This is a genomic window from Sagittula sp. NFXS13 (assembly GCF_040148795.1).
GTDB lineage: Bacteria > Pseudomonadota > Alphaproteobacteria > Rhodobacterales > Rhodobacteraceae > Sagittula > Sagittula marina.
In genome coordinates this window covers 1-56757 of sequence record NZ_JAGEMH010000001.1, presented here as the reverse complement: position 1 = coordinate 56757, position 56757 = coordinate 1, and the positions used below count along the sequence as shown (strand labels likewise).

At 61.2% G+C, this 56757-nt stretch carries 51 protein-coding genes and 3 pseudogenes; 23 read left to right on the top strand and 31 right to left on the bottom strand.

Annotated features, from left to right (window positions below):
* Window positions 1-66: 66 nt before the first annotated feature.
* From J4E08_RS00265 to J4E08_RS00230, 8 genes and pseudogenes are all read left to right on the top strand, one after another.
* Window positions 67-735, top strand: a pseudogene (locus J4E08_RS00265) (potassium channel family protein); the annotation flags it as partial.
* Window positions 736-752: 17 nt separating this feature from the next.
* Window positions 753-2081 carry a TrkH family potassium uptake protein gene (locus tag J4E08_RS00260; protein ID WP_349536803.1) on the top strand — a complete coding sequence of 443 codons (1329 nt, stop codon included), beginning with the start codon at window positions 753-755 and terminating at the stop codon, window positions 2079-2081.
* Between the two features lie 620 nt (window positions 2082-2701).
* Entirely contained in the window at window positions 2702-3646 is a 945-nt protein-coding gene (gene ytfQ, locus J4E08_RS00255) for a galactofuranose ABC transporter, galactofuranose-binding protein YtfQ (RefSeq protein ID WP_349536802.1), read from the top strand.
* An 81-nt stretch (window positions 3647-3727) separates the two neighbouring features.
* Window positions 3728-5230 (top strand): sugar ABC transporter ATP-binding protein, encoded by a 1503-nt coding sequence (locus J4E08_RS00250; protein ID WP_349536801.1) that lies wholly within the window; start codon window positions 3728-3730, stop codon window positions 5228-5230.
* On the top strand, window positions 5227-6246 hold the full coding sequence (locus tag J4E08_RS00245) for an ABC transporter permease (protein WP_183965619.1): 1020 nt from the start codon (window positions 5227-5229) through the stop codon (window positions 6244-6246). The genes J4E08_RS00250 and J4E08_RS00245 overlap by 4 nt, the downstream gene beginning before the upstream one ends.
* Entirely contained in the window at window positions 6243-7211 is a 969-nt protein-coding gene (gene yjfF / locus J4E08_RS00240) for a galactofuranose ABC transporter, permease protein YjfF (RefSeq protein WP_183965622.1), read from the top strand. Before J4E08_RS00245 ends, yjfF begins: the two co-directional genes overlap by 4 nt.
* Window position 7212: 1 nt before the next feature.
* A complete protein-coding gene (locus J4E08_RS00235; RefSeq protein ID WP_349536800.1) occupies window positions 7213-7965 on the top strand; it encodes a FadR/GntR family transcriptional regulator in 753 nt (250 codons plus the stop codon).
* 132 nt (window positions 7966-8097) lie between these two features.
* Window positions 8098-8367 carry a hypothetical protein gene (locus J4E08_RS00230; RefSeq protein WP_349536799.1) on the top strand — a complete coding sequence of 90 codons (270 nt, stop codon included), beginning with the start codon at window positions 8098-8100 and terminating at the stop codon, window positions 8365-8367.
* Between the two features lie 208 nt (window positions 8368-8575).
* Here the strand turns inward: J4E08_RS00230 and J4E08_RS00225 are convergent, their stop codons facing one another.
* The gene (locus J4E08_RS00225) at window positions 8576-10012 is read right to left on the bottom strand and encodes a YfcC family protein (protein ID WP_349536798.1); all 1437 of its coding nucleotides are present in this window, start codon (window positions 10010-10012) and stop codon (window positions 8576-8578) included.
* A gap of 52 nt (window positions 10013-10064) precedes the next feature.
* Between J4E08_RS00225 and J4E08_RS00220 the strand changes: the two genes are divergently transcribed.
* The 3 genes from J4E08_RS00220 (at window position 10065) to J4E08_RS00210 (ending at window position 13568) form a co-directional block, all read left to right on the top strand.
* Entirely contained in the window at window positions 10065-10838 is a 774-nt protein-coding gene (locus J4E08_RS00220) for a GntR family transcriptional regulator (RefSeq protein WP_349536797.1), read from the top strand.
* A gap of 763 nt (window positions 10839-11601) precedes the next feature.
* The gene (locus J4E08_RS00215) at window positions 11602-12177 is read left to right on the top strand and encodes a TRAP transporter small permease subunit (protein WP_349536796.1); all 576 of its coding nucleotides are present in this window, start codon (window positions 11602-11604) and stop codon (window positions 12175-12177) included.
* Entirely contained in the window at window positions 12177-13568 is a 1392-nt protein-coding gene (locus tag J4E08_RS00210; RefSeq protein WP_183965632.1) for a TRAP transporter large permease, read from the top strand. The genes J4E08_RS00215 and J4E08_RS00210 overlap by 1 nt, the downstream gene beginning before the upstream one ends.
* 90 nt (window positions 13569-13658) lie before the next feature.
* Here the strand turns inward: J4E08_RS00210 and J4E08_RS00205 are convergent, their stop codons facing one another.
* A complete protein-coding gene (locus J4E08_RS00205; RefSeq protein WP_349536795.1) occupies window positions 13659-14753 on the bottom strand; it encodes a TRAP transporter substrate-binding protein in 1095 nt (364 codons plus the stop codon).
* A 363-nt stretch (window positions 14754-15116) separates the two neighbouring features.
* Here J4E08_RS00205 and J4E08_RS00200 point away from each other — a divergent pair, with 363 nt between their 5' ends.
* Window positions 15117-15389 carry a hypothetical protein gene (locus J4E08_RS00200; RefSeq protein WP_349536793.1) on the top strand — a complete coding sequence of 91 codons (273 nt, stop codon included), beginning with the start codon at window positions 15117-15119 and terminating at the stop codon, window positions 15387-15389.
* A pseudogene (locus J4E08_RS00195) lies at window positions 15361-15489 on the top strand (IS3 family transposase); the annotation flags it as partial. The gene J4E08_RS00200 and the pseudogene J4E08_RS00195, both read left to right, overlap by 29 nt.
* A 182-nt stretch (window positions 15490-15671) precedes the next feature.
* Here the strand turns inward: J4E08_RS00195 and J4E08_RS00190 are convergent.
* Genes J4E08_RS00190 through J4E08_RS00175 form a run of 4 tightly spaced genes read right to left on the bottom strand, consistent with a single transcriptional unit; the run spans window position 15672 to window position 19836 of the window.
* A complete protein-coding gene (locus tag J4E08_RS00190; protein WP_349536792.1) occupies window positions 15672-16667 on the bottom strand; it encodes a glycosyltransferase in 996 nt (331 codons plus the stop codon).
* Between the two features lie 18 nt (window positions 16668-16685).
* Window positions 16686-17666, bottom strand: coding sequence for a glycosyltransferase family 2 protein (locus tag J4E08_RS00185; protein ID WP_349536791.1), 981 nt, complete (start codon window positions 17664-17666; stop codon window positions 16686-16688).
* A gap of 12 nt (window positions 17667-17678) precedes the next feature.
* A complete protein-coding gene (locus tag J4E08_RS00180) occupies window positions 17679-18593 on the bottom strand; it encodes a glycosyltransferase family 2 protein (protein WP_349536790.1) in 915 nt (304 codons plus the stop codon).
* Window position 18594: 1 nt separating this feature from the next.
* Window positions 18595-19836, bottom strand: a complete 1242-nt coding sequence (locus tag J4E08_RS00175; RefSeq protein WP_349536789.1) for an oligosaccharide flippase family protein — start codon at window positions 19834-19836, stop codon at window positions 18595-18597.
* Between the two features lie 211 nt (window positions 19837-20047).
* Between J4E08_RS00175 and J4E08_RS00170 the strand changes: the two genes are divergently transcribed.
* The gene (locus J4E08_RS00170) at window positions 20048-21280 is read left to right on the top strand and encodes a polysaccharide biosynthesis/export family protein (protein WP_349536788.1); all 1233 of its coding nucleotides are present in this window, start codon (window positions 20048-20050) and stop codon (window positions 21278-21280) included.
* 8 nt (window positions 21281-21288) lie between these two features.
* Here the strand turns inward: J4E08_RS00170 and J4E08_RS00165 are convergent, their stop codons facing one another.
* From J4E08_RS00165 to J4E08_RS00155, 3 genes are all read right to left on the bottom strand, one after another.
* Window positions 21289-23736: a hybrid sensor histidine kinase/response regulator gene (locus J4E08_RS00165; protein WP_349536786.1), complete on the bottom strand. Its 2448-nt coding sequence runs from the start codon at window positions 23734-23736 to the stop codon at window positions 21289-21291.
* Window positions 23737-23857: 121 nt separating this feature from the next.
* Window positions 23858-24373, bottom strand: a complete 516-nt coding sequence (locus J4E08_RS00160; RefSeq protein ID WP_349536785.1) for a putative pterin-binding protein — start codon at window positions 24371-24373, stop codon at window positions 23858-23860.
* Between the two features lie 100 nt (window positions 24374-24473).
* Entirely contained in the window at window positions 24474-25880 is a 1407-nt protein-coding gene (locus J4E08_RS00155; protein ID WP_349536784.1) for a WecB/TagA/CpsF family glycosyltransferase, read from the bottom strand.
* 350 nt (window positions 25881-26230) lie between these two features.
* Here J4E08_RS00155 and J4E08_RS00150 point away from each other — a divergent pair, with 350 nt between their 5' ends.
* The 4 genes from J4E08_RS00150 (at window position 26231) to J4E08_RS00135 (ending at window position 30223) form a co-directional block, all read left to right on the top strand.
* Entirely contained in the window at window positions 26231-26848 is a 618-nt protein-coding gene (locus tag J4E08_RS00150; RefSeq protein ID WP_183965747.1) for a response regulator, read from the top strand.
* A 110-nt stretch (window positions 26849-26958) separates the two neighbouring features.
* Window positions 26959-28434, top strand: a complete 1476-nt coding sequence (locus J4E08_RS00145; RefSeq protein ID WP_349536782.1) for a GumC domain-containing protein — start codon at window positions 26959-26961, stop codon at window positions 28432-28434.
* Window positions 28431-29708, top strand: coding sequence for an O-antigen ligase domain-containing protein (locus J4E08_RS00140; protein WP_349536780.1), 1278 nt, complete (start codon window positions 28431-28433; stop codon window positions 29706-29708). Before J4E08_RS00145 ends, J4E08_RS00140 begins: the two co-directional genes overlap by 4 nt.
* A 194-nt stretch (window positions 29709-29902) precedes the next feature.
* The gene (locus tag J4E08_RS00135; RefSeq protein ID WP_349537462.1) at window positions 29903-30223 is read left to right on the top strand and encodes a hypothetical protein; all 321 of its coding nucleotides are present in this window, start codon (window positions 29903-29905) and stop codon (window positions 30221-30223) included.
* A gap of 9 nt (window positions 30224-30232) precedes the next feature.
* On the opposite strand, the gene J4E08_RS00130 is transcribed toward J4E08_RS00135, so the two are convergent.
* The 5 genes from J4E08_RS00130 to J4E08_RS00110 form a co-directional block, all read right to left on the bottom strand.
* Complete coding sequence (locus J4E08_RS00130; protein WP_349537461.1) at window positions 30233-30526, bottom strand: hypothetical protein; 294 nt, start codon at window positions 30524-30526, stop codon at window positions 30233-30235.
* A 543-nt stretch (window positions 30527-31069) separates the two neighbouring features.
* The gene (locus J4E08_RS00125; protein ID WP_349536779.1) at window positions 31070-32260 is read right to left on the bottom strand and encodes a M20 aminoacylase family protein; all 1191 of its coding nucleotides are present in this window, start codon (window positions 32258-32260) and stop codon (window positions 31070-31072) included.
* On the bottom strand, window positions 32241-32798 hold the full coding sequence (locus J4E08_RS00120) for a TRAP transporter small permease (protein WP_349536778.1): 558 nt from the start codon (window positions 32796-32798) through the stop codon (window positions 32241-32243). The genes J4E08_RS00125 and J4E08_RS00120 overlap by 20 nt, the downstream gene beginning before the upstream one ends.
* A 67-nt stretch (window positions 32799-32865) precedes the next feature.
* Window positions 32866-33840, bottom strand: coding sequence for a TRAP transporter substrate-binding protein (locus J4E08_RS00115; protein WP_349536777.1), 975 nt, complete (start codon window positions 33838-33840; stop codon window positions 32866-32868).
* Window positions 33841-33861: 21 nt separating this feature from the next.
* A complete protein-coding gene (locus tag J4E08_RS00110) occupies window positions 33862-35145 on the bottom strand; it encodes a TRAP transporter large permease (protein WP_183965667.1) in 1284 nt (427 codons plus the stop codon).
* Window positions 35146-35372: 227 nt separating this feature from the next.
* On the opposite strand from J4E08_RS00110, the gene J4E08_RS00105 reads away from it, so the two are divergent.
* Complete coding sequence (locus tag J4E08_RS00105; RefSeq protein WP_349536776.1) at window positions 35373-36284, top strand: LysR family transcriptional regulator; 912 nt, start codon at window positions 35373-35375, stop codon at window positions 36282-36284.
* 333 nt (window positions 36285-36617) lie between these two features.
* Here J4E08_RS00105 and J4E08_RS00100 read toward each other — a convergent pair whose 3' ends face one another.
* The 6 genes from J4E08_RS00100 to dctP all read right to left on the bottom strand — a co-directional run bounded on the left by J4E08_RS00100 (window position 36618) and on the right by dctP (window position 42208).
* Window positions 36618-37343 (bottom strand): ribonuclease activity regulator RraA, encoded by a 726-nt coding sequence (locus J4E08_RS00100; protein WP_349536775.1) that lies wholly within the window; start codon window positions 37341-37343, stop codon window positions 36618-36620.
* A 12-nt stretch (window positions 37344-37355) separates the two neighbouring features.
* On the bottom strand, window positions 37356-39101 hold the full coding sequence (araD, locus tag J4E08_RS00095) for an L-arabinonate dehydratase (RefSeq protein ID WP_349536774.1): 1746 nt from the start codon (window positions 39099-39101) through the stop codon (window positions 37356-37358).
* 4 nt (window positions 39102-39105) lie between these two features.
* Window positions 39106-39267, bottom strand: a complete 162-nt coding sequence (locus J4E08_RS00090; protein ID WP_349536773.1) for a hypothetical protein — start codon at window positions 39265-39267, stop codon at window positions 39106-39108.
* 14 nt (window positions 39268-39281) lie between these two features.
* Complete coding sequence (locus tag J4E08_RS00085; protein WP_349536772.1) at window positions 39282-40598, bottom strand: TRAP transporter large permease; 1317 nt, start codon at window positions 40596-40598, stop codon at window positions 39282-39284.
* Complete coding sequence (locus J4E08_RS00080) at window positions 40588-41109, bottom strand: TRAP transporter small permease subunit (protein WP_349536771.1); 522 nt, start codon at window positions 41107-41109, stop codon at window positions 40588-40590. The genes J4E08_RS00085 and J4E08_RS00080 overlap by 11 nt, the downstream gene beginning before the upstream one ends.
* Window positions 41110-41185: 76 nt before the next feature.
* Complete coding sequence (dctP, locus tag J4E08_RS00075) at window positions 41186-42208, bottom strand: TRAP transporter substrate-binding protein DctP (protein WP_349536770.1); 1023 nt, start codon at window positions 42206-42208, stop codon at window positions 41186-41188.
* A 144-nt stretch (window positions 42209-42352) separates the two neighbouring features.
* Between dctP and J4E08_RS00070 the strand changes: the two genes are divergently transcribed.
* Complete coding sequence (locus J4E08_RS00070; RefSeq protein ID WP_349536769.1) at window positions 42353-43063, top strand: GntR family transcriptional regulator; 711 nt, start codon at window positions 42353-42355, stop codon at window positions 43061-43063.
* Between the two features lie 160 nt (window positions 43064-43223).
* On the opposite strand, the gene J4E08_RS00065 is transcribed toward J4E08_RS00070, so the two are convergent.
* From J4E08_RS00065 to J4E08_RS00055, 3 genes and pseudogenes are all read right to left on the bottom strand, one after another.
* A complete protein-coding gene (locus tag J4E08_RS00065; RefSeq protein WP_349536768.1) occupies window positions 43224-43382 on the bottom strand; it encodes a hypothetical protein in 159 nt (52 codons plus the stop codon).
* A gap of 398 nt (window positions 43383-43780) precedes the next feature.
* Window positions 43781-44823: pseudogene (locus J4E08_RS00060) on the bottom strand (IS5 family transposase).
* Window positions 44824-45117: 294 nt separating this feature from the next.
* A complete protein-coding gene (locus J4E08_RS00055; protein WP_349536767.1) occupies window positions 45118-45666 on the bottom strand; it encodes a TetR/AcrR family transcriptional regulator in 549 nt (182 codons plus the stop codon).
* Between the two features lie 74 nt (window positions 45667-45740).
* On the opposite strand from J4E08_RS00055, the gene J4E08_RS00050 reads away from it, so the two are divergent.
* From J4E08_RS00050 to J4E08_RS00040, 3 genes are all read left to right on the top strand, one after another.
* Complete coding sequence (locus J4E08_RS00050; protein ID WP_349536766.1) at window positions 45741-47264, top strand: MFS transporter; 1524 nt, start codon at window positions 45741-45743, stop codon at window positions 47262-47264.
* Window positions 47265-47287: 23 nt separating this feature from the next.
* Complete coding sequence (locus J4E08_RS00045; protein WP_349536765.1) at window positions 47288-47848, top strand: GNAT family N-acetyltransferase; 561 nt, start codon at window positions 47288-47290, stop codon at window positions 47846-47848.
* 156 nt (window positions 47849-48004) lie between these two features.
* Window positions 48005-49206 (top strand): IS3 family transposase gene (locus tag J4E08_RS00040; protein WP_349536764.1). Its coding sequence is split into 2 segments (ribosomal slippage): window positions 48005-48254 and window positions 48254-49206, totalling 1203 coding nucleotides; the frame shifts between segments, so codons are not numbered across the junction.
* A 250-nt stretch (window positions 49207-49456) separates the two neighbouring features.
* Here the strand turns inward: J4E08_RS00040 and J4E08_RS00035 are convergent.
* From J4E08_RS00035 to J4E08_RS24445, 8 genes are all read right to left on the bottom strand, one after another.
* Window positions 49457-50707, bottom strand: coding sequence for a methyl-accepting chemotaxis protein (locus J4E08_RS00035; RefSeq protein WP_349536763.1), 1251 nt, complete (start codon window positions 50705-50707; stop codon window positions 49457-49459).
* Between the two features lie 305 nt (window positions 50708-51012).
* Complete coding sequence (locus J4E08_RS00030; protein WP_349536762.1) at window positions 51013-51294, bottom strand: hypothetical protein; 282 nt, start codon at window positions 51292-51294, stop codon at window positions 51013-51015.
* A gap of 684 nt (window positions 51295-51978) precedes the next feature.
* Complete coding sequence (locus J4E08_RS00025) at window positions 51979-52338, bottom strand: hypothetical protein (RefSeq protein WP_349536761.1); 360 nt, start codon at window positions 52336-52338, stop codon at window positions 51979-51981.
* A complete protein-coding gene (locus J4E08_RS00020; RefSeq protein ID WP_349536760.1) occupies window positions 52335-52946 on the bottom strand; it encodes a LysE family translocator in 612 nt (203 codons plus the stop codon). Before J4E08_RS00020 ends, J4E08_RS00025 begins: the two co-directional genes overlap by 4 nt.
* Window positions 52947-52949: 3 nt before the next feature.
* Window positions 52950-53477, bottom strand: a complete 528-nt coding sequence (locus J4E08_RS00015; RefSeq protein WP_349536759.1) for a phenylalanine--tRNA ligase beta subunit-related protein — start codon at window positions 53475-53477, stop codon at window positions 52950-52952.
* Between the two features lie 77 nt (window positions 53478-53554).
* On the bottom strand, window positions 53555-54355 hold the full coding sequence (locus tag J4E08_RS00010) for an AraC family transcriptional regulator (protein ID WP_349536758.1): 801 nt from the start codon (window positions 54353-54355) through the stop codon (window positions 53555-53557).
* Window positions 54356-54588: 233 nt separating this feature from the next.
* Window positions 54589-55050 (bottom strand): DUF2867 domain-containing protein, encoded by a 462-nt coding sequence (locus J4E08_RS00005; RefSeq protein WP_349536757.1) that lies wholly within the window; start codon window positions 55048-55050, stop codon window positions 54589-54591.
* A gap of 307 nt (window positions 55051-55357) precedes the next feature.
* Window positions 55358-56113, bottom strand: a complete 756-nt coding sequence (locus J4E08_RS24445) for an iron chelate uptake ABC transporter family permease subunit (RefSeq protein ID WP_502949236.1) — start codon at window positions 56111-56113, stop codon at window positions 55358-55360.
* Window positions 56114-56757 lie beyond the last annotated feature (644 nt).

The following is a 56757-nucleotide window of genomic DNA, read 5'->3' as shown; positions in this document are numbered from 1 at the left end:
TCATGACGATGCATAACGGGCAAGGTCATTTTACAATGACCGGGTAATACAAGCAGGTCAGATACCCTCATGGCAAAAAACAGTAGCCGCACATTCGGCGTCATTGGTCTTGGAAACTTTGGCAGCACCGTGGCGAACGAACTGCAGCGTTTCGGAAACCATGTGATCGGTATCGATATCGATGAGGCGAGAGTTGCGCGGCATGCAGAGAACTTGTCGCAAGCCTTGATCGTGGACGCCCGCGATGATCTTGCGTTGCGCGAAGCTGGAATGGCAGATTGCGCCATCGGCCTGGTCGCGATGGGCTCTGACCTGGAAGCGAGCATTCTTGCCGCAATTAACCTCAAACTGATCGGTGTGCCGGTCGTCTGGGCAAAGGCAACCACCAAGACGCACCACCGCATCTTGAGCAAACTTGGCGTGGATCGCATCGTGCATCCCGAGGTCGAAGTGGGCCAGCACATTGCACAGGTTCTTCACAACCCGCTGGTGCGGGATTACGTCAGTCTCGGCAATGGCTACCATGTGGTGAATTTCCGAATTCCCGAGAGCCTCGAGGGGAAATCCTTATCGGATCTGAAGCATAAATCCGGCTTTGATCTGCGCTGTATCGGCGTGATGCGCGGGACCGAATTTCTGGGGCAGGATGGCAGTGATTGCGCGCTGGAGCGTGATGACCTTCTCTTGCTGTTGGGTCAGCGCAAGAACCTGCGCGATTTCGCCGGTAGCCTGTGAATACCCGGCGCCGCTTCATGCGTAAATTGCGGTTCAGCAGGTCCATCAACCTGTCACCTCCCGCTATCCTGGTATTGGCCTATACCGTTTTCATCTTCCTTGGCGCGCTGGTGCTGTGGTTGCCGGTCTCGCACACAGGCGACATTGGCTTCAGTGAAGCGATATTCACGTCGACCTCCGCCGTGACGGTGACAGGGTTGGTGCTTGCCGATACGGGATCGGCTTTCACCGGATTTGGCCAGGCAGTCATCGCAATTATGATCCAGCTCGGTGGCCTCGGGTTGATGACAACAGCCGTGCTGGTGTTGGGAGCGCTTGGCATTCAGGTTGGCATGCCCCAGCGCATGATCCTGCGCGAAGAGGTGAACCAGACCTCTTTGTCAAATCTCATGGTTCTGGTGCGGATCATCCTTGTCATCGCAATGGTCTGCCAGACCATAGGCGCCATCCTCCTCGCTTTTGTATTTGTCCCGCAATACGGGTGGAACGGCCTGTGGCAAGCGGTGTTCCATTCGATCTCCGCCTTCAACAACGCGGGTTTTGCGCTTCACCCTGACAGTCTATCGCAATGGGTCGGCAACCCGCTGATCAACATCGTGATCCCGCTGCTGTTCATTTTTGGCGGAATCGGATTCATCGTTCTGGGCGATATCTATCAGAAACGAAACTGGACGCGGCTGACGCTGCATACAAAATTGATGCTGATCGGCACGCTTATCCTCATCCTTTGGGGCAGCATCGCGTTCGGTGTCCTTGAATGGTCCAATCCCGAAACACTCGGCACACTCAGCACTGGCGAAAAGCTGTGGGCCAGCTGGTTTCAGGGCGTGACCCCCCGCACCGCCGGTTTCAACACGATCAACACAGGCGGCATGCACGACAGCTCGACCTTGTTGACAATGACCCTGATGGTCGTGGGTGGCGGCAGCACATCCACCGCAGGCGGGATCAAGGTGACGACTTTGGCAGTTCTTCTGTTGGCAACAGTCGCTTTCTTCCGCAGGCGGACAGTGCTTCATGCCTTTGGTCGGTCCATCGGGCTGGAGGAAGTCATGAAGGTCATGGCGCTGACCACCATTTCCATGTTGCTCGTGCTGACAAGCATTTTCATTGTCTCGATCAGCCATGACGGTAATTTCATGGACTTGGCTTTTGAAGTCACATCAGCCTTTGGCACTGTCGGCTTGTCGCGTGGTGCGACAGCTGAGCTGGACGGGTTTGGTCGCGCAATCATTATATTCGTGATGTTTCTTGGCCGCGTCGGCCCGCTTGCCATCGGGTTTTTCCTTGCGACCCGCAGTGTCCCACGTGTGAAATACCCCTCCGGCCAGATCTATCTGGGATAGAAGGATGGCCGTTCCCGTAACCCGATAGGGCGCCTCGTGTCTTGGATATGTTCAATACACGCTCGTTTTTGGGAAAGGTGCAAACGGCGCCTATTGGTGTCACCAAAAAAAGCCTTCAATCTCTGTGTGATTGCTAAAGGGCTGAGGCTGTCTTTGGTCGGGGTCGCCCGTGCAAATCGCAGCATCGGAAAAATTGGTGCGAAGCTGGCCTGCGGCAAAACCGTCCCGAAGCGGCGCGTCTTGCTCTCATGCAATTCGTCCTTTCGCAGCATTGTGCGACATGGATGGCTCAAAAGCAGACTTTCTGGCTATTCGCCGCACCCGCTTGATCGCGCGGCGTCTGAGCGGCCTCCGGGACAACCTGTTGAGTGGCCGTCTTTCGTTGAGCGATAGCTGAACCAGCGCCCTGTGCACTTCGAAGCAGACAGAGGCATCTTTTTGTGCCCGCCCTTGCCCAGCAAAGGCTCCAAGAAATGCGAGGCTGGTTTCGTTTAAAACCCGAATGCCTTTGACCCGTTGCAGTGTGAGGGTGATTTTTCGAGGCGGCTTACGAGAGTGTTGCTAAAAATCATATTATATGATTTTCTTTTTTATGGCTTCGGCCTCAACGGGAGGAAATCATGAAAGAATATGTTCTCGGCGCAGCCTTTGCTGTGCTCTCTACAAGTGCGACTGCTCAAACGATCGGCTTTTCGCAGATCGGTTCGGAATCGGGTTGGCGTGCCGCGGAAACAACCGTGACCCAGCAGGAGGCGGAAAAGCGCGGTATCGACCTGCGGTTCTCGGACGCTCAGCAGCGCCAGGAGAACCAGATCGCGGCGATCAGGTCCTATGTTGCCCAGGGCGTCGACGCCATCCTGCTCGCTCCGGTCGTGGCGACCGGCTGGGATAGCGTGCTGGAAGAGGCCAAGGAAGCCGAGATCCCGGTCGTCCTGCTCGACCGGCGGGTTGACAGCTCCGAAGACCTTTACCTGACCGCCGTGGGCTCGGACCTCGTGCACGAGGGCGAGGTCGCCGGCCAGTGGCTCGTCGACAACAAGCCCGAAGGCGAATGCCGCGTGGTCGAACTTCAGGGCACCACAGGCTCGTCGCCCGCGATCGACCGAGCCACCGGTTTTCGCACCGGAATAGAGGGCAGCGACGACATCGAGATCGTGCGCAGCCAGACCGGCGACTTTACCCGGTCAGGTGGCAAGGAAGTCATGGAAAGCTTCCTGCAGGCCGAAGGTGGCGGCGACAACATCTGCGCACTCTACGCCCACAACGATGACATGGCGCTCGGTGCGATCCAGGCGATCAAGGAAGCAGGCATAGATCCGGGCGACGATATCCTGATCGTGTCGATCGACGCGGTGCCGGACATTTTCCTCGCCATTGCCGAGGGCGACGCCAACGCAACCGTGGAACTGACGCCGAACATGGCCGGCCCGGCCTTCGACGCGCTCGACGCCTACCTCACCGATGGCGTTGCGCCGACGAAGTTCATCCAGACGGAGTCCGCGCTGTACACCCAAGGCGACGATCCGATGGCGGAGTACGAAGCCCGCAAGGATCTTGGCTACTGACAGAGCCAGATCACAAGCGCCCTGCGCTTTAATGCGGGGCACCCGCGCGGTGCCCCGCAGACGCATGAGGAAAGGCCTCGCATGCTTCTTACCATCGATAACCTGTCAAAGACCTTCCCAGGCACCGTCGCGCTCGACAGCGTCCGTTTCGACCTAAAAGCGGGCGAGGTGCACGCCCTGCTGGGCGAGAATGGTGCCGGGAAATCCACGCTAATAAAGTGCCTGACCGGCGTCCACGCCCGAGACAGCGGCGACGTCAGGCTTCACGGTGAACCGGTGTCGCCGGGGTCCACGCTGGAGGCGCAGGAACTCGGGATTGGCACGGTCTATCAGGAAGTTAACCTGCTGCCGAACCTCACGGTGGCCGAGAACCTGACGTTCGGCCGCCAGCCGACGCGGTTCGGCATGGTCTCCGTCCGTCGGATGCGGGAGGATGCGAAAGAGATGCTGGCGGGCTTCGGGCTCGACCATGTCAACGTCTCGCGCGAACTTGGCGCCTATTCGGTCGCGGTCCAGCAGCTCATAGCCATCGCCCGCGCCGTCGCACTTTCAGGCAAGGTGCTGATCCTTGACGAACCCACTGCGAGCCTTGATGCCCGCGAGACCGAGATGCTGTTCGAAGTTGTGCGGCGGCTGCGCGAACGCGGGCTGGGAATTGTCTTCATCTCGCATTTCCTCGACCAGGTCTTCGATCTTTCCGACCGCCTGACCGTCCTGCGCAACGGGAAACACATCGTGACGGCAGAGACTGCCGGGATGGACCGCCTGGGCCTGATCCACCACATGCTTGGCCATGAACTGGATAAAGCAGAGGATCGCAGGACAACCCGATCCATCCGCAATGAACGGTTGCGCTTCAAAGGCCTTGGCCGACGCGGCAAGATCGAGCCCTTCGACCTGACCGTGCGCGAGGGCGAGGTCATCGGGCTCGCCGGACTGCTGGGATCCGGCCGTACGGAAACCGCAGACATCCTCTTCGGGCGAACGCCAGCCGACCGCGGAGAGGCCACCGACCCCGATGGCACCATCGACCTGAGCAACCCGCGCGCGGCCATTGCCAGCGGCTTTGGCTACGCGCCCGAGGACCGCAAGACCGACGGCATCATCGCCGACCTTTCGATCCGCGAGAATATCGCGCTGGCCCTGCAGGCCCGACGTGGCTGGGCAAAGCCGATCCCACGCGGCGAGCAGCGCGCGCTGGCCGATGACTACATACGCCGCCTCGACATCCGAACCTCCGACGCCGAAAAGGCCGTCGGAGATTTGTCCGGGGGGAACCAGCAGAAGGTCGTTCTGGCGCGCTGGCTCGCGATGAACCCGCGGTTCCTGATCCTTGACGAACCCACCCGGGGGATCGACGTCGGCGCCCATGCCGAGATCCTCAAGTTGATCAGCGGGCTGACCGACCGAGGCATGTCGATCCTGATGGTCTCGTCCGAGTTCGACGAACTCATCGCCGCGTCTGACCGTGTGATTGTCCTGCGCGACAGACGCCATGTCTCGGAACTCGTCGGAGACGAGATCGAGACCAGCCGCATCATCGCGGCCATCGCCGCCCACGACGCCGAAGGAGCCGCGCTTTGATCCAGAAGCTTCGCCGCCTTGCCCCACAACTGCTGACGCTCGCCGCCGTGGTTGCACTGGTCTCCATCTTCTTCCCGAGCTTTCTCGCCGTGGAAATCGCCGACGGCCGCTTTGTCGGCAGCGCCGTCGATGTGCTGAAACGAGGCGCGCCGGTTGCGGTGCTTGCCGTCGGCATGACCCTGGTGATCGCGACGCGGGGCATCGACCTCAGCGTCGGCGCCGTCATGGCGATCTGCGGCGCTGCCTCGGCCTGGGCGATCTCGAACGATTATGGCCTGGCCGCGGCGCTCGCGGTCGGGCTTGGCGCAGGCCTGCTCTGCGGCCTTTGGAACGGAATTCTCGTCTCCATCTTCGCAATTCAGCCGATCGTCGCGACGCTGATCCTCATGGTGGCCGGGCGCGGTGCGGCGCAGATGATCACCGAGGGTCGGATCCTGACATTCAGCCACGAGGGGCTGGCCTTTCTCGGAGCGGGCGACATCTTGGGCATTCCCACGCCCATCGTGATCTGGGCCATCACCGGGCTTGCCTTCGGGCTTCTGGTGCGCCGTACCGCGCTGGGGCTGCTGATCGAAGCCATCGGCATCAACCGGTCAGCCAGTGCCCTCGCCGGTGTGAACGCGAAGGTCCTTCTGATTGCGGTCTATGTCGCGTCCGGTCTCTGCGCCGCCATCGCAGGCATTATCGTCACCGCCGACATCCGTGGCGCGGACGCCAACAACGCCGGTCTCTGGCTCGAGCTGGACGCGATTCTCGCCGTTGTGATCGGCGGCACTTCACTGTTGGGAGGGCGGTTCTCCATCGCCGCCTCGCTGCTGGGCGCGCTCATCATCCAGACCATAGACACCGGAATCCTGCTGGCCGGCTTCCCGTCAGAGTTCAACCTCGTCATCAAGGCAGGGATCGTCGTCATTATCCTTGTCCTGCAATCGCCACGCCTGAGCCCGCATCTGTCGCGGATGGGCCGGCGCAAATCCACAGCTTTGGTCGAAGGCACCAGAGAGGCCGCCGAATGAATTCCAGGGTCCTACCGCTTTATGCGACCATTGCCATCTTTCTGGTCGCCTATCTGATCTGCTACCTACAGTTCCCGGCCATGCTGTCGACCCGGGTGATCGGCAACCTGTTGACCGACAACGCCTACCTTGGCCTGGTCGGTGTCGGCATGACAGTCGTTATCCTGTCGGGCGGGATTGACCTGTCAGTCGGATCGGTCATTGCCTTCGCAGGGGTTTTCATCGCGGTAATGCTGCGCGACACAGGCCTGCATCCGCTGGCGGTCTTCGCCCTGCTGCTCGCCGTCACGAGCGCCTTCGGCGCGGCGATGGGTGGGCTGATCCACGGCCTCGCGATGCCCCCGTTCATTGTGACGCTTGCGGGGATGTTTCTCGCCCGGGGCGCCAGCTACATGCTGACCATCGAAAGCGTCCCGATTGACCACGCGTTTTATGACGTCCTGCGCAGCTACTACCGGATGCCGGGCGGCGGGCGGCTGACACTTATTGGCGTGACGATGTTGCTGGCCGTGGTGGTCGGCATCATCCTCGCGCACCGCACGCGCTTTGGCACGGCCGTCTTTGCGATTGGTGGCGGCGCGCAGACCGCCCGGCTCATGGGGGTCGCCGTTGGGCGCACGACCGTTCTGATCTACGCTTTTTCCGGCTTCATGGCAGGGCTTTCTGGCATCGTGTTCTCGATTTATACTGGATCGGGCTACCCGCTCGCCACCGTAGGAACCGAGCTCACGGCCATCGCCACCGTCGTCATCGGCGGCACGATCCTGACCGGCGGGTCGGGCTACGTCTTCGGGACGCTCGTGGGCGTGCTGACCATGGGACTGATCCAGACTTACATCGTCTTCGACGGTTCGCTGTCCAGCTGGTGGACAAAAATCGTCATCGGGGTCCTTTTGCTTCTATTCATCTTGCTGCAAAAGGGCCTTCTCATCCTCGGACAGCGACAACGCAGTAAAATGACCTGACATGAAGCAACTCCTCGACACCACGAAACTCGGCACGCGGACTGGCGGGGGAAACCACGGGCGGGTCGTGGAGGGCATCGGACGGGCCATCGTCAGTGGCGACTTGGCCGAGGGCGAGTTGTTGCCGCGGGACGAGGTTCTGATCGAGCAATTCGGCGTCTCGCGAACCGTGTTGCGCGAGGCCATGAAGACATTGGCGGCGAAAGGCATGGTCGTGGCCAAGGCCCGTGTCGGCACCCGCGTGCGGCCAAGCAGGGAGTGGAACATGTTCGACGCCCAGCTTCTGCACTGGCACATGGACGGCGAGCCCAGTGACGATTTCTACCGGCAGCTGTTTGAAATGCGCCTCGCCTTTGAACCCTTTGCCGCCCGCCTCGCCGCGCAGAAAGCCACGGCGACCGATCTGGAACGCCTCGACGCCTGCGTCGCGGCGATGCGGAGCGCCAAAGATCAAGCCGGGTTTTCGGTTTCCGACATGGATTTCCACCGGGCCATCTTCGACGCTGCCGGCAACGCCTTCTTTCAGTCGGTTGTATCGTTGGTCGGTGCGGCGCTGCTGTCGCTCCTTCGACGCTCGTCCCCGGAGCCACGGCCCGAGCAGCTCAAGCAAATCTGCGACGGGCATCAGTTGATCGCGGACGCGATAGCCGCGCGGGACCCATCGGCCGCTCAGAACGCGATGATTGCGGTGATTGACGTCGGTTGGTCCAGGGTCTTTGGTGACACAGCAGGCCCGCCCCGCCCGCAGCGCTAATCAACGGGCTTTGCGCGTTGGCTCCCATCGATCAAATCCGGGCCGTGGATCGGCAGCCTGCTGAGTGCCGATGCCGCGTGCACGCCGCGCTCTTGGCAAGATGAACCTGTCGAGGCTGATATACCTGATAGCTTGGATGACACCTTCGCCAATGCCTATCGTGGTGTTTCACTGGTCAGTCTCAAGCACACCACGCCATCCGCAGGACGGCACGTCCCTGATCAGCGCGCGAACGTCGTACCCTGTAAGGATTTCGAGCAGTTCCGGGGGTGCATTGATACCGTCGAGCGCTTCTTGCCAGTAGGTGAGCGCAAAGCGCGCCCGGTACGGACATGGTCGGTGTTAGAGCCGATCAAAGGTGACCTCTGCATCAGGAACGGCTCGCTGAGAAATCTGAAATGACAGGCCGTGGCCATGCGCAGTCAGGCTGGCTTTGGCGGATCTTGAAACGGCTGCTTAGTTGTCATCCCTGCCATGGGCGCGCACAGGCCTACGCAGTTGCTTTCCACTGTGTAAGGTAAACTGCGCATAAGTTTCCGGGAGACTGGATAACAAAAAACGGCGGCCAACAAGCGGCCGCCGAATTTCTCATTTCCTTTCTGGTTCCACCTCAACCGGTCCAGTTCACCGCCTGCGCGTAAACTAGAAATACAGTAGCAATGCCGATCCATACCCCAAAAAGCGGTAGGAAGAACCGGATCCAGCGGTCCCACGACACGCCTGCCAATGCCAGCGTAGCCATGAAATAGCCGGACGTGGGGAAGAAGATGTTCGAGAGGCCATCGCCCAGCTGGTAGGCCAGCACGGCATTCTGGCGGGTGACCCCGATCAGATCCGAAACCGGCGCCATGATCGGCATGGTCACCAGCGCCTGCCCGCTGCCTGACGGCACCACGAAGTTAAAGCCGAGCTGAGAGACGAACATCCCCACTGCCGAGACCGAGCTTGGGAGATCGCCGACCAAGTTTCCCAAGCCATGCACCAGCGTGTCCATGACCTGACCTTGTTCCAGCATCACGGCCACAGCCCGCGCGAGGCCAACGATGATCGCGCCCATCAGCACGTCGCGGAAGCCTTCGTTGAAGGCGTCGCAGATCTTGCCCGGGGTCAGCCCGGCAATCAACCCGACGGTCACGCCCATCAGCACGAACAGGCCCGCCATTTCCATCATGAACCAGCCACGGGTCAGCACGCCCCATATCATCACACCAAAGAACATGAGCGCAGCAAGTCCGGCCCAGGCCTGACGGCTGGTAAAGCGCATTGCCGGCGCATCGAGATCATGCACGTAGGCTTTGCGCTTGGCGGCTTCCTTGGGATCATTTGCCAGCAGGCTGGTGTCAGGGTTTTTCTGGACCCGCAGAGCATAGCGCATCAGATAGGCAATCCCGGCCACCAGCAGACAAATGAACAAGACAGACCGCAGTCCGGCGCCGGAATAAAGCGGCAGCTCAGCGATGGTTTGCCCCAGCCCGGTGTTGATCGGGTTGAGTATCCCGGCAGTAAAGCCCGCTGTGGTCGCCAGAAGCGCGGTGCCGACTGCCGTGATCGAGTCGAACCGCAGCGCGATCATCAACGGCAAGATGACCGGCACGTAGACCAGGGCCAGCTCCTGGGTGCCAATCAGCGTCGCCACCACGGCAAAGATCACCATCAGCGCAGGGATCATCATCACGCGACGCGATGCAAAGCGCCGCGTCAGCTTGTCCACCACCACATCGATCATTCCGGTGCGGCGGATCACCATGAACATGCCACCGATGATGAATGTGAAGAACACCACAGTTGACGCATTCACCAACCCCTGAGGGACGGCCAGCATGAACTGTTCCCAGCCTATCGGGCTGGCGTCGACATAACGGAAGGAGTCCGGATCGACGGCACTCCGTCCGTTTGACAAGGTCACACGGTCGTAGAGCCCGGCCGGCACGAAGTGCGTCGCCAGCGCGGCCAGTGCCGTAAATACGAATAGGATCACGTAGATATGCGGCATTCGGATCCCCGCCTCCTGCGCGTCCGCTTCAATCTCCTGTCGCTGTGTTGACATGCGTTCCCCCCTTGGCGCCACATTTACGTGGCCTGATGACATCCCATGTAACATGTTACGTATTATGCTATGCATCGTACAATCAGGGATTCCCAAAAGCATCTGCTTGGATTATTTGAAAGACTTCCTGATTTTTTTGATATTCAAGGGATTGGGTATGGCAGACGAGACCGGATCAAGGCAAGAACTGCAGGCAGACAAGGCGTTTGCGGCGCTTCTGGTCGCTTTGGGGCAAGGTACTCTCAGGGCCAATGAGTTTATTTCCATGCCCAAACTCGCTGAATTGCTCGAGTTTCCGATTGCCGCCACCCGGGAAGCCATCAAGCGGGCAGAGACGCAATCATTGGTCAGCATTCTGCCCAAGCGCGGCATCGTGGTGATGGACGCCAGCCCGGAACTGACCCGCTCCTGCCTGGACATGCGGGCCTTGCTGGACAAAGAGGGCGCTTGCCGTCTGATCCGTGCAGGTGTGCCGTTGCCGCTCAACAGTCTTCGCGGAGCGCATGAAACGATGCTTCAGCTCGCGCAATCCGATCGCAGCCCGGATCTGCCTGCGCAGGCGCTCAAGACAGATCTAAGCTTGCATGACATGCTGGCGAGCGGGCTGGACAATCCCTTTTTGCGCAGCGTCTATGACGCTAACCGGAACCGCCTTTCAGTAATTCAGACCGCCCGCGCCTTTCTCGTTGACCGCATTGTCAGCGCGATGGAGGAACACCTCGCCATCATAGCGGCCCTGCGCGCGCACGACGTGGATCAAGTGAGCAAGGCAATCGACCACCACTGCCGTCAGACAATGCGCTGGTGGGGAGTCGACGGCGGCTGAAAGCTTTGCCTGTCGCAACGATAGAAGCGCGTTTGGGAGATCTCGCGCACCGCCAAAGTTCAGCCGTCGCCGGGGCGCGCAATCGCAGCGCATGCCGGGTCTGCTGCAGCGGTGCACAATCCTGACGGGGCTGAATGACGGCTCAGCGGATGGCGTTCCGTTTGCTGGTGTAGCTCACGATGGGCGTCTCGCTTACGGCCAGCGCGATCTGGTCAGTCGCATTGGGCGACAGGCATGCCAAGATGGCGCTCGTTGGATACTTAAACCGTTGCCACAATCCGCGCTGCCGACACTCAGCAGGGCGCTGGAAGAGCCTCGCCGCATCCGAACGGACACTCGCTTGAGCGGGCGCAGGAGGGCGACACAAAAGCGCGAAAGGCCCAAGGCAAACGAACCTGTTTTCCATGAGTAGCAGACCAATCCCCTTGGACCGCATGTCTGCTTTTGCGACCTTCACGACATTAATCATCTGCAATCTGCTGCGCACGCACTTCCGAAGATCTTCACTTCTCGCTTGGAGGAAAAGGTTGCCTTGCTATCCGTGGCATGTGCCGTGGAGCAATTGAGCGAGACAACCAGCAGCATCGGCGCGGACCCTAAAAACCTGTCGTGGGAGCACTGCGACGGCGACACCTGGTTGCTAAAAAGCCGCGTCGTTTTACGCATACTGCCTTGAAAGCGGTCAATTGTGCTTGGACTTATCCGACGCGGAAGGCATAGAACGCAGAGCATCTTGATCGTACTCACAGAAAGAGGACGCAGCATGAAAATCCTCGGGCGAATCGCCTCCGTCATCTGCGCGATCAACGCCGCGGTCGGGACAATCCTGTCTTGGCTGTCGGTGGGGATCGTGCTCGTCTGCTTCACCGTGGTGGTGCAGCGCTATGTCTTTGCCGTCAGCCATGTCTGGATGCAGGATCTCTACATCTGGATGAACGGCGCCATGTTCACCGGTGTAGCTGGCTTTGCCCTGCTGCGCGACAACCACGTGCGGGTCGACATCTTTTATCGCCCGGCCACGCCGCGAAAGAAGGCGGTAATCGATCTGGTGGGGGTGCTGCTGTTTCTCATGCCCGCCATGTACGTGGTCTGGATTTACGCCCTGCCCTTCGTCCAACGCTCCTGGCGCTACGGCGAAGGCTCCGCCAATGTCGGCGGCATGCCCGCTCTCTTTGTGCTGAAGACCTTCATCCTGGCCTTCGCGGTGCTGATCGCCCTGCAGGGGCTGGCGATGATCCTGCGCTCGATCCTGATGCTTGCGGACCGTGAAGACCTGGTGCCCGCCCGCATCCGCTATACACGCGCCGAAGATCCCACCCATCCCACGGAGGCCGTCTGATGGATCCCGTCCTGATCGGAGAACTTCTTTCCGGCCTCATGTTCGTCGGCATCATCGGCTTTCTGCTGATGGGCTTTCCGGTGGCCTTCACCCTGGCCGGCACCTCGCTGCTCTTCGGCGCGATCGGCATGTATTTCGGCGTCTTCGACCCGTCGAACTTCGGCTCCCTCCCGAACCGCTACATCGGCTACATGACCAACGAGGTTCTGGTCGCCGTGCCGCTCTTTGTCTTTATGGGGGTGATGCTGGAACGGTCGCAGATCGCCGAACAGCTCCTGCTGACCATGGGCAAGCTTTTCGGCAACATGCGCGGCGGTCTTGCGATTTCCGTGGTGATCGTGGGCGCGATGCTTGCGGCCTCCACCGGTGTCGTGGGGGCCACGGTGGTCACCATGGGCCTGATCTCCCTTCCGGCGATGATGCGTGCGGGCTACAAGCCGACGCTGGCCACCGGCGCGATCTGCGCCTCCGGCACGCTGGGCCAGATCATCCCGCCGTCGACGGTGCTGATCTTCATGGGCGACATGCTTTCGGGCATCAACGCACAGGTGCAGATGGCCAAGGGGAACTTCGCCCCGACGCCGGTGTCGGTGGGTGATCTCTTTGCCGGGGCGATGTTGCCGGGCTTCCTGTTGGTGCTGCTGTATATCGGTTACATCATCTTCAAGGCGATCGTCGATCCCGAGAGCTGCCCCGCGACCCCTGTCCCTCCGGAGGAAAAGGCCGGGCTGAAGCGCGAGATCTTCACCGCGCTGCTGCCGCCGCTGCTTTTGATCCTGGCGGTTCTGGGCTCGATCCTCGGCGGCATCGCCACGCCAACCGAAGCAGCCTCTGTCGGTGCCGTGGGCGCGACCCTGCTGGCCGCCCTGCGCTGGAGGCTTTCATGGAAGATTCTGCACGAGACTGCGGTCCAGACCGCCGCAATCACCAGCATGGTCTTCATCATCCTGTTCGGTGCCGCGGTCTTCTCGGTGGTCTTCCGGATGATGGGCGGTGACAATCTGGTGCACGAGTTCCTGACCGCCCTGCCCGGCGGTCCGCTGATGGCAGTCGCTGTCGTGATGGCAATCATGTTCGTGCTGGGTTTCATCCTCGACACTTTCGAGATCATCTTCATCGTGATCCCGATCACCGCGCCGATCCTGCTGGCGATGGACATCAACCCGGTCTGGCTGGGCGTCATGGTGGGGGTGAACCTGCAGACATCCTTCCTGACGCCGCCCTTCGGGTTCGCGCTGTTCTACCTGCGCGGCGTGGCGCCCGACAACGTGCCGACCTCGGCCATCTACCGCGGCATCCTGCCCTTCGTCCTGTTGCAGATCCTGGCCATCGCGCTGCTCTTCGCCTTCCCGGGCGTGGTCACTTGGCTGCCCTCATTGATCGCGGGCTAGCGCCCGGATCGGTGCGCTGTATTTCGCTGGCAAAACAAAAAGGCCCGGACATTGTCCGGGCCTTTTGCAGATCTGGAACAGGCCAGATGTTCAGAGCGTGAAATACTTAGCGCGGGCCTGAATGAAGTTCAGGTCGTTGCCCTCGGTCCGGGTGCGCATCACGTTCAGGGATTCGATGAAATGCTCCGTAACCTTGCGGGTCATCTCATCACCGCTGTCGCGCAGCTCGCCGATGATCTCCATCGAGGCCTGTGCACCGGCTTCCAGGATCTCGTCCGGAAACTGACGCACCTGCACGCCGTGCTCTTCGACAAGGGTCTTCAGGGCGCGCGGGTCGTTCGCAACGAAGTCGGCAGAGACGGTGTCATACTCGGCCTGGCAGACATCGCGCACGATCGCCTGCAGGTCGTCGGGCAAGGCCTGGTACTTTGCCTTGTCGACCACCAGCTCGGTGGCGAGGCCCGGTTCCACGAAGGAGGGGAAGTAGTAGTTCTTCGCCACCTGGTAGAAGCCGAGGGCCAGATCATTGTAGGGACCGACGAATTCGGCCGCGTCCAGCGCGCCCGACTGCAGCGCCTGGAAGATCTCGCCAGCGGCCATGTTGGTCACGGTAGCGCCCAGCTTTTCCCAGACGCGGCCGCCCAGGCCCGGTGTGCGGAAGCGCACGCCCTTCAGGCTGTCGAGACCGGTGAGCTCCTCGCGGAACCAGCCACCCGCCTGGGTGCCGGTGTTGCCGGACAGGAAGCCCTGGACACCGAACTGGTCATAGACCTCATCCCAGAGCTGCTGGCCGCCCATGTGCTGCACCCAGGCCGCCAGTTCGCCCGCGGTCATGCCGTAGGGCACACCGGTGAAGTAGGACAGGGCCGTGGACTTGTTCTGCCAGTAGTAGGCAGCGCCATGGCTCATCTCGGCGGTGCCGTCGATCACGGCATCCAGTGACTGAAGCGGCGGCACCATCTCGCCGGCAGCGTAGACCTGCACGGTCAAACGTCCGCCTGAAGCAGCGGTGATCCGGTCGGCCAGGCGCTGTGCGCCGACACCGAGGCCGGGAAAATTCTTCGGCCAGGTGGTGACCATGCGCCAGGTGATACGGTCCTGGGCGACGGCGGGGCTGGCCAGGGCGGCAGCCCCGGCACCGGCGCCCGCCAGGGCGCCACGGCGGATGAAAGAACGACGATCCATGTTTCCTCCCACGGGGGTCTTTTATGTTGGTGCTGCGGGGACCGACGTTTCGGCCCCTCACGTGTCGCATCAATACAGTACATGCAGGGACAGTCTAGGCTCAGGACCCATCGATTTCGCTCGGCGGGCAGGATTCAGCGTTTGAAAACGAGCGCTGTCGTGTCTGATATCTTCGGGCTGAGAGGTCCGCAGATAGCGCGTCTTAACCCGGCTTTTCGAAGTCTCATGGCATGCCGCGTGTCGACGACCGACGCGCGATGATCTGAATTATCTCATTATATACAAATATTTACATAAAGGCATGCGCCGAAAAACCATGGCCCGCCCAAGACTTTCTACAAGCATTGGATGCGACGGAGCGTCTTGGGCATCTTCGCGCAGAAGCTGACCGAGCTGGCGGCCGAGCACGTCGTGAAGAAGACTGGTGTGATTGAAGCGATTTACTTGAAGGCGTGTCGCACGCGTCCAGCCTTGGGCCATCCGATCAACGTCTTCGGGCCAGCCGGGAAAGTCAGCGATTTCATCGGCGCGCAGGCTGTTCAGTCGCCAACTGAAGGTCGACTGGTTGCTCGGCGACCGAAGCTGCGACGTAAATTTGCTCCCGAAAGCGATGCCAGGAAAAGGCCGTTTCATTGACAATATTTTCATCGAGAGGCTATGGCGCACCCTGAACCAAGAGTGCGTCTACATGCATGCCTTGGAGACAGGATCGGAGACCAAGGCGGCCATCCAGAGGTGATCTTCCCCCCCCCGGCAGCGCCCTCACTAAGCCCTCGGTGGCCGGCCACCGGTGCTGATTTATTGGCAGAGAATTTCAAACAATCCGATCAGCAGGTTTAACGAGTAGCTTAATTCACGCCAGATTCTGTTCAAGAGATGGGGAGTAGCTCAAAATGCCCGAAGCGTTCGACCCTTTGCTTAGGCACTCATCTCTCTCGTGTGAGTTAAAACCTTGTCGCAGAGTGCAGACCAGGCCCCAATGTTCGCATCCGCCAGGGACGCCGGCGCAGGTCGATCAACCGTTTGCGCGGGCGAGCGTGCGATGGAAGAAAGCGCATCCTGCCATCCCTCACAGCAGTGGTCAGAGACGACGACATTTCCCCGTGCAGACTGATCCCGCAAACCATCGACCGCTGACATGACGACCACGCGCCCGGCGACATTGGCTTCGATCGCGACCAGGCCGTAAGGCTCCCAACGGGACGGCATGACGATGACATCACACGATCCGTATGCGTCGACAGGATTGGCAGCAAACCCGGCAAATCGAATTCGGGCGTCACCATCGGCAAGGTGTTCCAGATGCCCCCTCTCCTCCCCTTCGCCAAAAAGAGTGAGCGTCAGGTGAGGATCGTCGACAGCCCGGAAGGCGCGGATCAGAATATCGAACCCTTTCTGCTGGTCGAACCGGCCAATGGCACCGAAATGGAGAATTGGGCCGAGGGGAGCGGCAACAGTTGCGAGCTCTCCCAGGTCCGTCATCGGTGTGATGACGTCAAGCATATGCCTGCGAACGAGGTCGTTGCGCGTCATCCAGGCGGCCTGAGCCTCACTGACAGCAACAACGCGATCGAAAAGTGCGTAAGCGGTGCGCAGGAGGCGATGAAACCGGCCGCGTGCTGTAACGTTGATCGCTGCGAAGGCTTCGGAATAGCTATGCTCGACATGCACGATCGGCACTCCGGAATACCGTGCGCGCAGGGCGATCAGACCGGGAAGACCGGACCAGTTGACCGAGAGGTGCGAGACGATCATGTCGACGTCATCGGGCACCCCCGAGGGGCGGTTGCGCGGCACCACCACGACCTGATGTTCCAGATGCGTCGTCAGCGCATGTGTATCCCGAAGGAAGGCAAGGTATCGGGTCACGCCACCAGCGGTGGTGTCGTCTACAAGGTGAGCGATCTTGATCATTGGGAAACTCCTTTGCGGTCAGGCGAGCCGGCGCCCACTGGCGCGCGCGATACGTTGCAGGATGTTCGGGCCGAGAGCGGAGAGCACCAGTGCGGCGCCCGTGGTTGTTCCGGTCTTGATAGGGTCTCGCAGAAGCGCCGCGGGGGACGCGGCCCAAGCGGACCTCAGGCGGGTCAAAGCTTCGGCGCCCTTGCCCGAGCTGATCGCCCGGCGAGCAAGGTATCGGTTCTGAAGCGCGCGCGCGGCGGGGGCGTGGCTATGGAAGAAACCGGGCGAGATCGCAGAAAGCTTGTCGACAAGACGCTCCCAGCTGGCGAACTGCCGGTCGGTTGCTGCCGACAGGGCCCCTGCGACGATCCGATAGCGTGTCAGCAGTCCGGGCACACCTTCGATGGTCCAGTCGGTCGTCAGGCTTAGGCGCAACCAGCACTCGATGTCCTCGGACTGGCGGAACCTCTCGTCGAAAAACCAATCCCGCGCAGCTTCTCCCGACGGGCGGAAGGCGATGGCATCCAGGGCGTCCCGACGCATGACCGCACTGGATCCATTGCCGACCGGATTGAACAGGAAGACATGCTTTGCGGTGATACGCTTGAGGCGCGGCCTTTGGGCCAGCCCGAGCGGCGCCCCATTGGCGTCGATAAGCTCGGACCCGGAAAAGCTGAGCCCCACCTGCGGGTTGGCATCCAGATGCCGGACATGTGTGGCCAGCTTGGTCGGACGCCAGAGGTCGTCGCTGTCACAGAACCCGATGTAGTCACCTTTGGCGTGATAGATCCCGGTGTTCCGTGCCCCGGCGAGGCCCCGGTTCGGTTGCTGGACGAGCCGCACCCGCTTGTCACCGAAACTCCGTACGATCGCGACCGTGCGATCGGATGACCCGTCATCGACGACGACAATTTCGAAGTCGGTGAAACTCTGCGCCAAAAGGCTGCGAAGGGTTTCACCGATCGTCTCGGCGACGTTATAGGCGGGAACGATGATGGAAGCCTTGGGCATGTTACACTCCGCTCAGTTAGAGAAAAGACTGCGGCGCAAGCGGCGCGGCATAATGGGTGCGGCAAGGGCGGCCATGAAGGTCAATCCGCCGCGTTTTATGTCCGTAAAGAAGCCGACAGGGCTGGTCGCCACACCCGCTAGCGCCATCCGCAGGGATTGCAGAGGCGGCGCATCCGTTCGCAAAGCGCGTCTGGCAATATAGCGCAGGTGGATGGCTTCGGACCGACGGTCGACAGGGAAACCCATGCGCGCTGCAGTTGCCAAGGCAGTCTCCCTCCCGATACGCATCGCGTCGAGGTTAGCCGACAGACCTGTCGGCGAGGTCCGGTAGTTCACCAGAATTTCATCCAGCCCCAAGAACCGGCCTCCGGAGCCGGTCACTCTGATCAGCCATTCCAGATCTTCGTTGTGCACCATGCTCACATCGAACCCGCCACTTTCCATGAAAGTCCGTCGAGTGACCGCGACATTGGACATCGTGCAGACCGGGTTTTCGCCCAGCAGTGTCTGGACCGACAGAGGACCGTCGCAGACCTGCGAAGTCGACCGCGATCCTTTGCCGTCAAAGAAGGCGACACGGGCATAGACGCCGTCCACATCGGGCCGGGCAAAGGTCTGATACATCAGCGCCAGCTTTTGCGGGTACCAAAGATCATCCGCGTCGCAAAACGCGATCACCTTTCCACGAGACCGCATCGCGGCATGGTTCCGCGCAGAGCTTGGCCCCTGGCCTGAGTTGCGCATCACCTTGAAGCGCGAATCTTTTGCGGTGCGGGCCACAGCCAGCGCCCATGTCGCGTCTGCCGACCCGTCGTCGATTATGAGAGCTTCCCAATCGACGAATGTCTGCGATGCAATGCTATCGAGCGTGTCATTGAGCGTTTCGGCGGCGTTGAAGCACGGGATGACAATCGAGAAATACGGCATATCAAACGACCTTTGCAGAGGTGTAGGACGGGTAGGCGATACGGAGGATAGGAAGCGCGGCCAACATTTGTCCGACCGTCGCAATGCACAGATAGCCCCAGGCGACCGCGACAAGTCCCTGAGGGGCAAGCAGCGCGGTGTTCAGGATCAGTGCGATCGTGATCGCTGCGGTGACGGCAAATTCGCGCTGCGGACGGTTCCTGACCCGCAAGAACTGCGCGGAGGCCGACCAGATGACGCCGGGGATCGCCGCCAGACACAGGATTGAGACCACATCGGCCAGATGTGCCCAGTCTGCCCCGAACAGGATCGGCACGTAAACCGGTGCGGCAAGGGCTTGCAGCAACACGACAGGTGCGATGACCGTGACCGACAGCGCGAGCGCGCGGCGCAGGGCAGGCAATGGGTCCGATGCGGCACAAAGGTGGGGAAACAGCGCCACCGACAGGGCTTGTGAGAAGGAGTTGGACAGACCGAGCCCGGCGTTGAAAGCCATGAAATAGAGACCGAGTGCCTCGGGGCCCATCAGAAGACCGATGACAATCTTGTCAGCCTGAAGGCGCATGACCTTGACCAGCTCAACGGCAAGCACGGCCCACCCATAGTCCACAAAGGGGCGAAGGGGCGCGGCAGAAACAGTCGCATCTTGGCGCCAGTTTTGAAGGCGGCGCATCGCGATCAGCCAGATCGGGGCGGCCAGAAGACGGGGGAGCACAAGCGCAACCGGCCCGGGGGCAATGAAGGCCAGTATCGCGGTCGCGACGTTCGCGCCCACCACCTGACCGCCTGCAATCGCAGCCGTCTGGCGCATCTTTCCGGCCCGCATGGCCAGGGCGCATTGCACCAGTCCCGCCGGCATGAACAGGTATTCGCCTGCGAGGATCGCAATCAACACGAAATAAAGGGCGTTGCCGGTCATGAACCAGACCGCAAAGCCAGCGATCAGCTGGATCGCACACAGCCCGAGACACCAGTGCCAGAAGATCGAATGCGCCCTGCGGCAGGTGGCCGCCAGGTCTTCGTCGCGCGCAGCTATGATCCGCTGGCCGACGCCGTTCTCTGTCAGCGCCTTGAGGATGTCGGCTGCGGCAAGCGCCCCGGCCGCGACACCGATTGCCGCGGCATCCATAGTGCGGGCGACCGCCACGACCACGACCAGCCGGGACGCTTTTGCCGCCATCTCGGACAGGCAGTAGGCGGCAAGACTGTGGGCAAAACTGCCCTTGTGGCTGGTTCGGGACATGACGGTCACTCCTGTTGCGCCCGGACTGGGGTGCGGACTTGGGCGCCCTTTTGTTTTAGCTCGGTAAAACAACATGCGCCCGCGCCCCGCGGGACAGTGCAGCGGCGCAACGGTTCAGGAACATATCCATTCGGATGGAGGGGCAACCCGATCGCAATCATGGACGGATCGACACATGACGGGTTAGTCTCTCAGACAAGAATAATGCAGAATGCTGGAGCAGATCTTGTCGATGATCGGGTTGAAATCAGGGGCCAGCAGCTTGGCCCTCATGGTCCTCGTGGCCTGCTCTGCCCCGCAGAAAGCCGCCAACCTTGAGCCGGTTTCGAGCGGCACAGCCTATCAGGCGCAATATCGGGATATCGATGTCAGCCGGACTGCGGCAGCATTTTTAACGTCCCCGTCGATGAATGCTGCGAAGTGCCGGCCCGCGATCGGCGGCGACCGCAATCAGAAGTTCGGGTCCGGTGCGCCGTCGTCTTTGCGGGGCGAATTGCTCTCGCGCGGGGACCTGGTGGCATTCCGGCTGCCAGAAGACGAAACGTTCTCGGGCGACTATGTGGTCTCGCGCGACGGGACGATCAAACTGCCGTACATCAATCCGATTTCCGCGGCTGGCCGAAGTCCGTCCCAGGTTGCCGCGTCGATCAAGCAAGCCCTGCTGAACGACGGTCACTATGACGACGTTCCGCTGATCTCTCTCCTCGTGAAGGACTTTGCTCCGGTCCGGGTTGCCGTGTCAGGCGCCGTCTTTGAGGTCAGGCCAACAGACATCGGGGGCATTCAGGGCGATATGGTAGACGGCCGTCGGCAGGCCGCCCTTGGTGCCTCGACCGAGAACCGCAATCTCTCGGCTGCGATCCGTAATGCTGGCGGGGTCCGTCCCGATGCGGATCTGTCCGCCGTCCGGCTGACCCGCGCCGGGCGCAACTACACAATTGATCTGCGCGGTGTGATACGCGGCGAAAATTTCGACGATGTCATGCTGATCACCGGCGACGAAGTCCACATCCCGTCACGCCAGTGCTTTCAAGACGACCTGATGAAGCCAAGCCCCATAAGCCCGCCCGGCATCTCGCTTTACCTCTCGAACCTGACCCAGCCCGCGACCGGGAATGCGCCGTCGGCCATCGGCCAGACGGTGCGCGAAGTGCCCTATGGCACGCGCTTCATGCAGGCCGTGGTGGATGCCAACTGTGTCGGCGGCGCCCGCGCAACCAGCGCGGACCGGTCTGCGGCTCTTTTCTCTCGCAATCCAATCACGCAGGTGTCTGCCGTGATAGAACGCAAGGTCGAGGTCATGCGCGCCCGCGCGGATCGCGATGACTATGACCCCTACCTTCTGCCAGGCGATGCGATCGCCTGCTATGACAGTGGGATCACCAATATTGCCGAGATCGGCCGTGTTCTGGGCGTCGTCGGGGCCGTTACGCTGATCCCGTGACGCTGGTTTCAATCTCGGCTCAGGTCTGAAATCTGCATCCGTGTCTCCTGCCAGAGAGGCGCTAGTGCGGCCAGCCTCTCCGGTGCGATATCTTCGCCTCGCTTCAACATTGTCTCTATCTCGGCCAGCGCGGCCCGCAACCCGCTGGCGCCGAAGGTGCCGCAGTTTCCGGCGCAGGCATGAACCTGGGCCTTCAAGGCGTCTCTCGACAGGTCGTCCGAGACGATGGACTGGATTGTCTCGTCCGTTTCGACAAGGAAACGCGCGAGGATTTCGTCCCGTTCGACGCTGGGTAGTCCAGCCAGGAGTGTGCTCAGTTGATGTCCGTCAAGTCGCGTATCAGGGGAACCTGAGTGGCTCGGGGCAGACAGCGGTGTCGCGCCTTCCGTGATCACGGCCAAGACCGAGAGCAGCGCCGCGCGGTCGAGCGGTTTACTGACAGTGGTCGTCATGCCGGCGGCACTGAATTCTTCAACCTCTTCGGGCAAGGCATGAGCGGTGACTGCGATGATAGGGCAATCCGCGGACGGGCCACCGCCTGCCCGGATCCTTCGGGTCGCTTCAATGCCATCCATGACCGGCATGGAGATATCCATCAAGATCGCGTCGAAAGCCCGGTTGTTGGCCCATTCGACACCCGCCTGACCATCAACGGCTTCGACAACCCTGTGACCATCGGCCTCCAACATTTGTCGCGCGACGAAACGGTTCATTTCGTTGTCTTCCACGAGCAGCAGATCCAGCTTGCGACGTGGGGCCACCAACTGGTTGAACTCGAAGAGAGGTTGGACAGAAACCGGACCCGCGGCAGCGATGGGAATTCGCAACCAAAAGAGCGACCCATCCCCGAACTCGCTTTCGGCCCCGATTTCGCCCCCCATGAGGCTGGTCAGGCGCTTGGCGATGCCCAGCCCCAGTCCGGTCCCGCCGGCCTGACGGGCATAGGTGGAATCCAACGTCTCGAAATCGTTGAATATGCGGCTCAGGTCTTCTTCTTTGATCCCGATCCCGGTGTCCGTCACCCGAAACTCCAGGCTTTCGCCGTCTGGCAGGCATTCCACCTCGATCTCGACCTCGCCGCCTTTCGTGAACTTGATCGCATTGCCCACGAGGTTCAGCAGGACCTGCCTCAGGCGTCTGGCATCGCCCACAGCCGCGTCATGCTGCTGTCCGAGCCAGTGCCACGACAGGGTGTTTCCGTTGGCTTCCGCCAGGGGTGCGGCCGTTTCGACAACGCCGTCCAGAACCCCGCTGACCATGAAATTCTGTCGTGTCGCCTCCATCTTGCCGGCTTCGAACTTCGATAGATCGAGCACGTCATCCACAAGTCCAAGCAAAAGCCGCCCGGACCCTTCCATCCTGTCCAACAGGTCCGTCTGGCGTTCATTGAGGCTATGGTCGCGCAGCAATTGCATCGACCCCAGCAGGCCGTTGAGCGGAGTGCGCATCTCGTGGCTCATGATCGCGAGGAACTCAGCCTTTGCACGCTCACCGGCCAGCGCGCGATCGCGGGCGATGGTCAGATTGGTCTCGGCCTCTTTCCTGTCCGAAATGTCCCTTAGGAAAAGCACCAATCGAGTTCCGTTCGGTTCCGCTGCGACTGACAGCTCTGCCGCGAAACGACGGCCATTCCGGTCCACGGCCACTGTCTCGAAATGTCTGGCCATCGCGCCGGGTGTATCGTTGCTTCGCAAACAGGAGAGCGGCCCGGAAATCAGGTCGGAGCGGCCTTCTTCGGGAAAGAGATTTGAGACCACCTCGGCCCCGATCGCCTCTCGCGCAGGGCAACCGAACAATGCCTCTGCTTCGGGGTTGAAGTCCAGAATGGCTCCGGCACGGTTGGTCACGACAATCGCATCCGGCGCGGCCCCTACGATCATGCGCGTCCGCTCGCTCGCGTTGACCACGTCATCGGCGCGGGATTCGGCCAGACGGTGCAGCCGCGACAGCAGGTAGGCAAACAGGATAAGCCCGCCAAAGATCAGTCCAAGCACGACAGCGAGGGCCGCGAGTGTGCCGACCAGACCCGCGCGCCGGGCGTCCGAGGCTTCGGCAAACCCGAACAAGCCGGCCAGCGACATAGACCGCACGTCTGCAAGAACCGTTGAGGCTTCGGCCCCAAGCCGAGGCAGAGCCTGTGTCAGTTCCGCATCCGGGGCATCAATCACATCGACCGCGCGGTCCAGAAAGGCGGTTACGTTTTCAAGGTGCTGCGTGAACTCCGGGTCGTCGCGCACATCCTGATAGACCATGCCTCTGTCGAGGGTCGAAATCCGACTGTAAAAGATATTGAACCTGCGCCGAATACGGGAAAGGTCACCGGTCTCCCCATCCGCCTGCGCAATTGCCAGCTGGAACCGGGCGAATTCGACATCGGCCTGAGAGAGGCTCCACTGCACGTTGTCCGAGTTGGCGCGCGAGAGCTGATCGATCTCTCGCAGGATGAAAAGGGCCATGCCCGCAACAAGGGCTGCACAAAGGACAAAAGCGGCGACAGCCGATCCTGTCCGGAACCGCGTTCGCCGCTTTTCTCGCGCTCTGTCGGGGGCAAGCCCAAGGGGTGGGGTCATAGGTGTCTCACTCAAGAACTTTGATACGGTCGAGTTGCCAAATGCTTCGCGAATAGATCACTTCGCTCTGGTATGCGTCGTTGTCGTCGTAGGGGTAGATGATCCATAGGGGGCCCTTGTCACGCACCGACATGGGCGCGCCGTTCTGATGATAGGCGATGATCGGGCCGGTTTCGACCCAGTCAGACGACGGGATCTCGACGGCGTAGTCGTTGATGGCCATCGCGCTCAGACTGCTGCCTTCGGCGCCGAGGCGGTCCATGAGATCTGACAGCAGCACTCCGGTGAATGTCTGAACGCCGTCTGTCCAGATCGTTTCCGTTTCGTAGGTCACCGTATTCATCGAGGTCAGCATGTCGAGGTCGAAAACGGCTGCATCGTCCCGGTTGGTGGTGGCGATCTCGCCTGTGACGGTGAGGATGACCTCGCTCGCAGGATCGCCTAGGCCCGCCGCAAAAGCGCCCGGCGAAAGGGCCGCCAGGGCCACGGCGGCCAGGGATGTCTGAAATCTGGGAAAGCGCATCTCATTCTCCTGCGATGTGTTGTTTCATAAATACAGTCTTTTTTCCGGCCCGTCCCGGACCCGGACGGCGAGGTATCCTATCCAATCGGCTAGGAGCGGCTTAGTAAGCGCCCCTGCCCCCGAGAACAGCACGAAAGGTCATGGTAATCAGGATGATGTTCAGAAGAACCGACCGGGACCGGACATAGGCGATGTCCATGTCGATCATTTTGTCGAACCCGATCTCGGCGCGGCCTGAGACCTGCCATATCCCGGTCAAGCCCGGTTTGCAGACCAGCCGTTCGAGCGCCCGCTCCGGGTAAGCGGCAACTTCGGACGGGAGAGCTGGCCGAGGACCGACGATGGACATGTCACCGCGCAGGATGTTCCAGATCTGTGGCAGCTCGTCGATGGAATACCGGCGCAGGACACGGCCGATCTTGGTAATCCGGGGATCGGTCCTGGACTTGAAACAAACGCCTTCGCGGTCCGACGTGGCCAACAGCTCTGCGCGGCGCGCCTCCGCGTCCAGATACATGGACCGAAACTTCAGCATGCTGAAATGCTGACCATCTTTACCGACACGCGTCTGCCGGAAGAACACCGGACCTTTGCTGTCTAGACGGATTGCGGCCGCCACAAGCAGCGCAAAGGGCGAAAGCAGCAGCAGGGCCGCACCGGCCAGCAGAATGTCCATGACACGTGCAACGGCATCGCTCTTGTCTTGCCGGGCAAAGGCCGCCCGCGCCGCCCGCGTCAGAAAAGCCACGTTTCCGATCAGGTATCGGCGCGCCATGCGACGGGGCTCCGACGCCAGCCGCCAGACCCATTCACATCGCGCCCCACGCACCCAAGCAGGCGCACGACGCACGCGACCGGCAAGAAAGTCGAACAGCGCGCCGACCCCGAGGCAGATCCTGGGATGCAGACGATGCGCATTTCGGGCGATCCAGAGATCCTGCATCGGCACCCCCGCCGCCACCAAAAGGATGTCCGGTCGGGCAAGATTGACGGCACGAATGGTCGCGACCTCGTCCGCCATACCGTCGTAGCCATCGCGGGTGCCCACAACGCGCAGTCCGGGAATATCAAGGCAGAGCCGGTCGGCCGCGTCTTCCGCAACGCCCGGTCGGGCACCGAGCAGAAAGACGCTGAGGCCCTGTGCCGCCGCTCGTTTCAGCAAGGCGGGGGTAAAGTCCGTGCCATTGAGGTTTTCCGTCAGCGAAGATCCCGTCATGCGTGCGGACAGCTCGACGCCGATCCCGTCGGGAAGAACCTCGTCAGCAGTCATCAGGGCGTCAGCATAATCGGCATCCCCCGCCATGACGTTTCCGCAATGCGCATTGAAAAACGCCACACGGCTACGCCGCCCCGGGGTCAGCAGCCGGTCGATCACAACCTGCGAAGGCTGCGAAACAACATCGAGGCCAAAAAGCTCGATCGTGTCATCGGTTGGCGTCGTGGAAGGACGCTGATCAACGGGAAATGTCGGCAGCTGGGTAAAGTCGGTCTGGTTGGCAAAGGTCATGGGGGGCATCCGTTGTTGGCGTGGTTCGCCTATTCGAATGGCCCGTTGTGCCGTGCGTTCTCAACATAACGCCCGGACAGGAGGATGGCCCACGCGGATCGCCCGGAACCTCTTGGGACTGACTTGTGGGACTTCCGGTCAGGAGCGATTTCAACCGGGGCACACCACCTATCCGACCGGATAGGAGCTCTAACCCTACTCTTCTTGGAGTTGCTTAGATTTTATGGTTAAGTGCTGGTAGATGCCCTATGACATCATTGCGGGCGACGTATTGTCCTAAGGAGTATAGAATGACTTTCCAAAGACATACCGCCTTGGATGACCGGGCAACCCAGACGGACCAAAACACGATGCGCATTCTCATTGCCGATGATCACGAACTGCTTCGTGATACACTTATGTTATATATTGGGAACGAACCGGGAATGGTCGCCGAAAGTGTCCAGGATCTGGACGCCGCAGAAGCCCGCATGGCGGCAGGCGAAGAATACGACCTGGTTTTGCTGGATTTCACGATGCCGGGGATGGATGGTCTCGACGGTCTGCGCCGGATCATGGGCATGTCAGGCGATCACCGCGTCGCAATTATCTCTGGAACCGCGCAGCGCGACATTGCGGAAGAGGTGCTGGCAGCCGGTGCCGCCGGGTTCCTGCCCAAGACTCTGTCCGCGAAGTCGCTGGTCAATGCGCTTCGCTTCATGGCGCTTGGCGAGCAATATGCCCCGCTTGATTTCATGCGGGCGAGCGAGAATGACCAGCAGAAGCATCCGCTCGCGAAACAGCTGTCACAGCGCGAATTCGAGGTGCTCGAAGGGCTGACGCAGGGCAAATCCAACAAGGAAATCGCTCGCGACCTCGATATCCGGGAACCGACGGTGAAGCTGCATGTCAAAACGCTCTATCGCAAGATCGGCGCGTCGAACCGGACGCAGGCGGCCATGATCGCCAAGGAAAAGGGGCTGTTCTGACCTATCCGACCGGGTAGGCGCACCCTTCTTCGGCGCCCATCCCCCACCCGCTGGCGCAAGAGACTTCGGCGCAGGGCACAGGGTAAACCTCCGAGCAAGGAGACCCTGCCATGCCCAGAACGATGCCCAAGCTCAAAATTCCCGCGCTGATCCGTCGGCCCGTCCTCAAGATCACGCCAGCGAGATTGCTGCGCGGCGGTCGGTTGAAAGATACCGGGCGCCTGCCCCGCTACCTCGGCCTTGCGGCCATCGGCGCGGTCTGCATCTGGACCCCGATCGGCACCTACCTGTCCACGGCACCACTCCGCTTTACGTCAGACCTGTCCCTGATCCTTCCTGGCGCAGGGGCGTCCGCGTCGGTCAACCTGGACCGGATCGGCCAGGCGTCATCCTTTGCCAGTTCCCCTTATGCGCACACCTCGGTCAGCCCGACGGAAACCTACAAGCGGCTGATCGTTGCAGACCGTATCCTCGGATCAGCGGCCAAGGCCGTCGGCATGGAGATCCGCGACTTTGGCAAGCCACGGATCGAACTGGTAGACCAGACCGGGTTGATCCATGCGTCCATTGTCGGCAATTCGCCCGAGGACGCACAGGCGCGGGGCGACGCCCTTCTTGCGGCTTTCTTCACCGAAATCGAGGCCCTGCGAACCGATGAACTCGACCGCCGCGAACTTGGCGCTGGCGAAGCCATCGAGAGCTATCGCCAATCGGTGCTGGCGACGCGCGAGGAAATTTCTGAACTGCAGAAAAAGACCGGCCTCATTTCGGCCGATCAGTTCGAAGCTCTCGTGGCCGAGACCGACGACCTTGCCCGCAACGCGGACGATCTGGCTGCTGTATTGGGTGAAAAAAGCGAAGCTGTCGCAGCTCTGGCGGAAACCCTCGCGAGCACTCCTAAAATGGCGGCGGCTGCGCTGAAGCTGCATGCGGATACGTCTTTCACCGCGCTCATGGACGAAACGGCCGTCCAAGCGACACTCCTGTCAGGGAAATCCGCTCGTTTCGGCTCCAATCATCCCGAGGTCATGGCCGCTCGGGCCAGCCACATCGCCGCGCAGGACGCGGCGATGGATCGGGCCGAACGTATCACCGGCTTGGACCGCGCCACGTTGTCGACGCTGGATATTTCGCATGTCGGCAGCCGGGCTGGTCTGCTAAGCGATCTGGTCTCGCTCGAGGCTGAACGCTCGGGACTTTCGAACGAATATCAAGGAGCAATTGCCCGGCTCGCAAAGGCGCGCGCACGACAGTTGGCCCTGATTGAACCCGCCGCGCGACTTGAAGACCTGCAAAGGGATTTTTCCGTCGCCGAGGCTGTCTTCGCCTCAGCTATTGCTCGGACCCAGACGAACAAGGCGGATCTTTTTGCTTCCTACCCGCTGGTGCAGGTCCTCGAAGATCCGTCCCTGCCATTCGCACCGTCCTCGCCCCGGCGCAAACTGGCGATTGCGGCGGGTATTGCTGCCACGATTTTCATGCTGACCGGTCTTGCTCTGGGCTGGATGCGCCGCTCGCTTGTCGACCGATTGCTGAAACCCGCCGAAGAGCGTGACTTCGACGACCATCTGGTGCCGGCGGAATGACTGAAGATCACGTCGTCACGCCGAGCAATCTGGCGGAAAGCATCGTCATGACGACGCTGCGCTGGACCTGGCCTTTCTACGGACTTGGGGCGCTATATGTCGTCGGCCCTGTTCTCGCATGGCTATTGGCCGGGCTCGCGCTTTTGGTTCTCTACCTCGGCCCTGCGGTCAGAGAAGATCTTCGCGCGCGCGGTCCTGTTCCGCCGGTTGTATGGGCTTGGATCATCGGCATGATCGTGATGCTGATCGCTTTGTGGATCGGGCATCTGAACTGGAACCTCGGCACCAAGACAACCATCAAATCCACGATCGGCTGGGCCAAGGGATGGGCGCTTCTGGCGCTTTTCCCGCTGGCCGGAGCCGTGCTGCCGATCCGCCGGGACATCCTCATCCGCGGACAATGCGTGGTCGGGGCGTGGACGCTTGCCTTGCTTCCGGTGCTGGCTGTCGCGCCTTACGTTGGCCTGCCGGAGAGCATCTTCACCTCGCCCCTCAAAGCCGTGGGCGGACCAGGTCCGGAGTACTTCACGGTCTTCTTCTTCACATGGGACCCCGGCAGCTGGACGCCGCGTTGGCAGTTCTATGCCCCTTGGTCACCTTTCGCAGCTTTGCTGGGCGTCATCCAGGTTTGTTTCGCCCTGGAAGAGCGCGACCACAAATGGCGCGCCATCGGGATCGCGGCAGGTATGGCAATGATACTCATGTCCAAGTCTCGTATGGGTCTTGTCGGACTTGTGGCCTGTAACATCGGCCCGAGGTTGCTGCCGCTGGTACTGAAAGGATGGGCGTGGCAACTGCTGGCCGGGGCGACAGCCTCGCTCGCCGTCGTCGGCCCCGCACTGGCCCAGGCCCTGAAGGATGGCGTATCAGCATTCAAAGGGGCCCGAGCGGACAGCACCCGCGTGCGCGCGACACTCCAGCGTATCGCCGTCGAAAGATGGGAAAGCGAAGCGTGGTGGTTCGGCCATGGCCGCGTGCAACCAGGCCCGCATCTGGTAGAGTATATGCCGATCGGCAGCCATCATACGTGGTGGGCGTTATTGTTCGTGAAAGGCATGGTCGGCTTTCTTGCGTGGACCATTCCGATTGTGTGGCAGACCGGCCTTGTCTTGGTCGATGCTGCAAAAGGCCCCCGGGGCCGATTACCTCTCGGGATCACCATGACGATCCTCTTGTTGTCGTTCGGGGAAAACGTGGAAATCGAGGCTTATCTGATCTGGCCCGGATTGCTGATGCTTGGCATTCATGCAGCGGAGGTCCGCGAGTCGAATTGAGTCAAGCGCAGCTTGCAAGAACTGTGCATAGCACAAGACAACTGCAAAATTTGCGAACGTGATGAGCCATCACGCAGGTGATTTGCAACGAGTGGCGGCTTCGGGACGGTTGGTCGCCGTCAAACGCGTCCAATGCCAATTGAACCGCGCCGGGTTTGGCCGGAGGCTCCAACTCTTGAACAGGATGGAGCATCATGCGCAAGGCGACGAACAAATTTTCCTCCGAAGTGCGCGAGCGTGCGGTGAGGTTGGTTCTCGACAATGAGGGGCAGCATGGATTGCGCTCGCAGGCAATCATGTCGATTTCCGCGAAGATAGGCTGTGCGCAGCCGCCGAACGCGTGGGTCAAGAAGGCCGAGACCGAAAGTGGCAAGCGCGCTGGCGTCGCGACGGACATGGCAGAGAATAAGAAGGCGCTGGAGCGGGAGAACCGAGAACTGGGCCAAGCAAATGCGATCCTGCGCAAGGCGAGCACATATTTTGCGATGGCGGAGCTCGACCGCCGGTCCAAATGATGGTTGGGTTCATCCATTGCCAGCAGGCGTTTGCATGCAAACGCCGAGAGGGGCGACCATCGTGGTCAGCATGGGGTCGAGCCGATCTGCAAGAGACTGCTGATCTCCCCCTCCCCCCATTATGACCACTTGGCGACGTGGGCCGACCCAGCTCGGCTTTAGGATCTTGTCCGGCGAGACAAGACGCTGCGCCCCGAGATCGAGCGCGTTTTCGAAGAGAACTGGCGTGTCTATGTGGCGCGCAATGTCTTGCGCCAGCGGGATTGGGAAGGCTTCGCGGTTGTCCGTTGCACGGTGGCGCAAATCCCTTTCGGGGCATCGCCTTGCAATACCCTACCGGCCAGTGGATGAAGGGGATGGGCATTCAGGGCATCATCCGAGGTAAGCCGCACAAGGCGACCATCGCCGACAATAATGCTCTGTCTCCGTTGGACAAGGTGAACCACCCATCCGCGAGCCTGCACCGCATATGCTTGGGTTCCGCGAATTCACCTGCGTCGCTACCCGGCGAGCGCTCGTCTATGTGGCTAGTGTCATCGACGCCTAAACGGACGGTTTTCGGTTGTCCGAAGCTGGATCCGTTGGAGCCGCTGGTCGTGTGGGCCTGAACCGGCGACATCCAAGCGCAGGCAGCTGCCGGTGTCGCCATGCCGCAGGAATGGCCGGGAGCGCGCAGCGGTAGTAGCAGGCGACCCTCGGCACAGGTCCCTGTCTTGGCTCAAACACATGTAGACGCTCACGCGGGGCACAAGACGCCGCTTACAGCTTAAACCTTGGCGCTGCCCCCCAAATGCCTGCGGAGGGCACTTGCGACATTCCAGCGCCGCAAGTGCCCCGCGAACCAGATCAGCCCCCGAGCTCTGACTGCACCAGATTTATCCAGTACGCCACGCCGATAGGCGTCAATGCATCGTTGAAATCGTACTTCGGCGTATGCACGAAGGCCGCGTCGGGCCCGTCGCCGTTGCCGATCATCACGTAAGCGCCGGGGACCTTTTCCAGCAAGAAGGAAAAATCCTCGGACCCGCCGGCCGGCGGTGCCTTGGGGTTCACGGCCTCTGCACCGACCGTTTCCGAGGCGGCGGCGACCGCGTGTTGCACTTCTTCGGCCGAATTGATCAGCGGTGGATACCGTCGGGTATAGATCAGCCGGGCCGTGGCACCATGTGGCGCGGCGCAGCTCTCGGCAAATATCCCGATAGCGTTTTCAAGCAGGTCACGGATTTCGGGCTTGTAGGAGCGCGCCGTGCCGCGCACGACAACTTGGGAGGGGATGATGTTCGGGCTGTGATAGTCCCCCGCCGCGATGTGCCCGACCGAAATCACCGCGGATTCCGTCGCCGGAACCTTGCGCGAGATGATCTGGGACAATGCCGCGATGAATTGACCAGCGGCGACGGTCGGGTCCGTGGCGGCATGGGGCATCGCCCCGTGGCCGCCGGTGCCCTCGAAGATCACTTCCCAGGTGTCGCCTGCCGCCATGAAGGCGCCGGTGCGTGTCTGGACACTGCCGAGCGGTTCTTTCGGGCCGTTGTGCACGCCGTAGACTGCATCGCAGGGGAACAGGTCGAACAGACCGTCCTCGATCATCACACGGGCGCCGCCCAGGCCTTCTTCGGCAGGCTGGAAGATGAAGTGAACCGTGCCGGCGAAATCGGGATCGGCTGCAAGTTTCTCGGCCGCGCCCAGCAGCATGGTGGTGTGACCGTCATGGCCGCATGCGTGCATCTTGCCGGGTACCTCGGAGGCATAGGGCAGACCGGTCTGTTCCTCGATGAACAGCGCGTCCATATCGGCACGCAGGGCGATGACCCGCTGGCCGGGACGCTTGCCCTTCAGAGTGCCGACGACGCCGGTGCCGCCTAGTCCGCGATGTATCTCGATCCCAAGCTCGGTCAGCCGGGTGGCAACGATGTCCGAGGTCCGGTGTTCCTCGAAAGCGGTTTCGGGATGGCGGTGGATGTCCTGGCGGAGCTCTGTGAGGCGCGCGATGAAGTCGGTATCGGCGCGCAGGGTATCAGGCGTGATCAGAGGCATTGGTATCTCTTTTGGAGGCCTCGCCCTGCAGATCTGTCAGCCCGCGCGCGCAATGCGCCAGGCCGTGCAGGAAGATGGCAATGATGAAGATCGGCACGGTCACGGCGACAAAGATCGTCGGCATGTCGAAGGTCTCGGCCGTGGTGTAGAAGTTGCGTGCCAGGAAGGATCGGGCCGGGTTCAGGCCGGGTCCGTAGAAGCAGTAGAAAAGAATCGGCCCGAGGAAGGCGACCACCGACGCGCCGCGCAGCAGCGACCCGATGGCCAGCACGGGGCGCGGCAACGTCGCGGGCAGCTTGACGAGGCGCGGGTCGAAACCGGCCCGGAACGAGATTGACGCGCCCAGCAGGCCGACCCAGACCATCGCGTAGCGCGCAGCCTCTTCGGTCCAGGCAGGCGGGGCCGAAAACCCGTAGCGTGCGACCACCTGCAAAGCGATGAAGGCCACCATCAGCACCAAGCAGACAAGGGCTATCAGACGCAGAACGTGATCGACACCGGCACTGAGCCGGTCGAGGAAGGTTGCAATGAAAGTCATGTCAGGCTCCGCCGGAATTGAAGGAACACGGGGGCAGGACGCGGACCTGCCCCCGCAAACGTGCGGATCAGTTGGTGAACTGCGAGATGTAGTCTACGTCTTCCTGCGACACGATCTGGTTCCAGACCGAGCGGGAGGCCTCCGCGAACTTCGCGCGTTCGCCTTCTGCCAGTGGCGTGATCTCGATGCCGCCGTCCTGAATGGTCTGTTCGAAGTAAGGGACCTGTTCCTGCGCCCATTCGCGGTTCACCGCGATGCCCGTGGCGATGGCGTCGTCGACCCAGCCCTGCTCTTCCTCGTTGAGGAAGCTGTACCAGTCGTCAGACAGCATGATGACCTTGGGCACGGGCCCGGCCTCGAGCGGCGTGAAATAGTCCAGCAGTTCGACCTGGCCTGCGGCCACGACGGTCGAGGGCGGATTGAAGTGGCCCACAGCAACGCCGGTCTGCAGCGCATTCGGCGTTTCGGCCCAGCTGACGACTGTGGGCTTGGCGCCCCATTCGGACATGAAAGTCACCTGGTCGCCATTCTGGGCGCGCAGGCGCATGTCGGCGACATCTTCAAGCGTCGTGACCGGCTTTTCGGTGTTGAACAGGCCCAGGCTACCGCCGCGCATCGCGAAACCGGCGACCTTGATACCCAGGCGCGAGGCTTCGTCGTTGATGCGGTCCAGCGCCGCGCTCTCTTCCACGACGCGGTCAAAGGAGGCCTCGTCAGATGTCAGGAACGGAAGGAACAGGGTCGAGGCCCACTTTGACGCCTTCATCAGCGAGCCGCCGTTGGCGATATTGACCGCGATCAGACCTTGGGACGTCTGGTCGAAGCGGTCGCTTTCCTTGCCCAGGGTGTTGGAGGGATGGACGGTTACATTTACGCCATGCTCGGCCAGGCTCTCGGCGAAGGCATGGATAAAGACGTATTCTGCGTCATTCTGCAGGTCCTCCGTGCCGGCGAAGGCGACGATGACGTCATCCATGGCCACGGCGGTCGTTCCGGTCAGCGCAGCTAGGCTGACTGTGGCGGCGAGAAAGGTCTTTTTCATTTTTGGTCTCCTGTTGGTAGGTCAGTTGATAAGGCCGAGGTATCTCGGCAGCGTGAGCGAGATCGCGGGCACGTAGATCAGCACGCCCAAAAGGATCAGCTCGACGATCAGGAAGGGCATGGTGGCGCGCACCAGGCGCCAGTATCCAATGTCGACAACGGTCGAGAGGATCAGCAGCACGCCACCCAGCGGCGGTGTCAGCAGCCCCACGGTCAGGTTGAACCCGACAAGGATGCCCATGTGCACCGGATCTACGCCGAGGGCGATTGCCGGCGGGATCAGCAGCGGACCCAGCAAGGCAACCGCGGCCTTCACGTCCATGATCATGCCCGCCGCGAGGAAGATCAGGTTCAGCACGATCATGTAGCCGGTGGCGCTCAGGCCGATCTCACCGATCAGTTCGGCCAGCTTGCGCGGCAGTTGCTCGACCGAGGTCAGGTAGCCGAAGGTTGCCACAGCCACGAGGATGATGAAGACGGCGCCGGACAGCAGCACGGTGCGGTTCAGCGCCTCATAGACGTCGCGACGGGTCAGTTTGCCATAGAACATCCCCACGGCCAGCGCCGCGATCGAGGCTACGCCTGCGGCCTCTGCCGGGGTCATGAAGCCGAAAAGAATGCCCGACAGGATGATCACTGGCAGCGACAGTGCCGGCAGCGCCTGCAAGAGCGAGGGCCAGAACGGCGGGATCTCGGACCCCTTGCCGCCCGGGTGGCCGTAGCGGTGCGCCATGATGGCGTTGACCACCATCAAGACCCCCGCCAGCAGCAGGCCCGGTACGACACCGGCCGCGAACAGCGCCACCACGGAGGTGTTCAGCAGCGCCCCGTAGAAAATCAGGATGATTGAGGGCGGAATGATCGGTCCGATGATTGACGACGCCGCAGTGATGGCGGTCGCGTAATCGCGCGAATACCCCTGCCGCTCCATTTCGGGCACCAGCGTGTTGCCGAGTGCCGCAGCGTCGGCGGTGGCAGATCCGGAAATCCCGGCGAAGAACACCGAGGTCAGGATGTTCACATGCGCCATGCCGCCCTTGAAACGGCCCAGCATGGACAGCGAGAAGCGGATCAGCGCCTGCGTCACTCCCCCCCGGTTCATCAGCTCTCCGGTCAGGATGAACAGCGGCATCGCCAGAAAGGCGAAAACGTCGAGCTGACTCATCGCGCGTTGCGGCAACGCCGCAAGATAGCGCGCTTGGTCCTGCGTGAAGAACCCGACAATGGTCGCTCCGCCGACGAAATAGGCAATGGCTGAACCCGAGAGAAGCGTCGCAAAGAGGAATAGGAAAGGTAAGATCGGCATCAATGTCTCCTTTTGAGGAACACAACTGATGCCGGGCCTTATAGGCAATACGATAAATATTGGCCACTCTATGCATTTGACGTATGGTCTTTCCCGAATTGTAACAAGAAATTGTAATCGCGTGGGCTTCATCCCACCGCATGCGGCCCGTTCGCCACCGGCGTCGCTGCTGCTGAAATTGCTGGTGTGATGAAAAAGTGGGCGCTTCGGAGGATCGGGCAAAGCAAATGAATGGCATCAACCTGCACCGGCTTCAGGTGTTCCGGACGGTTTTCGAAACAGGCAGCGTCAGTGCGGCGGCGCGTGTCATCCGCCTTTCGCAACCCACGGTCAGCCGCCATGTCCAGATATTCGAGGACGAACTGGGGCTGCTGCTGTTTCGCAACGTGTCCGGGCGGCTTGAACCCACTTGGGAGGCCCAGAGGCTTTACGCGGAAAGCGGAGGCCTGTTCGAACGGTTGGGCCAGGTCGAGCAGTCGGTGGACTCGATCCGCCGCGGCAAACAGGAAGCTTTGCGCATCATGGCCACGGCGGCGCTTGCAAACGCGGTTCTGCCCGACGCCATCGGAAAGCTCCACGGGCAGTTTCCAGACCTTGAGGTCGTCTTGGACGGAGGACGGCAGAGCAATCAGCTGCCGTCGCTGCAGGAAGGGTCGACCGATCTTGTCGTCGGGGGCGCATGGGGGGACCGACCCGAGCTGCGGCAGTGGATCATCGGGCTTATGCCGCTCGTTGCGGTTGTTCCGCCGGATCATCCCCGCGCCGGCGAAGAGGTCTTCGATCTCGCTTGGCTGCAGGGTTGCGATTACGTCAACCACAATATCCATGCGCCGCTGGGGGCGCTGGTCGAGGCCGAGCTTGCCCGGCGCGGTATTGAACCTCGGCGCCGTCTGACGGCGTTGAGCATCCCCTTCTCGGTTGGCCTTGCGCGTGGCGCGGGTCTTTGCACGGTTGTTGATCGGCTTTCGGTCCGCACCCTGCGTGGCTCAGGCATGCGGATGCTTCCCTTGGCCGAGCCTCTCGAACTGGAACTGGCGGCGGCACAAATGGCAAACCGCCCGGAGCGAAGCCCGGTCGCCGCTTTTATCTCGGCAATGCGAAGCGCCTACGCCAAAGCCTTGGCCGAACCCTTGAACTGAGAAGGATGCTCTTGGACGTTATGCTGGGGCAAACCCACAGGCTCAAAGGTAGCGTCATCCGTGCAGCGCTGGACCGAGGCCCATCTCGGTCGAACGGCTCCAGAGCCTGACCGATCCGCGCAAAATCCTGTCTCTATCTGTCTATGAGGATCAAGCCATCAAAGCTCAACGGCGCAACTTGAACGCGCCACCGGGAGCATAGCCTAAGGGGCGCGGAGATGGCCATTGTAGCGGCACAGTGGCTCCCAACAAGATGTTTGCCGTAAGGAGCAGTTGCCTTTAAGCGCCCTTGAATGGCCTGCATTTCTGACAATAATAAACGCCGTCAATCTGTTAGCGCCCGTTCTTCTGTCGCCATTCTTCGAATTTCTGCATGTTTTCGTCCTTGGTGCAGGGATAGAGCCCGATAATCGGCGCACCATTTAGGACCTCTTCGAGGACGAAATCCTCGAAACTTTCCATGCCAGAGCAGACCTCGGCGATTTCATCGGCGAGATGCGCCGGGATCACCATGACACCGTCGCCGTCGCCCACGAGCACGTCACCGGGGAAGACAGGCGCGCCACCGCAGGTGACCGGCACGTTGATGTCGAGCGCCTCGTGCTTGGTCAGGTTCGTCGGCGCGGAGGCCCCGGCGCAATAGGCGGGCATATCCAGCTTGCCGATCCCTTTCGCATCGCGAAACCCGCCGTCGGAGACGACACCCGCGCAGCCGCGCACGGCCAGCCGCGTGACAAGGATCGACCCGGCGGTCGCGGCGGAGGCATCTCCCCGCGCGTCCATCACCAGGATCTGCCCAGGCGGACAGGTTTCAACCGCGACGCGTTGCGGATGGTCAGCGTTGCGAAACACCTCGAGCTGATTGCGGTCTTCACGGGCCGCGATGTAGCGCAGCGTAAAGGCTTGCCCGACCATATTTTCGGCCTTGTCAGACAGCGGAGCGACACCCTGAATGAACTGGTTGCGCAGGCCGCGCTTGTAGAGCTGGGTGGCGATAGACGCGGTCGAGATGCGTTTGAGCTTCTCTCGGGTCGAATCGGAGAGGACGTAGTCGGTCATGGTATGAGCCCCTTAGAAGATATCTGGTTCGCCGGCTGTCTTGCCGAAATCGGTTTGCAGGAAGTCGAAGTCACAGCCCTCGTCGGCCTGCGTGACGTGTTTCGAAAACATGTAGCCGTAGCCGCGCTCGAAACGCGGTTCAGGCAGCTTGAGCGATTTGCGGCGCGCCTCCAGCTCTTCTTCGGACACGAGCATGTCGAGCGACCGCTTCGCCAGATCCAGCCGGATTGTGTCGCCGGTTTTCAACAGCGCCAAGGGCCCGCCGACATAGCTTTCGGGCGTGACGTGCAGCACGCAGGCGCCGTAGGAGGTGCCCGACATGCGCGCGTCCGAGATGCGCAACAGGTCACGGTACCCCTGCTTTATCAACGCCTTGGGGATCGGCAGCATGCCCCATTCCGGGAAGCCGGGCCCGCCCAAAGGCCCTGCATTGCGCAAGACCATGACATGATCGGGCGTGATGTCGAGCGTCTCGTCATCCACTGCCGCCTTCATTTCGGGATAGCTGTCGAATACCAGCGCCGGGCCTTCGTGGGTGTAGTATTTCGGATCGCAGGCGGCGGGTTTGATCACCGCGCCCTGCGGGCAGAGGTTGCCCTTGAGCACTGCGAGCGACCCTTCGTGATAGACTGGGTTGGAGAGCGGTCGGATCACGTCATCGTTGTAGACCTCGGCCCCTTCGAGGTTTTCGCCCACGGTCTTGCCGGTCACGGTCACGCAGGAGGTGTCGAGCCGCGCCTCCATCTGCTTCATCAGCGCGCGCAGACCGCCGGCGTAATAGAAATCCTCCATCAGGTAGTCCTTGCCCGATGGCCGGACATTGGCGATCAGCGGCGTGTTGCGTCCCAAGGCGTCAAGGTCGTCAAGCGTCAGGTCCACCCCCGCGCGGCGGGCCATCGCGATGAGGTGCACGACCGCGTTGGTCGAACAGCCCGTGGCCATGGCGACCATGGCCGCGTTGCGAACCGATGCGTCGGTGATGATCGTGTCAGGGGTCGCATCCTCCCAGACCATATCGACGATGCGCCGACCGCAGGCGGCAGACATGCGCTGGTGATTGCTGTCGACTGCGGGGATCGACGATGCACCGGACATGGTCAGGCCCATGGCATCGGCGATCGACATCATCGTCGCGGCAGTGCCCATGGTCATGCAGGTGCCGGCAGACCGCGCGATGCCGCCCTGCACGCCCAGCCATTCCTGATCCGAGATGTTGCCAGCGCGCCTTTCGTCCCAGTATTTCCACGCATCCGAGCCGGAGCCGAGGATCTTGCCCGCGTAATTGCCGCGCAGCATCGGCCCGGCAGGCAGAAAGATCATCGGCACGCCCGCCGACGTAGCGCCCATGACCAGACCCGGGGTGGTCTTGTCGCAGCCACCCATCAGCACCACGCCGTCCAGCGGATGCGAGCGGATCATTTCCTCAACCTCCATCGCCAGCATGTTGCGGTAGAGCATCGACGTCGGCTTGGTAAAGCTCTCATCCACCGACAGGGCCGGCATTTCGACGGCAAGGCCCCCGGCCTGGGTGACACCGCGTTTCACATCCTTGATCCGCTCGGGAAAATGGCTGTGACAGGTGTTGAGCTCGGACCATGTGTGCAGCACGCCGATGATGGGCTTGTCGCGGAAATCCTCCTCGGCGTAGCCCAGCTGCATCATCCGCGATCGGTGGCCAAAGGAGCGCAGGTCGTCCGGTGCAAACCAGCGCGCCGAACGCAGGTCCTGCGGGGTCTTGCGGGGTTTCTTGCTTGTCATGATCCTATCCCCGGAACTGGAAAATTAACCAGGTTACAAGGATCGTAAAGATCAGCCCCGCGATCTCGGGCCAGCTGCCGAAATCATGGTGATCCGCGCGCTCCTCGCCATCGAACTCGGTGGCCGGCAGATCCTCGTCCTGCTTGGTGAGATCGTCTTGGTTCATTTTGTTTTCCTTTCTCAATCCAGCATCGACGGCAGCCACAGGGCGATCTGCGGGAACGCGAGCACGAGGAACAAGCCGACGGCCTGAAGGGCGATGAAGGGCAAGACCGCGACAAAGATCTCCTGCAACTGGATTTCCTTGGGGGCGACCGATTTCAGGAAGAAACACGCCGGGCCGAAGGGTGGCGACAGGTAGTACATCTGGATGTTCATCGCAAAGAGCACCCCAAACCAAATCGGGTCAAAACCCAGGTCGATCACCACCGGGGCAAAGATCGGCACCGTGATGAAGATGATCGCGATCCATTCAAGGAAAGTGCCCAGCACCATCACGATCAGCATCATCACCACGATCACCCAGATCGGGCCGACATCGAGCGAAGTCAGAACTCCGCGCAGGAACTCCCCCCCGCCGATGCGGTTGTAGATCCCGATCAGCGACACGGCCCCGATCACCAGCCAGATGATTGACCCGACGGTCAGCACCGTCTGGCGCATGGCATCGCGGGCCATTTTCCACGTCAATTCCCGGCGCGATGCGGCCACGACCAGCGCGCCGACGGCCCCAATGGCGGCGGCCTCGGTCACGGTGGCGACCCCGGAATAGATCACTCCCAGAACCGTGCCGATCAGCAGGGCCGGCAAAATGATGCCCTTGAGGAACTTGAGGCGCTTGAAGAACGGCAGGCCAGTTTCGGGCACGTCGTAGATCGGCGCCATCTCCGGGTTCAGACGCACCCGGATCAGGATGTAGGCGATGTAAAGCGATGCCAGCAGCATGCCGGGCACTGCGGACGCTGCGAAGAGTTTGGTGATGGATACCTGTGCCGCCAAGCCATAGATGATCAGCACGACCGAAGGTGGGATCAGCGTTGCCAGCGCACCGGCCGCACAGATGATCCCGATGGCCAGCTTGCGATCATATCCCAAGCGCATCATTTGTGGCAAAGCGATCAGGCCCAGCATCACGATTTCACCGCCCATGATCCCCGACATCGCCGCAAGAAGGACCGCAACAAATGTGGTCTGGACCCCAACCGATCCTCGGAACCGCCCACCCATGATCGCCATGGAATCGAACATCGACTTTGCAATCCCGGATCGTTCGAGCACGTTGGCCATGAAGACGAAGAACGGAACCGCGATCAGCTCGTACTTGTGCAGCACCTCGCCGACGTTGGCCGCAACGATGAAAAACCCGGCGCGTTCGCCGAAGTACAGGATCGCCGTCGCCAGCGACACGGTCAGCGTCGTGATGCCAAGCGGTACGCCAAGCGCCATCAGCCCCAGGAGGGAAATGACGATCAGCAGGGTAATGATTTCAATGCCCACCGGTCACGTCCCCTTCGGTGTGCTGGAACCAGCGGATGATGTTGGCCAGCAATTGCAGGATGTAGAAGATGCAGCCCACGAAGAGCAAAATCTTGAGGTATGTCGGCTGCGGTGAGTTCATCGCAGTACCCGAATATTCGGTCCGCCCCATGACCTTGGCCGCGGGATGGTAAAGTGCCATTGTCAGCACAAGGAGCGCACCGGTGGCGATCAGCATCTGGATCAGGCGGAAATTGCGCCAGACGCGTTCGCCAACGATCAGCTCCAGCATGGTGATCGAGATATGTCGGTGGCGCTGCGTGACATAGCCCACCGACAGGACCCAGGCGCTGGCACACAGGGTCATGGCAAGCTCGGTTGACCAAAGCGTCGGTGCGTTAAACCCGTAGCGCAGCACCACTTCGGCGGCAGAGATCGCGATACAGGCGAAAAAGAGAACAGAACAGGCTTGGCCGACGAAGACGCTAAAACTGTCCATCGCATCGGCATAGCCCGCGAAGATGCGTTTCATCGCATACCCCCGGCAGTGGAATGGCAAGGATGTGACGCACCGGCCGCGCGGGCGGTGCGTCACCCGAAGTGGAGGCTTACTTGAACAGACCGATTTCTGTCATGTAGGCGATGTGCGCCGCGAGAGCCTCCTGCGCCAGTTCTGATTTCTGGGCGTAGTCTTCCCACTGCTCCCGTGCGACGACACGCAGCTGGTCGCGATCTTCTTGCGCCCAGTCGATCACCTCGATGTCGTTGGTCGCATCGTCACGCTCGGCGATCTCGGCGTCCAGCTTCGACACCTCTGCGGCCATGGCGTACATCGCCTCGTACCACCATTCCCGCAGAGCGGTCTGGTCTTCCTCGGACAGGGCCTCCCACTTGGCGGTGTTCACAGTCAACTGCATCGACGGCATCGAATGGATGCCGGGATAGAGCGGGAAAGGCGCGACGTCCTGCAGGCCGGTGGCGTCGTTGTTTACGTAGGCAGAGGCATCCGCCGCATCCACGATGCCCTTTTCAAGCGCGCCGAAGACTTCGGAAAAGGGGATCGAAACGGGCGAAGCACCGGCTGCCGAGAACACGGCCGCGGCCAATCCCTCCGGTGAACGGATTTTCTTGCCCGCGAGGTCTTCGAAGGTGCGGATCGGGGTCCGGGCCACCAGAGCCTCGCGCGAGTAAGGACCACAAGCCACCACGGTGACTTCGCCGCCTGTCACGGCATCCGCCGCTTTCTGCATCATGGCCTCCCCGCCACCGTCCTTGCAGAAGCCCAGCATCTGTTCGGGCGTGTCGTATCCGGAGATCAGGTCGCCCATGATCGCATAGGCAGGTTCGAGCCCCGCGAAATAGTTCACCGAGGTGAAGTCGCCATCAAGAACACCGGCGGCCACCGCATCGAGCGTCTCTTTTGCAGGCACGACAGAGCCATTGGGCGTCAAAACGATCTGGATGCGTCCTTCGGTACGCTCATCGATTTTCGGCAGCCATGTCTCGGTAATGTACTGGGTCGAGAAATCGCCCGCGTTGAAAGAGGTCTGAATATTGAGGGTTTCGGCCTGCGCGCCGGATGCACAGCCCAAAGCGGTTGCGGCCAGCAAGGCAGCTTTCGAAAGTTTCATGATGTTCCTCCCATGGAATCGCGCAGAGCTCCCCCTGCTCAACAAATGTACTAATATATTAGTGTATCTTTGGCAATAACGTCTTATATGGTTGAATGCGTTGGCCGGTATCTCCGACAACGTCACTGAAAAACCGGGGGAATAATGTCTTCGCTGGCAGTCGTCACATTGGGAAAAGCGTCAAATCGTAACGGAAAGCTTCGCAAGAGCTCTGCCAGTCAGCAGATTCGGGACGCCCTGCGCGAACGCATCATCAAACTTGATCTCGCACCGGGCGAGAATTTGTCCCGCACCGAGATCGCGGACTTCTATGGGGTCAGCCAGACACCCGTGCGCGACGCGATGATGCGCCTCGAAGAGGAAGGACTGCTCTACATCTACCCTCAGTCGAAAACGGAAGTGTCGAAAATAGACATCGATAACGCACGGGAAACTCAATTTCTCCGGCTTTCGCTTGAAATACAAGTCACGCGCCAGCTGACGTCTGCGCGGAGCCGCGACCTCCTGGGGGCGGCCGAGAACGCGCTGGTCAGGCAGAAGCAGGCTTGGGAGTCGGGCGACCTGGAGCGCTTTGTTGTCGATGATCGAGCCTTTCACCGCGCCCTTTTCGAAGCAGCTGACGTACCCGATCTCTGGGATCTCGTCACCGAAAGGTCGGGCCACATCGACCGTCTCAGGAACCTGAACCTGCCCGATCCGGGCAAGGCGAGCGAGATCCTAGCGTACCATCGACGCATTCTCGATGCGATTGCGTCTGGCGACACGGCAACGGTTGAGTCCGAAGTTCGCGGTCACCTCACGGGCACGCTAGCGAGCGTTGAAAAAATCAAATCGCAGCATCCCGAGTTTTTCTGAAAGCAGACCTTTCGCTTCCCTGAAGGTTTTCGGATTTGCGCCGTAGTATGACACGGTTTCGGCGTTGCGGCGGCTGGCCACATTGATCACCTTCGAGGGAGAAAGCCACATAGGGCCTAGATTGCCGGTTTCTCATCTCACCGCCCAGGCTTGGCCGTGATCAACTCAAGAGGCCCTTCATGCGCGGATTGAGCACAATGATCTTAGCGGTCAGCTTGCGTCGGATCTTCGCGGTCCGTTCTCGCTGGGCTTGCGAAAAGGCGCGGACAATTTCGAGAACGGCCGTAGCCGCGGCATTGATCTCCGCGATCTCGGACACTCTCTGCTCTTGGGTCCTCCGGAGATGCCCCACGCTTACGCGGCGAAGGCATCGGTCACCGGAAGGGCGACATGATTTACGGGCACCCCGCGCGCGGCACCGGGGTCCCAAACAACGAATTATACATCGGCCAGCCCGTCTGGAACCGCCAACGCTACTCCAAGCATTCCTAGGCCGGACGCCGGTTCTCCAAGCCGAACTTTCCCGAAACTTGGCTCACCTCCGAAGAGCCTAACCAGCGAATCATCCCCTCCCCCCCCGTGGTAGGGGCAAGGCATGATCGACAGCTTCCGCAAGGAAGGCCGGTTCTCGAACGTGCTGATATCGCAGTTGAAAGTGTCAGACAGCGTTGTTTCGCAAATCAGGTTGGAGGATGAGTTTGCCCTTCCCACCTGAGTTCAGGCGACGGCTTCGATCTCGGCCCTGCCGAGGGCCCGGAAGGTGTTCATGAGTGCGATGCGGATGTCAGTTTCGACGGTTCGGCGTTCGGGGGCTCGTGACAGGATCCGCTCCCCAAGCGCTGCAGGCAGTTCATCCTGTCCCCTCCCCTGCTGCGAACATGGTATCGCGCCCATTTCTTCCGGAGCGCCCGGACCACGTGCCCGGTTGCACGCAGAATTCCGTTCCGCGCAATGATCGCGGGACAGTCTGCCTTCCAAGCGCGTTCGCTTAGACGGATGGGTCTGATCGCATGGCCCCCCTCGCTCTATGACACCGTTGCGTGTCATGGGCACCTTCGGCGGTGACGGTATCGATAGTTCGTCGGGCGGGATCTGGGACAACAATTCTCGCAGCAGCGGGCTGTCGCTCTGACGGCTGGACGTGAACTCGACAGCGCGGACGTCTCCCGTGCCTGCGTCCATGGCGAGATGCATCTTCCGCCACTGCCTGCGGCGCGAGGCTCCATGCTTGCGGATCAGCCACTCACCATCGGCACGGAACTTGATAAAGGTGCTATCCATTGCCCGGCAGTGCACTGCGAAGCAATGTCACGAGAGGGGATCAAAAGGTTCAGCGGCTGCCCGGAGGCGCGATACAGGATCTGCACCGCGAGCCGCACCTGGCGACGCCACAAGGTCGAAAATCTGGAACCGGCCAATCGCGCCGGGCCATAAGGATCAAGCTCTCGACAAGTCCCACCGTCTGGCGGAGCGGAAGTCCGAAAAGCCCGGGGCTTCGACCGTTCCAGGCTCCATTGATCCACTGGATCAATTCCGGAACGCCCTTCACGCTTGAGCGTCAGGCAGGTTTGGATCGCCGTATCCGAGAAGATTTCGGGTCCTCCCCGTTTGCCTGACTTCTCCACATGCCACACCATGTCCGGATCAAAAAAGACCGAGAGCGAGCCCCGTTGCCTGAGCGACGCGTTGTAGGTCGACCAGTTCGTCGTGCGGTAGCGTGTGGGGTGTGGACTTCGGCTTACGCCCGACCTAACCGTCAGGATTCGCTAAGGAAATCCCTCCCTCCGATTTGCCCAAAAACGTCATGATCGGCCCTCTGCTGCCCCTCCCATGGCAGCCCGTCACTGCGGGAGCCATCCACACAGGTTATTTGCGGAACCATGCAGCATGGCTTGGTGGGCGAAGGTCAGCAGGTTGCGAACAGTAAGCTGCCGTTCGATTATCCACGCCATCACTGCCGACGCCGGAGAGAACTGGAACAGCCTTCGACTTGCCTGATGACTGCCAACGGTGTCATCGGGCAGGACAGGTATGTTTGATCAAGTCGGTACGGTTCACTTTTCTGGTGCTCCAACCAACGTCTGCAAGATCTCCTGAACGTCGTCCAGCAATTCTGCCCAGCTGTTCTCATCGTCCAAGCCGTTAATCCGCATCAGAAACAGGCCCTCGACCGCCAAGAAGGCCACCCGGGCGGCGCGGGTTTCTGGGCCATCGCCGGACAGGCGTGCGAAGATCCCACGATACCAGTCACGGGTCTCCCGCATGTTGGCCGGGTCCTCCAGATAGCTGACCAGCAGCGCCGCCATCTTGGCGTTCAGCGCCTGCTGCGAGGCCCGTGTCGCCGCGATGTAGCGCCGCACGAAGCGTAACGGGTCCTCGGGCGGTGGGTCGCCCAGCAGTTCGTCGAACTGCGCGGTCCAGCGGTCAATCAGCGCACGCACGATCGCGTCCTTGCTGGCGAAGGAATATTGTACCCCGCCCTTGGACACACCCGCCGCCTGCGCCAGCGCGCTGATGGTCAGCGCAGCCCCGCCACGGCTGCGCACGATGCCCTCTGCCACGTTCAGCAGCCCGTCGCGGGTGATTTTCGCCGTCCGGCCCATCGCTTCCCTTCCCCATTGAAATCCATACGTATGTATTTAAATCAACTCCTGTCCAAAGAATCAACAGGCGCACCATGACCACCCCACATCCCAATCCCAAGCGCTGGCTGGTCCTGCTGGCAGTGATGCTGGCCTTCCTCCCGGTTGTGCTGGACATGACCATCCTGCATGTCGCGGTGCCCAGCCTGACGCAAGCACTGAGTGCCTCGTCGACGGAGGTGCTGTGGATCATCGACATCTACCCGCTGCTGATGGCGGGGTTGCTCGTGCCGATGGGCACGCTGTCGGACCGGGTCGGCAACCGACGAATCCTGCTGAGTGGGCTGGTCGTCTTCGCCGCTGCCTCGGCCTTCGCGGCCTTCGCGCAAAGCCCGGCCCAGCTGATCGCCGCGCGCGTGGTGCTGGCGCTTGGCGGGGCGATGATCATGCCCTGTGTGCTGGGACTGATCCGCAAAACCTTCGAGGATCCGGGTGAACGGGCCATGGCGCTCGGCCTCTGGGGGACAGTCGGTGCCGCGGGCGCTGCCATGGGTCCCGTGATCGGCGGCGCGCTCCTGGAGCATTTCTGGTGGGGCTCGGTCTTTCTCATCAACGTTCCCGTCATGCTGGTCGTGGCCCCGGCCTGCTTTCTGCTGCTGCCCCGGGCCGAGCGCATGACCCCCGGTCCCTGGCCCCTCGCCCAGGCGCTGCTGCTGATCGCAGGGATGATCGCGGTGGTCTACGGCATCAAGGCGGGATTTGGCGCCAAACATCCGCCCGTGGTGACAACAGCCTTGCTTGCCGGCGGGGCGGCCCTTCTTGCGATTTTCGTGCGCCAGCAGCTGCGCGCGGCGGCGCCGATGCTGGATCTGTCGCTCCTGTCGCGTCCCGCCATTGTGGCGGGGTTGATGATGGCGCTGGTGGCCTCCGGTGCGTTGGCCGGGGTCGAGCTGACCCTGGCGCAGGAGCTGCAATACGTTCTGGGCAAAACGCCGCTCGAGGCCGGACTGTTCATGGTGCCGATCATGGCGGCAGCGGCTGTGGGAGGACCGGTAGCGGGCTGGCTGTCCAATCGCTTTGGTCTGCGCCTGGTGGCGGCCCTGTCGCTCGCTATGGCGGCGCTGTCGCTGCTGTTTCTGGCGCATCAGGATTTTCACGCTCCCGGCTGGCATGTGCCCGCGACGCTTGCCCTGTTGGGACTTACGCTCAGCATCGGGCTGACCGCATCCTCGATCGCGATCATGGGCGCCGTCGAGGCAGAGAAAGGCGGCGCGGCAGGATCGCTGGAGGCGACCGGATACGAGCTGGGCACGGGCCTCGGCATCACCGTGTTCGGCGTCTTCATGGCCAGCACCTTCGCAGGCGCCATCGAAATTCCGGCAGATCTACCCTCCGATTTGGCGGACGCTGCATCCCGCAGCATCGGTGACGTCTACATTGTCGCCGCGGGGCTGTCGAAGGACCAAGGCGCGGCGCTGATTGCCGCCGGCAAGGCGGCCTTCAGCCAGACACATGCCGTTCTGCTGACCAGCGCGGCGGCCGTGATCATGGCACTGGCGGCGGCCGTGTGGATCGCGCTGTCAGGGTACCGCCAGTCCACCGATGCAATGCACCATTGACCTCCAGATTGAGAGTGAAAACCATGAAACTGATCGAAACCGACCGCCTCGTTCTTCGAAACTTCCGTCGCGAGGATGCCGGCGGACTGCTGGCTTACCTGAAATCCCCGGTTGCGAGCTGCTTTCTCTCGCTGACCCTCCGGGACACGGATGCCGCCTTGGCCGAGGCCGACCGGCGCGGTGCGGACGACGCCCAGATTGCCGTTTGCCTCAAGGACAGCAACCAGCTGATCGGCGATCTGTTCGCACATGCTGAGGGTGACACGGTCTCGGTTGGATGGAACTTCAATCCTGCGTTTTCGGGACAAGGTTATGCGTTTGAAGCTGCACGTGCGCTGTTTGCTGATCTGTTTGAGGCCCAAAACATTCGACGCCTCTATGCCTATGTCGAAGATCACAACCTACCGTCGCAGAAGCTCTGCGAGCGGTTGGGGATGCGACGGGAGGGGCTGTTTCTGGAATACATCTCCTTCCAGAACGATGATACCGGCCGCCCTATCTACGAGAACACCTTGCAATACGCACTACTTAAACGGGAATGGAGCGCTTCCAGTAAGCGGCTGGCGAGAGGCGAGTGCAGGTAAGTTGTCCGGCAAGGGCAATGGCAGAACTTTATGGACTTATAGTGACAGGAGGCGGCGGTGGGCATTGGGGCCGACGGCCACATAGGACTTGACCTGCCCCCCGCGAAATTCCTCACTTTAATGTAGAGCCTGCGCCAACTCTGAAGGCGCAGACACATGCGTAAGAGCTGTTTCACCGAGGTGCAGATAATCGGGATGATCAAGGAACAGGAGGCCGGGATGCCGACGGCCGAGGTGTGCCGCAGGCATGGCCTGAGCACCGCGACGTTCTACAAACTGAAGGCCAAGCATGGCGGCATGGATGTTTCCGAGGCCGCCAGGCTGAAGGCGCTGGAGGACGAGAATGCCAAGCTCAAGCGTCTGTTGGCGGACACCATGCTGGACAATGTCGTCTTGAAAGACCTGCTGGGAAAGAGCTGACGACATTGACGATGCGGCGAGACGCTGCGCTCCGGGTGATGCGGGATCACGACCTCTCGCAGCGCCGGGCGTGCAGACTGGTCGGTGTCGATCCCAAGACAGTCCGGCGTGAACGCCCGCCGGACTGCGCCGAGATCCGCAAGGAGATGCAGGAGATCACCGGCACGCGGAGTCGGGTCGGGTATAGCCAGATCGGCGTGCTGCTGGAACGCAAGGGCATGACCATGAAACACAAGAAGCTCTACAGGATCTACCGCGAAGAAGGGCTGTCGGTGAGACGGCGGCGCGGCCGGAAGCGAGCGCGCGGCACGAGGGTGCCGATGCCGGTTGCCGCGCATCCCAACGCGCGTTGGTCATTGGACTTCGTATCCGATAGCTTCGACGCCTCATGGAAGTTCCGAATGCTGGCTGGGATCGACGATTGCACGCGGGAATGCCTGTGCCGTGTCGCGGACACCAGCCTGTCCGGCGCACGGGTTGCCCGGGAGTTCAGCGCCCTGATCCGGATCTACGGCAAGCCCGGCTGCATCGTCAGCGACAACCGCTGCCCGGCAGGCGATTTGCACAGAAAATCTGCCGATAGGGGCACCGAGTTCACTAGTCGGGCGATCCTGAAATGGGCCGGCGAGAACAAGGTGCCGTGGCACTACATCGATCCCGGCAAGCCGCAGCAGAACGCGTTCATCGAAGGCTTCAGCGGCAGCCTGCGGGACGAGTTGCTCAACGAGGAAATCTTCGACAGCCTGGACGACACACGGCGCAAGCTGGCCCTCTGGCGCTACGACTACAATGCGGTCAGACCGCATTCCTTGCTTAAGACCCTGACGTCGCAGCAAGCGCGCCGGACGCTTGAGCAATTTGAGGGCTCCGCGCCCGGCGCGCTTGCGCCAGATGCAGGACCAAAATACCAAAATCCAAACTGCAGACTCTCGTTATGAATGAGGAACCAGCAGGGGGCAGGTCAGGCTCATACCGGACTTGCGGCGCTGCAGCGGTCGATGCAGAGCACCTCAGAGCCCTTCGTCACTCTCGGCCCAGAGCTGACTTCGCGCTTTATCGATGGCGTATGCACCAAAATCTTCGAAGGCGCCGTTCACCATGCTCGCGAATTACGCTGGATAACATGTTAAGTTCTAGGGAAGCCGCTTATTCCAAGAAGTGGCCGCCATGTCAGACCTTGTTTGACATCTATGCGGACTGGCTGAAAAGCAGTGCGGGCTCATCCCGCTCCGCGACATTCTCAAACTCCGCCACGACTTCGCCGAGCAGATTGGTAGCAGCTGTCAAGGCAGTTGTTGCTGCGGATGTTTCTTCGAACATGGCTGCATTCTGCTGCGTAAGCCGATCAAGCTCCCCCATGGTGAGCTTCAAATCCGCGATCCCCTGCGAATGGGTTGCAACAGTAGACGCGATTTTCTCCATGGAGGCGGATGCGGTCCGCGCGGTGTCGAGGACTTTGCGCAGGACGGCACCGGCTTTGTCGACGAGTTCCGAACCCGCTTGAACCTGTCGGGCGCTGTCGTTGATCAGGGCGCTGATTTCCTGCGCCGCAACCGAGGATCGACCGGCAAGTGCGCGCACTTCTGACGCGACAACCGCAAATCCCTGGCCGGCCGTCCCTGCACGCGCAGCCTCCACGCCGGCGTTGAGCGCCAGGAGGTTGGTTTGCAATGCCACGTCCTCGATCAGAACGACGGCCGATTGGATCCGATTTGAGCTACTTTTGATCTGCTCCATTGCCTCGAGGGCACCATCGACCACTTTCATGCCATTCTCGGCATCGTTTCTCGTATCGGCTGTCGTCAGAGCGGTCTGGCTCGCATCCTCTGGCGCGGAGGCCATGGCTTCGCTGATCTTGTCGATGCGAGAGGTCACACTCCCCAGTGCATTCGCCTGATCCTCTGTTCGCTTGGCGAGGTTCTCGGATGCCGACGCAATGTTCCTTGTGTCCGTCTTGATCGAGTCCGCGTTTCCCTGGACGCTTGCCATGGCGACAGACAACGAGTTTACCGCAGTGTTGAATTCGGTTCGCAGGGTTTCGAACTGCTCCGGAAAGTCCGTCTCGATCCGCGTTGTGAGATCTCCTGCCGCCAATTTGGCCAATGCCCTGCTGAACTGATCCATGACATTGGACTGTTCCGCTTCCTTTCTGGTCAGGTTCAACTCCAGTTCCCGGGAGCTCATCAGAGCATCGGACAGTCTTTCAGTCTCCTGCTCGATCTGGCTACGCTGGCCGAGTTGCGTCCGCAGAAGGAAATACAGGCCCGCAGTTTCGGCTACCCAGACGGTACCATGAAGCGTCAGGCGACCCAGGTCGATCAGAAAGCCGCCGCTTGGATAGATCAGCGTCGGCAGAAGAAAGGTCAGTATCGCATGGTGGAGCACGACGATCCCTGACGCGGCAAGGAGCGCTTTCTGGTCTTGCAGGATAACCAACACGGCCAGAACGGCGAAATAGATGAGTGTCGAGCTGCCACGAGTTCCCGGCCAGCGCCGCGGTCAGCAGTGGCAACTGTCCCATCGCGCCTAGCGAGACCGCCATCCGCCCGGTACCTCCACCACGCCGCTGAAGGCTGAACGTGACAGCGGCAATTGCCATGGAGATCGCGAGATAAGGCCAGGGTGCCAAGCCAGCCAGCCAAGCGCCGATCCCAGGAACGGGCACCATCAGAAGGCTGAGGTATCCAATCAAGCGCAGGCCTTTAGCTTGGGCAACTTCCAAAGACGAGGGCGTGTTTGTCATTCTAAACTCCGCATAGCTGCGCTGCGATTGTACCATCGATTACCAACCATGCGCCTTCGGCGCGCAGGCGTTCTGGAAAGCTATCAGGTTGAGTGGCTGCAACAGCGAGAAGGGCGAGTGGGGCGCGCGTCGGGCCGATGGAATGTCCGCCCGCACGGCGCAGGATCTCCGGCAGGCCGTTCATCGGCCCGATAACGAGAAAAGCGGTTTCTGCTTGATCCGGCCGACCTGTCAGAGCCAAGACAGGGGCCACGATCAGTGGCCCCAGAATCAAAAACATCATAGTGGCAGCGACACGCATCTCGGATTCCCGATAGACTCAAACCATGCTGTGGAGATACAGGCGAGACTTTACTTTGCTGTTAAGCCTTCCCCGCAAAAACCAATTTAGCGATCCGGTCGCGGTTTTCTTCATTCAACTTGTCGGAGTTGAGTCAAAGGGACTGCCCAAGAATTGTTGGCAACGCAGACAAACGACTTCACGCGACGCAGCGGCTGGACGGGCGATACTTGCTCGCGCACGACTGCAAATAAACCCAGCCTGGCCGATCGCGCCGTCAGCATACCGGGTTGAGAGAGCGCCGAGGGCATCGGTGCTTGCGATACATTGCTGGAATTCCGTGTCGGCCAGACGGGCGCCGCCGGCCTCGATACCCGATTGAACGTCCGCTCAAATATGGAGTTCGAGTTTTTCTTTAAGGTTCGAGAGCGACCGCTTCTCCAATTGGATGTCTGGATCAAGCGCGTCTTCCTTCTTTATGCGATCGTTGATCGCTTATCCGGGTCACCCCTCTCTTCGCAGTCAGTCTTGGCCTTCGAATGGCACCGCTGCATGGATGCGTCGGAACGGTTGTGGAGAGCCCTGCTTCCCGACGCGCTTTATTTTGCGCAGCAAACAATTTGGACTTCACCCACAGACCTCGTCCGAATTGGACGATCCCACCAGGTCGATTGGGGGGCTTTTGGTTCATGCCCTGCCTCTCGCCTTTCCCTGATAGAGTTCTGTGCCGTCGAGCCCCATACGATGCAGTAAGACAACCAGCTTGCGTGCGACAGCGACTAAGGCGCGACGGCGACCTTTGATGCGCATCCATCCCAGGCCATGGAATTTGATCTGCGACCCTGCCATGGTCACCATCGTATTGGCCGCGGCATACAGCATTGCACGAACCTCTCCGTCCTCTGCCTGTGATATTCGGCCGGGGTTGCCCGTGTTCACCTGACTGATCTCTCTTCGCGACTTGAGACCAAAATGCGCTGCGGCAGTGCGGGATTTTTTGAGTCGATTGGGGGTCTGCTTTCCATCGCGCCGGGGCTTGAGGATCATGCCCGGGTAAGGGCAAGACGGGCGGCGAGGAGAACGAAGGCTCCGGCAAAGCCGCGCTTCAGCCATGCCATCACGGCGGGACGCGTGGCGACATAGTGCCGGACCTGTGCGGCCAACACGCCATAGCCCACGAAGACGACAAAGGTCATGGCCATGAAGACCACACTGTGTCCCAGCATCCGCGCGACCGGCGCCGCGGTCCCGGCGGGCACGAATTGCGGCAGGAAGGCGAGGAAGAAGATCGCGAGCTTGGGGTTGAGGATATTGAGTGCGAACCCCGCGAGCGCCACGCGCGGCAACGGCTGGGCCGCGCCTTCGGGTGCGATCTCCAGCGCGCCTTTTTCTCTCAGTACAGACCAGGCCATCCAGAGCAAGTATAGGGCACCGAGGATCTTGAAAACCTCAAATGCCATCGCGCTGGTCTTCAGCAGCGCTGCGAGCCCAAAGATCGCGGCAAGCATCGCGGGGAGGATCCCGAGCGTGCAGCCTGCGGCAGCGATGACGCTCGCCCGCGCACCTTGCGAAAGCCCGATGGCGAGGGTGTAGAGAACACCCGTGCCAGGCGCGAGAACCACGATCATCGAGGTCAGAAGGAAGGCGGGATCCATGGCTCAGGCTTCCTTTTCTGGAGAAAATTCGAAAACGGTGTCAGGCTGATCGAGCACCATTTTCTGCGTCACGGTCGCCAAGGGCGGCAGTGCCTCGGGCTGCTCGGTTCCACCCGAGAAGGCCGGATATCCCTCGTGACCTTCTGCTGCGCGCACTGTCAGATCGCCCGTGATCCGGTCGAGGTCGAAGACCGCCACTGGCGTGGCTAAGGCAAGCTGAGCGACATTGCACCGGTCGATGAGCGGATGAATTGCGGACAGCCTCCCCTCCTTGCGAAACTGCAAGATCGCCTCGGCGGCGCAGCGATATTTCATCGGCTTCAAGGCCATCGGCACACAGGCGGCGCGCCAAGTTGTAATCTCGGGGACGTTCGCCTCGCTAGCCTCAATTCGTTGGGCGGCGGCGTCGTGCTGGATGATCGCGATAGCCGGCGTAGCATCGGCACCAGCATCGACCGCGCGCTGCGCGATCACGGTCGTCGCGCGTCCGGGGAAGATCGTTCGCATCTGGAAAGAATAGGAAAAGTGCATCGGGTCCTCGCCATGGGTTCTAGGATGCTTGCGAGATAGCGCATCGCAGTGCCGGCGGGCTTGAAGAATATTGCCCTTCAGGCGCGGGTCGCAGAGCGGAAGCGGCCCGGTGGCAGGCCAAACTGGCGAGCGAAGGCGCGGGTCAGGTGGCTCTGGTCGGCGAACCCCGCCGCCAGAGCAGCTTCGGCGATCGGCAGGCCCGTGGCGATTTCCTCCCGCGCGCGTTTCACCCGGTGCTGGGTCAGGTAGGCATGAGGCGTGGTGCCCACCTCACGGGCGAAGCGACGCAGGAAGCCATAGCGGCTCATCCCCGCCTCGTCCGCGAAATCGCTCAGCGACAAGGGCGCCTCCCAATCCTGAGCGATCATGTCAAGCACACGCGCGACCGGCCCGGTCGGCACAGGCCCGCACCGGTGCCCCGCGATGGGCAGTGCTTCGCCTGCAAGGGCGCGGATCGCGGCAAGCAGCGCCTCCTCGATCTGCACGGGATCGGGCCTTTCCTCCACCACCGCCGCGAAGGCCCCCGCCACTGCGATCCGGGTTGCGGGATGGGAGAGGACCGGATCGTGCCATTCCACAGTCTCAGCCGCCACATCCCCAAAGCGGGCCAGCGCCGCAGGCGTCAGGAACAGCATCCGCCAGTGGCGCGGCGCGCCGGGTTGGCCCCGCCCATCGTGGATTTCCGCCGGATTAACCGTGATCACGTCGCCTGGTCCAGCCTCGACGAGCCCGCGCCCGCTCCAGCTTTCCTGACCGCCCGCGACGAGATAGCCGAAGCCGAATTCGTCATGGCTGTGGCACGGAAAGCTGCGGTCCGAGCAGAGTGCCAAGGCCTCGATGCCGTCAGAGGTGATTTGATGATGCAGTGCGCTGTGCATTGTCTCAAAGTAGTGGTTACGCATCTCTTGAAAAGGGACCGAAGGCCCGACAACGAAGAATGTCTCAACGCCTCCTGGCAATCGACTTGGAAGTGTCCGCTATCACGCCCATTCTGCCGCCAGGACCGGGTGCGACGTTCGCCAAACTGGGCTCGGACCGGACCTTAGCTGAACCTGCAAGTACGATCGAGATTTTTGCCGCAGATAAAGGTCGGGAGTGCGGACCTTGAGTCTTACAACGATAGTTTCCTTTGAAGTCGACGCAGCATATTTCTGACAATCACCTTGTGAGCTATGCCCACCGGTATCATGTAAGCTGTGCCAAACAAATTATGCACGGTCACAGAGGATGTGATGGAGATCTCATTTCCTTGTGACGACACGCAGGTCATCACATCAAGATGCCGATCTCGTTCCGTCAGAACCAACGTGTCGTCGTCGCTGTGTTCGACCAAGAAGAAGTCCAGGTAGTCTCCTCCGCTGACAGTATCTGTCGAAGTGCCTGAGAACCCGCCAATGGACTTCACGCCAAACTTTCTCGAAACAGCATCGCGTACCTTGAATGCAATTTTCAAAAGAGGCTGCGGGTCTTCCGTGATCAGGTTCCACGCCTGCAAAGGCGAGATTTCGCGCGCCAAGCTCACAGTTTGACTGTCAAAATAGTCGAGTGTTTCCAGGGGAGCCAAGATTCGCATGTAACTGCCTGCCATGCTGATAATCAGAGCAGCTTAGCCACGCAGCAGCATTTTGCAATATGGGCTCGTTCCGTGTCTTCACTGCGCTGCAGGGCCAAGCGCTTGATCGCTCTTGCGTGGCGTCGCTGCCGGGCGTGATCGGACCTCGGGGGGATGGCAATACCGCGGTGCAGTTTCACCGAAGCGGACGCTACGACCACATGCAGCATCCGCTGAGAGGCCAAGGTCGGCTATGTGGACACGCCAGTCTTCACCGCCCGGTAGCGTTTGCTAGACGCGATGGGCGAATACGGTCATCTCGACCGGATCAAGTACGTCCGACACCGCAGAAACATCGCCCCCCTCCCCCGCAGTGGCGAGAGGTAGGGCATGCGTCCGAGATCTGCCGCATCGGCCAGAACGCGGCCCCGCCAAGCGCCGGGCGGGCACCACACGTTCGTGGCGTTTGCCGATGAGAAAGAGGATGGCGTGGAGCGATGAAACTGATTGCCCTTACCCTCGAGACAAGGACCCCACCATGATCGCAGTCGCCTTGATGAGCCCGCCGCGCAGGGCCGGCATATTGATGCCAAGCGACGCTGCTCCGTCCATGCCGAAAGTGAACGTATCGAGGCCGCGCCGGTGACAGAGGCCTAGGCCCACCCTCGGAAAGGGAGACCAGAGCGCATGACCTCGCGTACTCACACCGAACGCCCGAAAGGTTGCCCATCAGCAAGAACATGATCCCGCACGCCTGCTCGGCGTTGGCGGAGCAGGCGATGGTGAAAGCGGTCAGCGCGTTGAACATCTGCGAGGCGACGATGCCCGCTAGGATGATCGCGACTGCGGCCTGTGTGGCACGGTCGCCGCCCGCGCCTCCGCTTACGGCATGGGCCAAGACCACGACATACCCGAAGACGAGGAGCGCGCCGGTCGAGACCCCCGCAAACAGGCCCACGAGATAAGAATCGGCACGCTGGTTGCGTAGCAGTGCCTGCAACCCAACGCCCGTCAGCGCGAGCGCCGCGCCACTACAGGCGGTGACGATGGCCCAGGGAAGGCGATAGCTCCAAGTGATGCCCATGTCGATCCGACCAAGAAATACGCGGCGCCCCAAAGGTGATTGGCCAAAATCTGCAGGACCGTGACGAAAGGCAAACGAGTCTCTCCGCCGGCAGTCCCGGCCAGCATGGTAAGACCGAGGACGAGTGGCGCGGCATAGAGACCATGGTCGTTCGAACGACATCTCCAAAAGCGCCCTGCACAGCGTCTCCATCCCGTAGACGGACCACACCGTCGCGCTTATCGCGTGCGCGTCCCTCTCAATGATCCGCCCCTTCCAAACGGCCGTCATCTGGCTAGCCACTGGCCGATTGAGCAGAAATTCAAGCTTTTCCTCCACATCGTCCGCGGCAAAGCGGCGGCGGTCCATGTAGGCGATGACGACAAGATCGGATTCAGCGAGGGCGATGGTCTCCCAGCCGACCGTCGGCGCCTCCATATCCGAGTCGATGTTCCATTCATATTGCACGGCGACCAGGCCGAGCTTCTTCGCGACGACCCTCTCGAATCCCGGGGGCGTTATTGGCAATCCACTCGATTGGACCTGTCGCGCTTTCGTGCCGCCCCTGGTGCTCGTTTAGGCCACCTTCCGCTCGAACGCGACAGGGCTTTTCCAGCCCAACGCTGAGTGTCGGCGTCGCGGATTGTAGAAGCCGTTGATGTATT

Bases quoted from the DNA above. Each gene is read 5' to 3' on its own strand.
- J4E08_RS00260 (WP_349536803.1), top strand. From the start codon at position 753: ATGCGTAAATTGCGGTTCAGCAGGTCCATCAACCTGTCACCTCCCGCT.
- ytfQ (WP_349536802.1), top strand. From the start codon at position 2,702: ATGAAAGAATATGTTCTCGGCGCAGCCTTTGCTGTGCTCTCTACAAGT.
- J4E08_RS00250 (WP_349536801.1), top strand. From the start codon at position 3,728: ATGCTTCTTACCATCGATAACCTGTCAAAGACCTTCCCAGGCACCGTC.
- yjfF (WP_183965622.1), top strand. From the start codon at position 6,243: ATGAATTCCAGGGTCCTACCGCTTTATGCGACCATTGCCATCTTTCTG.
- J4E08_RS00235 (WP_349536800.1), top strand. From the start codon at position 7,213: ATGAAGCAACTCCTCGACACCACGAAACTCGGCACGCGGACTGGCGGG.
- J4E08_RS00225 (WP_349536798.1), bottom strand. From the start codon at position 10,012: ATGTCAACACAGCGACAGGAGATTGAAGCGGACGCGCAGGAGGCGGGG.
- J4E08_RS00220 (WP_349536797.1), top strand. From the start codon at position 10,065: ATGTTACGTATTATGCTATGCATCGTACAATCAGGGATTCCCAAAAGC.
- J4E08_RS00215 (WP_349536796.1), top strand. From the start codon at position 11,602: ATGAAAATCCTCGGGCGAATCGCCTCCGTCATCTGCGCGATCAACGCC.
- J4E08_RS00210 (WP_183965632.1), top strand. From the start codon at position 12,177: ATGGATCCCGTCCTGATCGGAGAACTTCTTTCCGGCCTCATGTTCGTC.
- J4E08_RS00205 (WP_349536795.1), bottom strand. From the start codon at position 14,753: ATGGATCGTCGTTCTTTCATCCGCCGTGGCGCCCTGGCGGGCGCCGGT.
- J4E08_RS00190 (WP_349536792.1), bottom strand. From the start codon at position 16,667: ATGATCAAGATCGCTCACCTTGTAGACGACACCACCGCTGGTGGCGTG.
- J4E08_RS00185 (WP_349536791.1), bottom strand. From the start codon at position 17,666: ATGCCCAAGGCTTCCATCATCGTTCCCGCCTATAACGTCGCCGAGACG.
- J4E08_RS00180 (WP_349536790.1), bottom strand. From the start codon at position 18,593: ATGCCGTATTTCTCGATTGTCATCCCGTGCTTCAACGCCGCCGAAACG.
- J4E08_RS00175 (WP_349536789.1), bottom strand. From the start codon at position 19,836: ATGTCCCGAACCAGCCACAAGGGCAGTTTTGCCCACAGTCTTGCCGCC.
- J4E08_RS00170 (WP_349536788.1), top strand. From the start codon at position 20,048: ATGCTGGAGCAGATCTTGTCGATGATCGGGTTGAAATCAGGGGCCAGC.
- J4E08_RS00165 (WP_349536786.1), bottom strand. From the start codon at position 23,736: ATGGCCCTTTTCATCCTGCGAGAGATCGATCAGCTCTCGCGCGCCAAC.
- J4E08_RS00160 (WP_349536785.1), bottom strand. From the start codon at position 24,373: ATGCGCTTTCCCAGATTTCAGACATCCCTGGCCGCCGTGGCCCTGGCG.
- J4E08_RS00155 (WP_349536784.1), bottom strand. From the start codon at position 25,880: ATGACCTTTGCCAACCAGACCGACTTTACCCAGCTGCCGACATTTCCC.
- J4E08_RS00150 (WP_183965747.1), top strand. From the start codon at position 26,231: ATGCGCATTCTCATTGCCGATGATCACGAACTGCTTCGTGATACACTT.
- J4E08_RS00145 (WP_349536782.1), top strand. From the start codon at position 26,959: ATGCCCAGAACGATGCCCAAGCTCAAAATTCCCGCGCTGATCCGTCGG.
- J4E08_RS00140 (WP_349536780.1), top strand. From the start codon at position 28,431: ATGACTGAAGATCACGTCGTCACGCCGAGCAATCTGGCGGAAAGCATC.
- J4E08_RS00135 (WP_349537462.1), top strand. From the start codon at position 29,903: ATGCGCAAGGCGACGAACAAATTTTCCTCCGAAGTGCGCGAGCGTGCG.
- J4E08_RS00125 (WP_349536779.1), bottom strand. From the start codon at position 32,260: ATGCCTCTGATCACGCCTGATACCCTGCGCGCCGATACCGACTTCATC.
- J4E08_RS00120 (WP_349536778.1), bottom strand. From the start codon at position 32,798: ATGACTTTCATTGCAACCTTCCTCGACCGGCTCAGTGCCGGTGTCGAT.
- J4E08_RS00115 (WP_349536777.1), bottom strand. From the start codon at position 33,840: ATGAAAAAGACCTTTCTCGCCGCCACAGTCAGCCTAGCTGCGCTGACC.
- J4E08_RS00110 (WP_183965667.1), bottom strand. From the start codon at position 35,145: ATGCCGATCTTACCTTTCCTATTCCTCTTTGCGACGCTTCTCTCGGGT.
- J4E08_RS00105 (WP_349536776.1), top strand. From the start codon at position 35,373: ATGAATGGCATCAACCTGCACCGGCTTCAGGTGTTCCGGACGGTTTTC.
- J4E08_RS00100 (WP_349536775.1), bottom strand. From the start codon at position 37,343: ATGACCGACTACGTCCTCTCCGATTCGACCCGAGAGAAGCTCAAACGC.
- araD (WP_349536774.1), bottom strand. From the start codon at position 39,101: ATGACAAGCAAGAAACCCCGCAAGACCCCGCAGGACCTGCGTTCGGCG.
- J4E08_RS00090 (WP_349536773.1), bottom strand. From the start codon at position 39,267: ATGAACCAAGACGATCTCACCAAGCAGGACGAGGATCTGCCGGCCACC.
- J4E08_RS00080 (WP_349536771.1), bottom strand. From the start codon at position 41,109: ATGAAACGCATCTTCGCGGGCTATGCCGATGCGATGGACAGTTTTAGC.
- dctP (WP_349536770.1), bottom strand. From the start codon at position 42,208: ATGAAACTTTCGAAAGCTGCCTTGCTGGCCGCAACCGCTTTGGGCTGT.
- J4E08_RS00070 (WP_349536769.1), top strand. From the start codon at position 42,353: ATGTCTTCGCTGGCAGTCGTCACATTGGGAAAAGCGTCAAATCGTAAC.
- J4E08_RS00055 (WP_349536767.1), bottom strand. From the start codon at position 45,666: ATGGGCCGGACGGCGAAAATCACCCGCGACGGGCTGCTGAACGTGGCA.
- J4E08_RS00050 (WP_349536766.1), top strand. From the start codon at position 45,741: ATGACCACCCCACATCCCAATCCCAAGCGCTGGCTGGTCCTGCTGGCA.
- J4E08_RS00045 (WP_349536765.1), top strand. From the start codon at position 47,288: ATGAAACTGATCGAAACCGACCGCCTCGTTCTTCGAAACTTCCGTCGC.
- J4E08_RS00030 (WP_349536762.1), bottom strand. From the start codon at position 51,294: ATGATGTTTTTGATTCTGGGGCCACTGATCGTGGCCCCTGTCTTGGCT.
- J4E08_RS00025 (WP_349536761.1), bottom strand. From the start codon at position 52,338: ATGATCCTCAAGCCCCGGCGCGATGGAAAGCAGACCCCCAATCGACTC.
- J4E08_RS00020 (WP_349536760.1), bottom strand. From the start codon at position 52,946: ATGGATCCCGCCTTCCTTCTGACCTCGATGATCGTGGTTCTCGCGCCT.
- J4E08_RS00015 (WP_349536759.1), bottom strand. From the start codon at position 53,477: ATGCACTTTTCCTATTCTTTCCAGATGCGAACGATCTTCCCCGGACGC.
- J4E08_RS00010 (WP_349536758.1), bottom strand. From the start codon at position 54,355: ATGCACAGCGCACTGCATCATCAAATCACCTCTGACGGCATCGAGGCC.
- J4E08_RS00005 (WP_349536757.1), bottom strand. From the start codon at position 55,050: ATGCGAATCTTGGCTCCCCTGGAAACACTCGACTATTTTGACAGTCAA.
- J4E08_RS24445 (WP_502949236.1), bottom strand. From the start codon at position 56,113: ATGGGCATCACTTGGAGCTATCGCCTTCCCTGGGCCATCGTCACCGCC.